This window comes from Paenibacillus sp. IHB B 3415, from assembly GCF_000802655.2.
GTDB classification, from domain to species: Bacteria; Bacillota; Bacilli; order Paenibacillales; family Paenibacillaceae; genus Paenibacillus_AQ; species Paenibacillus_AQ phytohabitans.
Genome location: NZ_JUEI01000041.1, coordinates 1 through 57671, shown reverse-complemented (window position 1 = coordinate 57671; position 57671 = coordinate 1). Strand labels below are relative to the sequence as shown.

Genomic DNA, 57671 nt, shown 5'->3' with positions numbered 1-57671 from the left:
AGGCGGCTATGCACTGAAAACAGGCAGTCTCGGGGTAGCCTTCGGCACCTCCGGTCCAGGCGGAACGAACCTGCTAACCGCAGCAGCACACGCCAAAGCCAACAATCTCCCGGTGCTCTTCATTACCGGTCATCAATCCATTAAAGAGCTGGGGATTCCCCAGTGTCAGGATTCCACATCCTATCTCGCCGATTTGGCGGACATGTTCAGACCGGCCACTCTTTTCAGCAAGCTAGTTGAACGCGGCGACCATTTCGGTACGATTTTCAATCATGCCCTGTCTATCGCCCTTGGTGACAAGAAAGGACCTGTTCATTTATGTATTCCGTTTGATGTTCAGACCGAGCGCCTTGAAGAATGCCGGATTGTCCTTCCGCAGCGGGAAAGGCTCGTCAGCTACGCCAACTACGAACGGGTCATTTCAGCGATCAATGCTTCCAGCAGACCTCTGATCATTGCGGGTAAAGGGGTTAACCGCTCCGGTGCGCACAAGGAACTGGTTCAATTGGCCGAGACCTTCAACATACCTGTAGTAACCTCTCCCGGTGGTAAAGGAGCCATTGCTGCGGATCACCCGCTCTATCACGGTCCTGTGGGCGTTGGCGGATGTACGCACGGGGATGAGATGTTGAACAACAGTGATCTGTTTATCGTGCTTGGTTCGCGTCTGAGCGATATGACCATATGCAATCTTAAGAGGGAGAATCATCCGGAACAGCTGATCCAGTTTGATGTGGATCCAACCTTTGTCGGTAAAATATTGACTTCCCGTACCCTTTCCGTCGGCGGCGATTTGCGTGACAACTTGGAGCTGTATCTCAGCAAGATTGATCCGTCCACCATAACCAGACGTGAAATAGAGATCTCCAATCACTATACTGAAGAACTGCCTGTGCTGTCCAAGCTCTCGCTGGCTTCGGTAATGAGCACGATGAGCGATTTGATTCCATACAACAGCAGCGTGTTTGTTGATGACGGCAGCCACGGCTTCAATGCGGTCAAATGGTTCAACGTGAAGAAACCGGGGAGCTTTGTATTTGATGCCTACTTCGCCTGCATGGGGAATTCAATCGGCATGGCCATCGGTGCCAAGGCTGCTTCGCCGGAAGAGACGGTCTTCTGCATTACCGGTGACGGCTGTTTCATGATGCTCGGAACTGAAATTAACACAGCGGTTTGCAAGAATATCCCGGTTATTTTCATTGTTGTGAACAATATGCAGCTGGATATGGCACTTAAGGGTATGGAAAAAACAACCGGCCGTATCGATGGAACGCTTTTCGAAGTCCCTCTGGATGCAGTGAAGTTTGCTGAGTCCCTGGGAGCCACCGGCTTCCGCGCGGAGACGCAAGAGGAGTTTGCGTCTGCAATCAGCCAAGCAGTTGAACTTAACCGCGTAGCCGTTATTGAGCTGTTGACCGACCGTGACGAAGTGCCTCCTACGGCCCACCGTACACTGGATCTCAACTAGGCTGTATCTTACAGATTCTCTAACTTACTATCAGGAGGCAAACAAGTGAATATGAACGTAGACAGCGGACTGGATCATTTCACCAATCTTTCCGGGGACTATGGGGCCAAAGCCCTAGCTCCTATTAAAGAGCATTTTCCCGAATTAGCCGAGTATATCATGGGCAATGCATACGGTGATATTTTTCAGCGGACCACCATCGGTTCTGACTGGAAAGAAATTGCTGTCATCTCTTCTTTGATCACCATGGGACAATTTGAGCAGTTGGGTGTTCACTATGTAATGGCGCTCCGCGTGGGGATGACCGTAGATCAAATCAAAGGTATCCTGCTACACCTGACACCTTGTATCGGCGCACCCAGAGTAATCTCGGCGTTCAATGTTCTGCTGGAGACGCTGGAAGAAATTCGTTAATTAATAGCATAATATTACATCATTCGACTTTTGTATTGCGTATTTAAGAAAGTTCTGGTTATAATGAAGGCAAAATATCCCAAAACCAAGTTTACTTTGTCGAATTTAGTCGTAGGAACGTAGTTTTTCGGGATATTAACATGATGAATCATCAGGTCACTCTGAATAATCATGCAATTAAAATTATGGGAGAGATGAACATGGGACAATTTATTTTGAAGACGGACACTGCGAAGAAAGTAATTAACATCGATCTGGAAGGAACCTTCTCGAACGAGGACGGTCTTAAATCGATACAAGCCTATCAGCAGACCATCAATCCGATCAACCCGTCCGAATATGCACTGGATATCGATTGCCGCAAGCTTAATGTAACCGCTCCTGATGTTGTGCCGTTGCTCGAAGGCTGCTTCATCATGTTCAAGGCAGACGGTTTCCAAAAAGTGAGCCTTACCCTTGAGAATAACCCTATTCTCAAAATGCAGCTGGCGCGTCTGGGCCGCAAAGCAGGACTCGAAAACCTGGAAATCACATCCACGGTACAAGCTTAAGTTAACTTATTTTTAAACCATTATTAGCGGTTTGAAACGCAAGATTCGCTCACGAAACTAAGTGTATGCTTACGGGCTACAAAACTTTTAGGAGGTTTACTATGGCAGGGATTCGCATTAAGGACATTGATATCTATCATCCAAGCAAAAGCATCGGCAATGACTTTTTCATTCAGCACTTCGATGAGAAGGGAATTGATATCCGTGGCCTGCTGGCTGCTCTTGGCCGTGAAAACCGCTACAGTATCGACAGCAAGGATGAGAACTCCCTGACGATGGCTTTTGAAGCCGCAAGCAATGTACTGGACAAGACCGGCCTGACCGGCGCAGACATTGACCTGATCGCTTATGCAAGCCAGACTCCTGAATATATTTTCCCAACGAACTCATTGATGATTCACCGCCTGATTAATGGTGCATCGCATACGATCTGTATCGACAGTAATGCCAACTGTGCAGGAATGACCGCTTCGGTTGAACAGGTCAGCCGTCAAATGATGGCGAACCCGAGAATCCGCCGTGCACTTGTCATCGGTTCTGACTACGTTGCCCCGCATGCGAACAAGAATGACCCGGTATATTACGCCAACTTCGGCGATGCAGCTGCCGCGCTCATTCTGGAGCGTGACGAGAATTCGGTAGGCTTCATCGATTCGATCTATCAGACCGATACCTGCGTCTACGGCAACTCGCTGTTCCCGGCGGAAGGTTTAGCTAATCTCGGACGTACAGGTGTGGCTGCCGGAGAATTCAATGTGAAGTTCATCCCGTTCGATGATTCCATCTGTGTGGATGCTGCTTCAGAATCGATCAACACCCTGCTCAGCAATAACGGAATCGCACCTGAATCCATCAAGGCCGCCTGCTTCTCGCAGTTGTCACTTCCGAACATCAAGGCCGTTTCCGGCAAAACCGGAATTGACGCTGATGCAGCCGTCTACATCGGGGATGAATTCGGCTACACCTCCACCAGCAGCCCGTTTATCGCCCTGCACAAAGCAGTGACTACCGGACAGCTGGAACGCGGAGATAAGGTCCTGTTCTGGACAGTAGGCGCCGGATGGCAGAACGTCGCTTTTGTAATGGAGTATTAATCTTAGCTGTTGAACTTATAGTTTCTTGTTAATATCCAAACAGCCCGCAGCAGAACTCCTGCCAGCGGGCTGTTTCTTTATGTATACATCAGGGCTCGACTCTCCCCAGACAGAACCTGCAGCGTTCATCCTGCCTGAGGTGAATTTATCCGATTCATTCGGTAAGCGCAGCCTGTCATATCAACAGCTGTTCTCCTTACCTCTGTCCTTCATGCTTCTCCCAGCCCATTGTCCGGGACACCGCGTCCTGCCAGGCGTTGTAACGGCGCTCACGCTCTTCCGTCTCCATCTGCGGCGAGAATACCTTCTCGGCCTTATTGAAGCTCTCCAGCTGCTCCCGGGTCCATATGCCGGAGGTGAGTCCTGCCAGCAGCGCAGCGCCGAGCGCTGTGGTCTCCGCATACGTTGTGCGGGTTACGTCGCTCCCAAGAATGTCCGCCTGGAACTGCATCAGCAGATTATTACGCACGGCGCCTCCATCCACTCTCAGTCCGCTGAGCGGCATGCCTGCGTCTTTTTCCATCGCCCCGATGACATCGCGGGATTGAAAGGCCAGCGACTCCAGCGTTGCGCGGACCAGATGTCCGGCAGTCGTTCCCCGGGTCAGTCCGAACACGGCACCCCTGGCATACATATCCCAGTAGGGTGCACCAAGGCCGGTAAAGGCCGGCACGACCACAACCCCCTCACTGTCCTCCACCTCACTCGCCTTCTCTTCCGAGTCGGCCGGAGCTACGATCAGCCCCAAGCCCTCCTGCAGCCATTGTACCGCTGCTCCAGCCACGAACACACTGCCCTCAAGGGCATAATAGAGTTCGTCTCCCATGCCCCAGGCTACCGTGGTCAACAGGCCATGACTCGAAGTCACTGCCTCAGTGCCTGTGTTCATCAGAATGAAACAGCCTGTGCCGTAGGTGTTCTTGGCGCTGCCTGCCTCCAGGCAGGTATGACCGAACAATGCCGCCTGCTGGTCCCCAAGCACAGAACGGATGGGGATGTCTACACCGAACCACTGCTTGTCTGCAGCTCCGAAGTCCCCGCCTGACATCCTCACTTCAGGCAGAATCGAGGGCGGAATGCGCAGCGCTTCGATTAGGCCGTCATCCCATTTACGCTCATGCAAATTGTAGAGCATGGTACGTGAAGCATTGGTAACATCCGTAGCATGCACAGCGCCTCCTGTAAGCTTCCAGATCAGCCAGCTGTCTATGGTTCCGGCCAGCAGCTCCCCCCGGTCCGCCCGCTCTCTGGCCCCCGGCACATGGTCCAGAATCCAGGCCAGCTTCGTTGCCGAGAAATACGCATCGATGACAAGACCCGTCTTCTCAGCGATCTCTCCGGCCATTCCCTGTGCCTTAAGCGCCTCACACTGCTCCGCAGTCCGGCGGTCCTGCCAGACGATCGCCGGATAGACCGGCGTTCCGGTAGCCTTGTCCCAGATCAGTGCAGTCTCGCGCTGATTGGTAATGCCGATGGCCGTAATATTATCAGCAGGGGCGGAGCTTGCCGCAATAGCGTCTCTGGCCGCAGCAAGCTGACTCTCCCAAATTTGCTCCGGATCATGCTCTACCCAGCCCGGCCGGGGAAAGGATTGTCTAATCTCATACTGCCCTTGCGCGATCATTCCCGCCTCCTCATCAAAGAGGATCGCGCGTGAACTGGTGGTACCTTGGTCCAAGGATAAGATCATTATGCACAGCCTCCTGCAAGCCTCAGCTTCTATGATATGTTCCACGTTGAACAAGATTAATGTGGTGGTTTCAACAAAAAGCACCTCTGCTGTCAGAGGCGCTGTCATGCATTGTCCGGATTTACTGTTTTTCGACAGGAAGCCGCAGGGTAAAAGCGGTGCCTTCTCCAAGCTTGCTGGAGGCGTGGATACTCCCATGATGCGACTCGACGATGTTCTTCACAATCGCTAGTCCCAGACCGGTTCCACCCGATTCTCCCCTTACACGTGCTTTGTCGGCTTTGTAAAAGCGCTCGAAGATATACGGCAGATCCTCAGGTGTTATGCCAACACCTTGGTCTCTGATCTCAATCTCCAGAATCCTCCGGCCTTCCAGCACGGTGGAATCCGCCCGAATGGATATCAGTTTATCGGCCGGAGTGTGGCGGAAGGCATTGTCGAGCAGATTGGTGAGCACCTGCTCCAGCTTGTCTTCATCGGCAGCCTTAAGGAGCAATTCGGTATCCGGTCTCTTTAGCTCAAGAATAATATCCCGCTCCTTGGCTCTGACCGAAAATTTGCGGTACACCCGTTCCAGCAGTTCCCCTGCATCCACTTGCGCCTTCAGCATATCCGTATGCCCCGCTTCCATGCGGGCCAGATCGAGCAGATCCTTTACCAGCCGGCCCATACGGAGCGATTCGTCGTGGATCACCTGGACCAGCTCGCTGCTCTCCTCCGGGGAGGAGGCCATTCCATCCAGCAGCGCCTCGCTGTAGCCTTGCATCATCGAGAGTGGTGTGCGGATCTCATGCGAGACATTGGCGACGAAATCGCGGCGCATTTTCTCCAGCCGCACTTCCTCCGTCACATCGCGCAGCACCGCTACCGCCCCGCGAAGATTATCCTCGGAATATAAGGGTGCCATATGCACAGACCATACACCGTGCCGGACATGGATATTAGAGCGTTGATCGCCTCCTACGCTGAGCGTACTGAAGAACAGTGGCCGCAGCGGCGGAGGCACATCACGGGCAGGTCCAGCCTGCGGATACAGCCCGCTATCCTCTTCCTGCTCCCAGGTAAGGTCACTCCAGGTTTCCAGCAGCGTCTGGCCATGCGGATTGGTGAGGATAATCTGCCCCTCAATATCGAAGGTGATCACCGCATCGCTCATACTGCGCAGGACGCTGGACAAATGCCCTTTTTCATTATTCAGACTGCGTATATTCTCTTCCAGCTCTTCTGCCATGTGATTGAAGGATGTCGCCAATTGGCCGATCTCATCGCTGGTGACCAGCGTCAGTCTCGTCCCGTATTCGCCGCGGCGGATATCATTGGCCGCCTCAATCACCTGCTGCATCGGCTGGGTAATCTTCGTAAACAGGAATAAGGCAAAGAATGTCGTTAAGGAAAACCCGATCATACAGGTATACATAAATAAACGCTTGATCGCCCCGGAATTGGCGAAATTACTGTCGATGTAGGGTAACAGAAACAGCCCCAGCGTAATGAGCACGACAGCAACCAGACAGATGATCGTGATCCACAGCTTACCGACAAGACTTCTCCAGAAGTTCACTTATTTAGGCACCTCAAGCTTATAGCCGACTCCCCATACGGTAGTGATCATAGCCGCCGATTCCGGGGACACCTTATTCAGTTTCTCGCGAAGACGCTTGACATGGGTATCCACGGTACGCAGATCTCCGAAGAACTCGTAATTCCACACATCCTTGAGCAGTTCCTCACGCGAGAATACCTTATCCGGTGAGATCGCCAAATAATGCAGCAGCTCATATTCCTTAGGGGTCAGACTTACCTCCTGGCCGCCGGCAGTTACGCGGTGTGCATCATGCTCAATAATAAGAAAAGGAAACACGATATTGTTGCTTGAATTGCTCTCTTTGGACAAAAAAGCAGTTGCGGAAGAACGGCGCATTATCGCCTTCACCCGGTAAATCACTTCACGCGGGCTAAACGGCTTAACGACATAGTCATCTGCGCCCATTTCAAACCCTTGAACCCGGTTAATCTCTTCACCCTTGGCAGTAAGCATCAGGACCGGTGTAGATTTGACTCCTCTGAGTCTGGTCAGCACTTCAATCCCGTCGATGCCCGGCAGCATAACATCCAGCAATATCAGACCGTAGTCATTGGCTGTTGCTTTGCGCAGAGCAATTTCTCCATCTTCTGCCTCGTCAATTTCATAACCTTCTTTTTCAAGATACATTTTGAGCAGGCGGCGGATGCGTTCTTCGTCGTCCACCACCAGAATTCTATTCAAGTGCTCTGCCATTTACACAACAACCCCTTCATCAAATACAGTAGAACGTTACCCTAAATCTTGTGCGTGCCAGAGAATATAGTCTACTCAGTCTGTCCCCGCATAAGAGTGAAGTCCGGCGATCACAAGATTAACGCCAACCAGGGTAAACATTACGATCAGAAAGCCGAGTACAGCGAGCCAAGCGGACTTGCGTCCCTGCCATCCGCGGGCCAGCCGCAAATGGAGATAAGCACTGTAGAACAACCAGGTGACGAGTGCCCACACTTCCTTAGGGTCCCATCCCCAGAACCTGCCCCAGGCCACTTGAGCCCATATCATTGCAAAAATCAAAGCCCCCAGTGTAAAGATCGGGAAACCGATGGCGATCGCCCTGTACGTTATTTCATCAAGGTCATTCTCATCAATTCCGTCGAGTACCGGATGAATCGCCTTACCCAGCGGTTTGCGGACAGCCAGGCGGAGAATTCCATATAGAATCAGCCCGGACAGCAGTGACCAGATAACGGTATTGAACTTGCGCCCGGCATTGACACCATTCATCCAGGATGGAGCTTCGAAGAGCGGTTCTTTTATGCCAAGAAACGACTGGAAGCTCTCAATTTCGCTATGGTAAGGTGCCACAATGGGTGGCATTTTATAACTCACTTTCTCTATTGTACTATCCCCCTGCCCGGGGCTGTCAATCGTAACGTTGGTGCGGACAAAAACAGATTCATAGCCGGCACCGCGGAATGCAAATACAGATCCAAGAAAACCAATTATAACAATGATTGAGAACAGAGTAAATTCGACAAGCCTCTGCTGCTTACGGTCACTGCGTTCCTTGCTGTTGAAATCGACCGTCCGCAGGAGATACATCAGCCCGGCGGCAAAGCCTACAGCGAAGAACGATTCCCCCAGTGCTGCCAGCGTAACATGAATGTTCAGGTAGATGGATTTCAGCGAGGGGATCAGCGGCTGTACTTCCTGCGGAAATACCGCTGCATACGCCATCACAATAATCGAGATCGGAACCGCGAAGACACCGAGAATAATTTTGCGGTAAATCGCAAAGATCACAGTAAATGCAACCATTACCATCATCGATAAAAAAGTCATGAACTCATACATGTTACTTACCGGAATATGCCCCGATCCCATCCAGCGTGTAATGAAGTATGCCAGATGGCACAGCAGTCCGAGCGAGGAGGCGATAAAAGCGATTCTCCCCCAGCGTGCGGTATGCTCCTCCGGCTTCCTGCCGGACCATCTGCGGCCCATAATGGCGATGGTGAACAACATGAATGCTCCGCTGTATAAAAAGAATGCGGCAATAAAGACGTCACTGCTGAAATCGAGCAAGCTCATGCCAGGCCTCCTCCGTTGTCCAATGATTTTTCATCGACTGTCATGTCTATCTTCTGGAGAATAGAAACGATCTCACGGCGGAAGCCGAACCAGTTCTTGTTCGTATGGCCTCCTAACACCAGTTCCCCGCCGTCGACGGTCAACCAGATGCGTCTATGCTGCCAGTAGAAGCCGAGTATCAGCCCCAGCATGATAATACCCGCACCAACCCAGACAAATGGCATTGCCCGGTCGACCCGCACATTGAGATAGGTGGTGGATTCCGAGAAGTCAACATCACTCATGCTGCCGACCTCAAGCTCCAGAAACCGCCCGCTGCCGCCGAGCTTGTCGTTGATGGCTGACTGCTGGAATTGCTCCTTGTCAATCTGCTTCGGAAAATAGAAATACTGCTGCCCCCCGGCCGGAAGCTCCGGCCCTTTAATAAGGAAGAGGAATGCAGGGGCATTCGGATACGGCGATTTGGACACCGGCTGGCCTTCATCGCTCAGTCCGAAATCCATATATTTCTCTTTCAGCTCCAGCGTATATGGACCTGCCTGGAAGCTGCGCTGCGGATTCTTCATATCCAGTTCAAACTTGCCGTAAATCTCGCCAGTGGACGAATTCGTCAGCCCGGGCTGCACAGAACGCAGCACAGGGGTCAGGTCATAATCAAACTGATACGCTTTCAATCCTTGGTAGCTGAGCGGTGAATTCACCTGAATGTCATGCCGGGCCACTTCCGTAAGCTGCGGCTCCTTAGACGGGTCCGTGCAATCGGCAGTACATTCATAGAGAACCGCCCGGGTCTCGTAGAGCTTGGGAAGCACCTTGGTTCCGCGGAACTCCTCAGGCATCTCTTCTTCCGTGTAGAATTCTACGGTGAACTTCTCATTCTTAAGGTAGAGGCTGGTGTCCGGTATTTTGACGGTCTCCCCTTGCGGAAAAGCAAGATGCTGGTCCATATTCAGTCCCGGAAGCCCTCTCGCCAGCACGGCGAGCAAGAAAATAATCAGACCGATATGTATTACATAAGGTCCCCAGCGGCTGAAACGGTGTTTCTCGGCCAATAAAGCGCCGCCCTCCGTCCGGACGCGGTAACCTTTCTTCCTGAGCGGCTGGACGATGCGCGCCACCCACACCTCCGGCTCCTCTTCCACTTGCGTTACGAGCGTCAGCTTCTGACGGGTCAGAAACTGGCGGTGCTTGCGGATCTTTTGCCGGGTTAATGCCTTGTACAGCGGAAGCACACGGTCCAGGCTGCAGATGACCAGAGAAGCTCCGATCATTACGAGCAGCGTCACAAACCACCAGGATTCATAGGTATGCGAAAGGCCGAGTCTATAATATATATTCCCGGCTGTTCCGTACGTTTCTTGATAATATGTTGAAGCGTCAATATTCAGAAAAGTGCTCTCTTGCGGAAAAATCGTACCCAGCATAGCGCCCAGCAGTGTCAGCACAATGAGATAGATGGCGATTTTGACCGAGGAAAAAAAGTTCCAGACCCTGTCGATCACTCCGGGACCTACGCGCTGTGAACGGCGGGCTACCCCATCGTAACGCATCTCCAGATTCTCTGAAGAATTCCATTCCTTCTCATCCAGCGGCTTGCCGCAGGCTTCACAGAGAACAGTCCCCACAGGATTCTGGTGACCGCATTCGCATTTGGTATTGCTGATCAGCGGCATGTGCTCCTTCATTCTCCCACCAGCTTCCCGATTTGCTCGTCAAGCGAGCTCAAATCCAACTGGCCGATATGAATGCTGTCCACCTTGCCCTTCGTATTAATGAAGAAGGTGGTAGGCAGCGGGGAAACCCCGTAACTGCGGACGGCATCACGCCCCGTATCCATCACAACTGGGAAATCAATATCCACGAGCTTCACGAAATTGTCCACTGTCATCTGATCCTCGCCTACATTAACGCCTACAACCACTACTCCCTGGTCTTTCCACTTCTCCCACTGTGCCTGCAGGGCAGGCATCTCCTTCACACAAGGAGCACACCAGGAGCCCCAGAAGTTAAGCACAACCGACTTTCCTTTGTACTCCTCCAGCGTATGGGTCACGCCGTCCAGCCCAAGCAGTTCAAAGTCCGGCGCTCTCCCGCCTTCCTTGGGTTTGCCATCCCCTCCGAACACGGAGGAACCGATTGCATAACCCCCGAGCAAAAGGATTAGAAATAGTATCACGATTTGTATTGGCTTTCTGGCTTTGCCCATACGAGGGTGCCCCCTTCTGTGACGCAACTCATTACTTTAGTTGTTAGGTGTGAACATCCTATGAACATTATAACGAATATTGTCACAGTTTTAGGAGGGGGAATTGTGAACTTTATGTGTCTTTGCGTGTCGTATTCTCTCTTAGCGCCCCGGCCTTGGCTATTTGCTGCAGATGATTGATTTCATCCTTAGTCAAATGACGGTAGGAACCGCGTTTGAGATTCTGGAGCAGGATATCTCCGAACGAAATCCGTTTCAGGCGGATCACCGGATGGGCAATTGCTTCAAACATCCGCCGTACCTGACGGTTACGGCCTTCATGAATGGTAATGCTGATGACCGTTTCCTTATTCGCTTCATCGACATCTTTGTATTCAACTTCCGCCGGAGCCGTCATGCCGTCTTCCAGCTTAATTCCGGCCTTCAGCTTGTCCAGCGCCGTGCCGTGCGGTACACCCTTGACCGTCGCCAGATACGTCTTCGGCACATGATGCTTCGGATGCGTGAGCAGATTGGCAAACTCACCGTCATTCGTCAGCAGCAGCAGCCCCTCCGTATCATAATCCAGACGGCCTACAGGGTATACGCGCTCTGTAATGCCTTTCAGGTAATCGGTTACCACCTTGCGGCCCTTGTCATCGGATGCGCTTGTAATTACACCCTTGGGCTTGTTGAACATGATGTAGATTTTGTTCTCGCCCCGGATCAGTCTACCGGAGACCTTAATAATATCTGTTGCGGGGTCCACCTTCGTGCCAAGCGTAGTTACGAGTTCCCCGTTGACTTCCACTTTACCGGCCAAAATCATTTCTTCACATTTGCGTCTGGACGCAACTCCTGCTTGCGCCAAAATTTTCTGTAATCTTTCCATTTTCGACTACTCACCTCAGGTTAATGATAACCATCGGAGGGATAAATCACAAGATCATTCCATGGAAAAAATGCTCCCGGACAAGTTTTGCTATGCGGTTCAACGAGTAATGGCGCAATTTGATAGCGCCCTGCCAGCTCCAAAATGAGTTTACCTGCCGCAAATAGCTGCTGCTGGCGTTCCGGTAAGCCGGGAAGCTCATCCGCTTCACCGTAGTTGCCTTCCAGGCAGATATGAATATGTTCGGGATCTGTCAGCAGCGGCGCAGCGTAGATCCCCCCTTCCAGCCCGACCCAGAAGTCAAAGCCCTTGCCGTTAATGGACGGACAGCGGGAATGATGAAGAATAAAGCCTTTGTATTCCATCCCTTGCCCTCCTTCCTCCGTATTGCTGAAATAGCATATGAAGTGGGGAGGTGCGGGGTGATGGCCGGTTGTTAAAATCTTTGGGGCTCGTGGCGTGGCCTGAGAGCGCGGGGAACGTGAGGGCAAAAGCGGGCGCGGGCTTGGGGACAGACGCGGGACGCGAGGGCAAAAGCCGGCGAGGGGCGCGGAAGCAGACGCGGGACGCGAGGGCAAAAGCGGGCGCGGACTAATCGTAACTCCGGGGAATGTTTGGACTTCCGGCCGCTGTTAAAGTTGGAATTCCTTGACTCTACTGCCATGCGGCAGTTGAAATCCAACTTTAAAGGCGGTCGCTGACGCTCCTCCTGTTCCAAACTTCCTGGCCGTTACTCCGCCTGCGCCAGGCTGCCAACTACATCAAAGAATGAAACAACTACTCCTCACCCCGGGGTGATAGGTGAGGACTGTAAGGCAAAGCGGCCGCCGTCGCTGACGCTCCTCCTGTTCCAAACTTCCTGGCCGTTACTCCGCCTGCGCCAGGCTGCCAACTACATCAAAGAATGAAACAACTACTCCTCACCCCGGGGTGATAGGTGAGGACTGTAAGGCAAAGCGGCTGCTGCGCAGCGCTTGGAACAAACGTTAAGAAAGCAGAGAAGCAGAGATAAGCTGAACTTAAAATATCAGCTTAGAGCCAGCTTCGATGATTATTTGAGCTTCCGGGTGGCTGCGTTGCCTGTACCATTATCTCGCAGTCTAAATCCTGCACGAAATACAACATTTCCTTCGAGATATCGGCCTTAATCGAAGATTGTTGTATAAAAGGTATCATTTCCCCTCCTTTTAGGAGAAAGATGAAAAAATTCTTGTACTACATACAACAATCCTCCCGCAAACCGGCTTTTCACTGTATGTGAGTTGTAGTCCTTACAACATTTTGCATGTACCCCGTTGGTCAGCGGTGGTTCGGGTACTAATTGGAGTAGTCTTAAGAGCGGATTAGTGCGGGTTAGTGCGGGTTAGTGCGGGTTAAATAGTCATTTAAACATAGCGCCAGCATGGGTGTACAACCCCCATATCAACATACAGCTTCAAATCCTTATGTAACCTTAAGCCTTGGTTCTCCGCTGGACAATATGATCTATAAAAACAGCTGCGGCAAAACCAGCCAGATTTATAAACAAAGTAAAGAGATATCCGTAACCGATACCGCTGTCCTTTGAAGAGTCTCCGGTAATGGCTGCAAGGAATTGATGAAACTGAACAAGATCAAACACATACAAAATAGATATAATCCCTGCGAAAACATACCGGCCGGCAAAGATGCCTAGCAGGATGGCAAGTACAACAGCTCCGCAAAAAATATTCAAAAATAAAATCGAGTCCCCTCCCGCAAGCTTCCGGTTTACATTCAAAACGAGAAAGCCAATAACGAGAAGCAGGCAAAATACTCCAAAGAACAGCAGTAAATTGCGAATCAGGACGCGGCGGTCCAAATTCCACGCTGTCTCAAAAACATCTTTCCCGAAATGGAGCAGATACAGTAAACCGAGTATGTAACAGGCCAATAGAAAAATAATAAGTTCCACTTTGCTCCATGCTCCCTTTAACTTATCAATGTACAGCAGTGCCCATTCACTAAAATATCGTATCGTCCGGCTCTTCCAGCGGAACAGCTCAGTCTAATAAAAGTGCCGCACCGACAACAATCAGATTCATGAATGAACTGAACATGCTGTTTAAGCCACGTCCGAAATCATCCAGACCATTACCGGTAATGTTGGCTGCGTAATAATGTAACATAATCAGATCATATATGTATAAGCATCCCATGAAGGCAGCTAGAATCTTCCTTCAGGCAAAAAGCGCTAAGAGTCCTGAGAACACGATGACCCCAAGCACTGCATTGTATTGCAGGACGCCACTTCCTGCGTGTTCCCGGCCTACATTCAGCACTAGGAAATCAATCAGGAGAAGCAGGATAAACCCTCCACATAAAATCAGCAGTTTGCGAGCCAGATCTTTTCGGTCCTGCTCCTGCTCCTGCTTCCACTCTTCCCGTATAACGTCAGCCGCATGCCGGATCAAATGAATAAAAACAAATGCATTCCTCCTTCCTTACCCGAATACCAGCAGACATACCGCAATAGCTGCGATAAAGCCGACGACATCTGAGAACAGGCCCACCTTAAGGGCATAACGGCCGTTGCGGATCCCCACAGCGCCGAAATAAACAGTCAGTACATATAAGGTTGTATCCGTGCTGCCCTGTATAGTAGAAGCAATCATGCCTATCAACGAGTCCGGGCCGTGGACCCGGATCAGATCTGTGGTATAGGCAAGTGATCCAGTGCCCGTCAGAGGGCGCAGGAGACCGAGCGGGAGGACTTCAGCAGGAATCCCAAGACTTTGTACAAGAGGGCTTACAAAGCCCATCAGGAAGTCCAGCGCACCCGAAGCGCGGAAGACACTGATCGCCACCAGCATGCCGACCAGATGGGGGATAATCGCAATGGCTGTGCCGAATCCGTCTTTCGCACCTTCCACGAAAGATTCGTAGACCGGAACCTTGCGGGAGAAAGCATACAGCGGAATAAAGGTGACCATTACCGGAATTGCCCAGGCGGATATTAGACTGATTAACTGGAACAAGGAAGGCTCACCCTTTCACTGAAGAATGTGGGAGCGTGGCACTCCCTTTCGCTGCAGCGGTGCCGGACCTTATCGCAGGCGGCGGTCCGGGCGGCCTGCGCAGCAGTGTCAGGCGGCGGCACAGCCTGTCCGCAGCAATGGCGGCAAGAGTAGCCACCGCCGTCGCCGCCAGCGTGGTACCGACGATTGCCGCCGGGTCAGCCGATCCGTAATTCAGCCGGATTGCAATCAGAGTTGCCGGAATCAGCGTGATACTGGCAGTGTTCAGTGCAAGCAGGGTACACATGGCAGGCGTTGCGGTTTCCTTATCCGGATTGAGTGTCTGCAGCTCCTGCATCGCCTTAATGCCCATAGGGGTAGCGGCATTTCCGAGTCCCAGCAGGTTGGCGCTCATATTGGAGAGAATATAACCAATCGCAGGATGGCCTTTGGGCACGTCCGGAAACAGAAACGATACTACCGGTCCCAATACTCTGGAGATCTTCTTCAGCAGGTCTGCATCCTCCGCAATCCGCATAATCCCCAGCCAGAACACCAGCACACTGATCAGCCCGAAGCTTACGGTGACCCCGCTTTTGGCACCGTCAAACACGGCAGCTGTGAATTCGTTCATCCGTCCGTTTACCGCCGCAAATACAAACCCGATCAGGATCATCCCCAGCCAGATACCATTTAACATGCTTATCCCCTCCTCCAGCTCTATTCTTCTTATCTGCCCAAGCCCTCTGCATAATCCCAATTTGGAAGTCGGCTTAAAGTGAACCAAGTACAGATGCTACTGTCTGAGTATGACATCTTACTTTAACGTTATACTCCGGTGGAATAGTGGAATTTATGTTACTTACTCTCCGGATTTCAGCTGTTTTATGGATTTTAGATGGATTTTTGCTGCTTAATTCTGCCCATACCCTAGTGAATCCGCCAATTTGAATGAAATTAGATGTTGTTTATCCAACTACGTCTTCGAATATTTAGCTTTCCGCATTAACAGATGCCTTTTCTCCACCTAACGCCCCTCAAGGCATTAGCAAGATACGATAAGACGGTCTGACTACGGAGCTAGTTGAATGCTAGTAGAGTGCTAATTGAGCGCTAGTTAAGCGCTAGTTGAGCGCCAATTGACCATTAGTTGAGCGTCAGATTTAAACTAGTGAAACCCTTTAGTAAATCACTTACGGAGGGTTTGCAATGACCATATTACGGTATATGCGGTAGGCTTAATTGCACTTTGTACAACTAAAACGTCTGATTCTCAACCTATTATCCGTTTAGTTGTATTTCGTGCAATTAAACTACCAGGTGTAGATGATTTCCAGCGATTCGGGCAGATTTAGTTGTACAGACTACACTTATAAGTTGCAAGCAACCCTTTTCGCTGTTTTTAATTGCACATTATACAACTATCTCTGATCTTCGCCGCTCTGGAACATGGCACGCAGCGCGCTGCCGAATGCCTGCAGCCAGTTGTCCGCCGGATAAGCAGTACCTCCCGCAGGACTGTATTTCTTCTCATAGGGTGATGTTTCCGGCGGCAGCTGGCTTGGCGTATACACCGGAACCCGGCCGATTTCCTTGCCGCCCAGCTGCATTATAATTACACCCTTCAGCCCGAAGCTGCTGGTGTTGGTGCTGGTGCTGGTGTTGGTGCTGGTCTTAGTGCCGGCACTGGCACGCGCCTCTTTTCCCGCGGTACTCTTCTCTTCGCTTAATACCAGCTTGCTAACAAGCCTTGCCTCTTCCCCTTGTCCGAGCGGATAGGCGAAATCCTTGCCGGTAACCAGGGGGTAGCCGCTGACGGTTTCTCCGCGTTCTACTAATGTCTTGAGCGGATAGTGGTTGAAGCCGAAATCCAGCAGCGCCGAATGGTCATTCCAGTCATTGCCGTCATTCAGCGTAACAGCGACCAGCTGCTGGCCGTTTCGTGTAGCGGAGCTGACAAGGCAGCGGAGTGCTTTTTTGGTATAACCCGTCTTCACACCATCCGCCCCTTCGTAGAGGCGCAGCATTTTATTTTTATTGCTCCACTTGTAATCCCATTTCTCATACGGATTGTCCGCCGTCTTCTCTTTGGTAGCCACAATCTCCTTGAACACAGGGTTATGCATCGCGTAAGCAGTCAATACAGCCAGATCATTTGCGCTGGAGTAGTGCCCTTCGGCATCGAGCCCGTGCGGATTGGCAAAATGCGTATGGGTTAAGTTAAGCTCCTCCGCCTTGGCATTCATCAGATAGACGAAGCCCTGTTCGGAGCCTCCGACATGCTCGGCAATCGCGGTTGCCGCATCATTACCTGAACGCAGCATTAATCCGTACAGCATATCCTCCAGCGTCATTTCTTCGCCCTGCTTCAGATACAGTGAAGAACCTTCCTTGGCAAAAGCATTTTTGCCGACCTTGACCTTTGAGGTCAAATCACCGTTCTCTATCGCTACAAGTGCTGTCATTATTTTGGTCAAACTGGCAATCAGCATCGGCTCATCCCCGCGGCTGCTGTATAGAAGTCTTCCCGACTCCACATCGATCAGCGCCGCCGCTCTGGCATGAGTGGATATAGAACTGTTCTCAGCCCGGATAGAAGACAACGGCACCAGTGCAAGCAGCAGTAAACACAATATTAAGGAAATCAACGATTTTCGGGTTAATGTCTTCATGTTCATCCTCCGGCTTCTTATCAGGTCTAGGGCAGCGGTTCTTCCGTCTTGCCTGGTTGTACAAGTGTATGCGGTACGGGGGACTGGTATGTCCCATCCGCTTCTGTCCGTCAAAAAAGGGATATCACCTTTGAAAGGCGATACCCCCGCTTATTCTTATCCCGCCGCGTTCAACCGGTGTGTTAGTGTGCCGATGAATGCGTATCCGGCTCGGTCTTCACTACGGTTTTGGTCACCGTGGTACCTGCTGCGTCTGCCCCCAACGGCATGCCGTTCGGCTGGAACATATTCTGGATTTTATCGATCAGGTTAGGTGTTGCATCAATGATTTTCTCGAACAGATGGGTTTGATTGTCAAGCGGCACAATATGTACCCCATCCCTGCCCACTACCAGAAAAGCGATTGGCCGTATGGATACACCGCCCCCGCTACCGCCCCCGAAGGGAAGCATTTTGACTCCGGTTCCGCTGCCGTTCACGCCCGGAGCATCGTCTTCCACCCGGAAGTCACTGCCGCCTGCGGCAAAACCGAACGCGACCTTACTGATCGGCAGAATGATACTGCCATCTGGTGTTTCTACTGGATCTCCGACAATGGTATTTACATCCACCATGCCTTTGATATTTTCCATAGCCGTCTGCATGAGACCTTGAATAGGATGATCTGACATTGTTTTTCTCCTCCTCGTGTGTATATAAGTGTACCTGCAGTCTTATCTTGCCCACTATGGAAGGGAGTATGTAGTCTTTTTATCACTGGCCCCGGCTAAGCAGTTTCTTCCATCTCCCGAGGCCACCTTCCACCTTCGAAACACGCCGCAATAATAACAGTCCCGCATAAAAAGCATAGCCTGCAGAAAGCTTGCCTGTGCAGACCGCTTCCGTTGAGAAACAGGGCTCGTCCCGGAACACCGGGGCAACGAACATCCGCGGATTCCGCTGCAGTCTGACGAAACGCGATACCCAGCCGATCATGGTCCACTTCATGCCCCATAAAGCCCCAGCCGCGGTTGCCGTATCTGCCGCATCGCCCAGCGAGAAATCCGTGGACCAGTCCAGCTTGGTAATCCGGACATGCGATAACGTGCCAACCAGCCATTTTTTGAGACCGCGGGTTGCCTTGAGTGCAGTACGGATGTTCTTTAACCATTCCGCCACGGATTCCCGGTCGATTTTCTCTTCTTTGTCGCTGTCCATTTTCACCGGGGCGATTCCGCTTTTTTCGAGCTTAACCTTAATGCCTTGTTCAAGGCTGTCAAAAACCAGCGCAGGCAGCTCATAATGGATTTTGACCAGCCCGTATACAGCTTTAATATCAAATTCAATACGGTCATCCTTTCCCAGCCTGCATAGACGGAAATGAAAATGAATCGATGAAGCCAGAACCAGCAGGCACAGCAGAATAACCAGCAGCAGCAGGGATAAGGGTATCGCAAGCCATAACGTCACAATCGTAACCTCCAAGCAGCCTCAGGTAATGTGAATAGTGGAGCCTCTGGTTTAGTATGGCAAATCCTGCCGGATAAAATTCGGCATTTCTGCAAAGATCTCCAAAAAGAATCTGCCGCCAAAAAAAATGCCGCTGTCCCGGCGGGGACAACGGCATTTCTGGAACAGCGCGTATCCGCTGCGTCTATTCTGTCTCTACCTCTTCAAAGGTCATCTGGCTGTCCAGCTTGCTGAAGAGCAGCTGCGTCTCTTCTTCCAGGCCCTCTGAAGTGTCGAAGCTCGACGGCTCCGGAAGCTCCTTCAGGCTGGCCAGGCCAAAGCTGTCCAGGAAGGACTTGGTCGTTCCGTACAGGATCGGACGGCCGACAGCCTCTGCCCGGCCCACCTCATGAATCAGATCCTTATTCCCCAGCGTATGAATGGCCCGTTCGGACTTCACCCCGCGGATTTCTTCGATCTCCACTCTTGTAATAGGCTGGCGGTAAGCCACAATCGCAAGTGTCTCCAGCGCTGCCTGGGACAGGGATGATCTGGAAGGGGAATACGCCAGACGCTCAAAATATTGTGCATGCTCCGGCAGTGTCGCCAGACGGTAATTCCCGGCGATCTGCACTACCTGCAGGCCCCGGCCCTGCGAGCTGTAATCGTCTTTCAAATCCTCCAGCGCCCGTGTAGCCAGATCGGGCCGCTGTTCGGTAATCTCGGCAATCTGGCGTACAGATAAACCTTCATCCCCTGAGAGAAACAGCAGGCCTTCAATAATTGATTTCAGCGTGTTGTAGTCCACTGACTTCCTCTCCTCCTCTCCACTCCATCACAATATCGTCAAATAATTTCTCCTGGTAGCAGAAAATCGCCTTCATCTTCATCAGCTCCAGAATGGCCAGGAAGGTCACTACAATCTCATGCCGGGCCATCTCATCATGCAAAAGCGACGAAAAGCGCAGTCTGCCACCCATCCCCTTACGCTGCAGTGCTTCCGACACATCACGAATCCGGTCTTTCACCGAAATCTCATCACGGGTAATCCGCTGATAAGAGGATCTCCGGGCCGCTTTGCTCAGCGCCTTACGGAACGCGGCAATCAAATCAGCGGTGTGCAGTCCCTTCAACGTATTATCGGTCTCTGTAGGAACAAAGGGGCCCAGATCCTCGGGCTCCTTCGTGAAAATCAGGCTGCGCTCGCTCTCCATATCCAGCAGCTGCACAGCAATGCTCTTGAATTTGCGGTATTCAATCAGCCGCTGTACCAGCTCCGCCCGCGGATCATATCCGTCGTCCTCGTAATAATCGAAATCCTCAATTTCGATCACCGGCGGCTTCGGCAGCAGCAGCTTGCTCTTGATCGACAAGAGGGTAGCAGCCATAACCAGAAATTCGCTGGTGATATCCAGCTCAAGCTCCTGCATCCCCTGCAGGTATTCCATGTACTGCTCGGTGATCTCGCTGACCGGAATGTCCTGGATGTCGATTTCCGCTTTGTCAATCAAATGCAAGAGCAGATCGAGCGGACCTTCGAACGTCTCCAGCTTGTACAATACAGTCACGCGGTTTCCTCCAGCCCAAAAAAAGTAAAGTGCAGCGCCACACGGACGCTACACAAGTAGAAAGATCCTTGAGACTGCGACGAAATAAAGTACCGCTAATTTGTTGACAAACTCTCAAACCCATGGAGATTTGTCAACAAAAGCGGATACTAATTTCCTCGCAGCTCCTTATGTTCATGCTTTCTTCTCATACATATAAATAAGCACGACTTACGCTGATTCGTCAAGAGGGGTGTTATTTAAACAGCTTGTTCAGGTTCGCCATTTCGATGGCAGCAGTCGCCGCATCCCAGCCTTTATTGCCCGCTTTGGTTCCGGAACGCTCAATGGCCTGTTCGATATTCTCGGTCGTTACCACGCCGAAGATCGTCGGAACGCCTGTCTTGAGATTAATGGCTGCTACGCCCTTGGCTACTTCATTGCACACATAATCATAGTGTGTTGTAGATCCGCGAATAACTGTACCCAGTGTGATTACTGCATCATACTTGCCGCTTTCGGCCATTTTTTGCGCGATCAGAGGAATTTCGAATACTCCCGGTACCCAGGCAACATCCACTTCATCGTCAGCTACGCCATGGCGTTTGAAGGCATCGAGCGCTCCGGAGAGCAGCTTGCTTGTAATAAATTCGTTGAAACGTCCTACGACAACCCCGTATTTCAATCCTTCAGATACTAAATGTCCTTCAAAATAATTCGGCATTATGCTCATCAACCCTTCATGTATAAGTTAGTGATTCTATAATTAAATTTTGGAATCCTCGTTTTGTTCGATCTTGTCAAAAGTCAGCAGATGGCCAAGCTTGGCCTGCTTCGTATGAAGATACTTAGTGTTGTCCTTGTTCTCCGGCATCTGGATGGCTACGCGCTCCACCACTTCAAGGCCGTAGCCTTCCAGCCCTTTGATCTTGCGCGGATTGTTGGTCAGCAGTCTGATCTGGCGGACGCCCAGGTCCTTGAGAATCTGTGCACCGATGCCGTAATCACGCAGATCTGCGGCGAAGCCCAGCTTCAGGTTGGCATCTACCGTATCCAGTCCTTCCTCCTGCAGCTTGTAGGCACGCAGCTTGTTGATCAGGCCAATCCCCCGGCCTTCCTGGCGCATATAGAGCAGCACCCCTCGGCCTGCTTCTTCAATCTGGCGCAGCGCCGCTTCAAACTGCGGGCCGCAGTCGCAGCGGTGGGAATGGAATACATCGCCGGTCAGGCACTCGGAATGCACACGCACCAGCACCGGCTCGTCACCGGAGATATCACCTTTTACCAGAGCAACATGCTCTTTGTCATCCACTTCATTCGTGTAGGCAATCGTCTGGAAATCACCGAAATCGGTCGGCAGATTCACAGCAACCTCGCGGGTAACCAGATGCTCCTTCTCATTACGGTAGTGAATGAGGTCCTTGATGCTGATCAGCTTGAGATCATGTTTCCCCGCGATCTCGATCAGGTCAGGCAGGCGGGCCATCGTGCCGTCAACCTTCACCACTTCACAAATGACGCTCGCCGGATAAGCGCCGCACATGCGGGCCAGATCAACAGCGGCTTCCGTATGGCCTGAACGCCGTAATACCCCGCCCTTCTTCGCGATCAGCGGGAACATATGGCCCGGTCTGCGGAAGTCGGAAGGCTTCGCATTCGGGTCCAGCATCGCCTTGATGGTCATGGATCTTTCCCCGGCGGAAATACCGGTAGTCGTATCCTTATGGTCAATCGATACGGTAAAAGCGGTGCCGTGGTTATCGGTATTCTGGGCCACCATCGGCTGCAGATCCAGTTCCTCTGCACGTTCCGGGGTAATCGGCACGCAGACCAGTCCGCGTCCCTCGGTAATCATGAAGTTAATAACTTCAGGGGTTGCCCGTTCGGCAAGGGCGATGAAGTCCCCTTCATTCTCGCGGTCCTCATCATCGACAACGATGATCACCTTCCCGCGCATCAAATCATAAATCGCATCCTCAATCGGGTCCAGGACACTGTCCTTCTTGTCTTGCTGGCTCATGTTACTGTCCTCCTGATGGCTGTACGCTGCCTTACCGGCTGCCGTATGCCTAATCTTTAATTATACAAACCCGTTGGCCGCCAGAAAATCGTGGCTGATCTTCGAGCTCTTCTTATCTTCTTCATCGCCGGAACGTGAACCATAATGCAGCAGATGATCCACATACTTGCCCAGCACATCACATTCGATATTGATACTGTCACCCGGCCGTTTATGGGCCAGCACCGTTTCTCCAAGGGTGTGGGGAATGATAGAGACAGTGAACGTGGACGACTCTGTATCCACTACGGTGAGGCTGATGCCGTCAATCGTAATGGAGCCTTTGGGGATGATGTACTTAAACAGCGATTTGCGGTCCGGCGCAATTTCGAATACCACCGCATTCTGATCGCGCTTCACGCTGCGGATCTCACCGGTTCCATCCACATGCCCCTGGACAATATGCCCTCCGAACCGTCCGCCGGCTGCCATCGCACGCTCCAGGTTCATTTTGCCCCCGGTCCGTAAGTTTTTGAGATTGCTGTTGCGGTAGGTCTGAGGCATCACATCAACCGTGAAATAATGGTCGCCTATGGATGTGGCTGTAAGGCAGACCCCATTGACGGAGACGCTGTCGCCAATCTTCAGATCTCCCATAATGAGGGAGGCGCCGATATTCAGCACCATCATCTCCCCTCCGCTGGTGACGCTGCGGAGGATACCCACCTCTTCAATCAGGCCGGTGAACATACTATCCCTCCTTCATAACTATATAAGACGCACTTAAGATTTGAGCTTGAAGCATAGTCGTCACGGCGGTGAACATTTGGACTTCCGGCCGCTGCCCGCCACCCGATTTCTTGATCTTATCCGCTGTTAGCGCGCCGGGGTGCCGCTGATACAGACATTATCCCCGAGCACTTCCACTTCCAATCCTTCGAGCGTAATGGCATCCCGCATCAGTTCCACACCCGGGAAGTCGAAGGTACCTGCCGCAGCATCGCCGCCTCCGACAATCTTCGGAGCGAAGAAGAGAACTACGCGGTCTACCAGTCCCTGCTCCAGCATCGCTCCGTTCAGCGTGCCGCCGCCTTCGAGCAGGATGGAGCCGATCTCCATTCCGCCCAATGCTATCATCGCGGCCTGCAGATCGACACGCGGTCCGCTGCCTGCGGCAACAACCTGAACACCCGCAGCGAGCAGTGCTGCCTTCCGCGCCGGATCACCCGCTTCAGTGGTAACGACCACCGTAGGTGCCAGTCCGTCAGTGACAACGGCGCTCTCTAGAGGCAGCCTCAGTGTAGAGTCGATGATAATCCTGATTGGATTGAGCCCGGGCACATTCAGCCTGGTCGTCAGCGAAGGATTATCGGCAATCACCGTATTCACCCCGACCATGATTCCCTGATGGCGATGGCGCAGGGTATGTACTAGCTCCCGGGATTCAGCATTGGATATCCATTTGCTATCCCCAGTACGGGTGGCAATTTTGCCGTCCAAGGTGCTGGCGCTCTTCAGTGTAACGAAAGGCTGCTTCGTCAGAATGTATTTGATAAACTTCTCATTCAGCCGGATAGCGCGGCTCCGAAGCAGGCCTACCTCTACCTCGATGCCCTGCTCGCGCAGCATCTCAACCCCGCGGCCTGCAACCTGCGGATTAGGATCTTCACAGGCAACGACAACCCTTGCGACTCCTTCATCGATCAGGCGCTGGCTGCAGGGAGGCGTGATGCCATAATGGCTGCAGGGCTCGAGCGTAACATACGCTGTGCTTCCCTGTGCCTTACCAGCAGCCATGTTGAGCGCATGGACCTCGGCATGCCCGGTACCGCGCTGCAGATGCGTGCCGATCCCGATCATGGCACCATCCTTCACAACTACACATCCGACCACGGGATTGATTCCGGTCTGTCCTTGAGCCCTTTCCGCCATGTCCAGCGCAAGAGACATATAAAACTCATCATTCATCTTATCCATGTGACTTCCCTCCAATCAGCAGGCTATATTCATAATGTGCACAGTTTAAACAGAAAAACCCGTCTCAATCTCCAGGAGGAGTTCAAGACGGGATATACGAGAGGTAACAGCAGCTCAAAAAATAGGTGCGTAAATAAGCGCCGGACTTATGGCATTGTGAAAATTCGCACGTAATATTCGAAAATACTGCAGCACGGCCGCCTACATAAGCACAGCACGTCAATCTCTCCTTCTTCCATCCAGACTATACTGTCGGTCCCGGAATTGCACCAGGTCCACCGTCCGTATCACCAGCATACGGATCGGGTAGCGGACTGAGCAGCAGAACTGGCCAGAAACAGCCAATCTAACAGCATCACCGCCGGTAGGGAATTACACCCTGCCCTGAAGGATTGATATATTCAGTTGAAAAACAAGTTTTGCCTACAACAAAATTATCACTTACGTGCAAGAAATGCAAGTGTGTTTCGGAAATTTACTTTATTTATGTAACTTAGTTCCCTTAATTCCCTGACTCATGCTGCTTGTCCGCTCTCAGCAAATCACGAATTTCGATCAGCAGCGCAACCTCCGGTGCCGGAGCAGGGGGTTCGACAACTTCGACTTTAACAGTTTCCTTGCGTCTGAATCTGCTGGTCAGCTTCACTACCAGAAAGATAGAGAATGAAATAATGAAGAAATCCAGTACGGACTGTAAGAACAGGCCGTAATTCACGGCGGCTTCTCCGCTGCCCAGATGAAGCTCCTTCAGATTGGTATCTCCACTTATTAGGCCGATGAGCGGCATAATGATGTCACTAACCAATGAAGTAACAATTTTGCCGAAAGCCGCCCCGATTACAACCGCCACTGCCAGATCAAGCACATTCCCCTTCATGGCGAAGCTTTTGAATTCCTTCCACATGGACATTGCTATATCCCTCCGAAACTTTGAATTTTAGTAATTATAGCATTTTCGCCGCAGATGACCAATCTATTCTAAGCCTTTCTTAAGTCACGGCAAAAAGAGCAGGCAGCTATTTTCTGCCGCCTGCTCTTGGTGAAGGCTGATCCTATGATCAGCTGTCCTGATTAGCTACCGTTTATTCCTGATTCCGGTTCCGTCTGTACACCCGGTGTAATACGAACCCGATCAGGATCAAACCGAGTCCTGCCATATAGATCGGCAACGGGCTGTTCTCTCCGGTCTGCGGCAGTGTCCCTCCGGAGTCTGTTGCCGTGACCGTCCCTTGCGGGATGTCTTCATCTTCAATATCAACACCGCCGAGCGGAATGTCCTCATCAACCGGCACTTCCGGTGCCGGCGTGACTGGTGCAGGTGTAACCACTGCTACCGGCGCAGATGGCTGCGCTGTTGCGGGTAAGCCTGGACCTGCCGGAATTTCCAGATCATCGATAATGATCCCCGGAACTACCGTGCCCACCGGTGTTGGTACCGGCGTAATATCAGGTGTGACTGGCGGTGCTGTAGGATTAGGCGTCGCCTCCGGTCCATTCGTTGCCGTTGGAGCAGTTGTTGGCCCAGCTGTCTCTACAGGCGGTACCGTTGGAAGCGGTGTGGCTGTAGGCGCTTCTGTCGGCGCAATGGTGGCCGTCGGTATTGGCGTTGGCGTGGCTGTCGGCTGCTCCGCAGGAGTATTCGTTACGGTCAGATTCACTGCTGCGGATGAACCGATGGTGACCGCATGCTCACTTGTATCTAACACATAACCTGCCGGTGCTGCAGTTTCAATCAGGACATAGCTGCCCAGCCAGATATTGTTGAATACTGCATTGCCCGCTGCATCCGTAGTCCGGGTATTCACAAGCACACGATCGCTGCCATTCAGGCGGTACAATTCAAAGGTGGCACCTGCAAGTGCTTTGGTGCTGTCATCCGCATCAATTTTGTGGACATTCAGCGTTCCTCTGACCCCGCTGCCTGTTCCCGAGCCGCTGGATACGCCGACTATGATCTCTTTACTGGTATCCTTGTTGACCAGTACGACATTATTACCGCTAAGGTTAACGGTATTGACCAACTTATCCCCCGTATTCGCTACGATCAGGGATTGATATTCAAGCACATATGCGGAATGGATATCCTGGAGGAAGCTAAGCACGAAGGTCTGCTTACCCTCTGCATCAGCACTGATATTCAAGGTATAATCCGTATCCTTTACAAGCTCAGGTCCGCTCTTCGTTACATCACCATTCACGGCAGTAACTGTCCGGTACAGATGGAACGTGTCCGGCAGCAGAATCTGATTGGTACTTGGCACATCTGTAATAACGGCATCCTTCACATGGGACTGTGTCCGGTTAATAGCGATCGTCCACTGCAGCTTATCACCGTTCTGAACGCCGTCTTTGAACACATATTCGTCGCCATGCGGAATATTCACCGAGGCCTTCAGATCTTTGGAGACTTTCTTGGTGCCATCCAGCAGATTGGCTGTGTTAGCAACGGTAGTACCAATCAACTGCCCTGCAAGGCTTGTTTTGAATACAACATAGTAAGGTGAATTGATCGCATTGTCAAAATCCACCTGAAGCTCATTCCCGCTTCCGACAGTGTAGCTATAGGAGCTGCCGGCAAGTTCGGTGCCGAAACTGTGAGCCCCTCCGGGAGCAATATTCATCCGGTACACTTTTAGTGAACCCGGCACAAGTGACTGTCCCGCGTTCAATATGTCTGTTACCCGGGGATCAGCAATAGCCTTACTGTTGTAATTGACGCCCATTGTCCAGGTGATCTCTTTGGCAGACGCATCATATACCCCGGATTTGAAGCCGTTGTTCTTCACCTCAGGGCCCGGAATGAACTGCCCTCTGGCTTCTGTCCATTGAGCGTTATTCGCGCTGTCCTTCCAGTCAATCCGCGCTACGTTAATGAAATTATCTGTAGTACCTGTAAGCCAGTCATTACTGAATTCAGTCTGATAACTAATTGTGTATGTGCCGCTGATCGGCGAATTGAATTTCACCTTGAAGCCTTCGTTAGGCTGTGCCGGTGAACCGGCAATCAGTGAATACGCTGAAGCATTAAGCACGGTGCCGGCTTCATTGCGTACGACCAGTGAACCCGCGATAAACTTCTGGCCGCCGTACGGGAAACTATCCGTAACCACTACCTGGCTCATCGGATAATTATCGCCGTTCAGCGTAATCTTCCAATCCGTTACATGGGTGGCGTAGTTGACTCCTGACAAATTCTTATAAATGATGGCCGGCCGGATAAGCTGTGTAGCCTTATCGTTATAAGTACTGTCTGAGACAGTGTTGGTAATAGTGGTGTCGCTGAATACGCGGTCTACTGCTTTGGTCTTATATTCGATCAGATATGCAGAGGTCACAGCATCTGCAAACTCCAGTTTGAATCCGGCGTTTGTGCCTTCAACAACCGGCGTTACTGTATAGTCTGCACCTGCGGTTAGAGCCGTCCCTTTCGTAGCTCCTCCTGCAGAATCCAGCGTCACCGGATAAATCCGCAGCGAGTCTGCAACCAGCTGCTGGGAATGATTGAATACATCTGTCAACACCGCATTCTCTGCAGAGATCGTGCGTTTATTGTAGTTGTATTCAATAGCCCAGCTGATGGTCTGCTTCCCCCACTCATAGCTGGCTGCCTTCTTCTTGATGCTTCCTCCGCGTTCAATAACGACTGTAGCCGAGCTGCTTACCGGATCACGTCCATCACCGGTGAAGGTAGCGGTATTCGTGAAGCTGGTCAGACTGTCGCTGACTACCTGTGTTGTATAGGCAATGCGGTACGCACCTGTGATTACAGAGTCCGTGAAGCGGAGAACAAGTGCACCGCCGGAAACGTCAGCGGTATATTTGCTGCTGTCTACAAGCTGGCCTTGGGTCACTGTACCGTCAAGCAGAACATTCAGCTGGTACACCGCAAGGGTTACCGTGCTGTCCAGCGACAACCCGGCAGGAACAGGGTCTGTCACCACCGCATTGCTGACCGGTTCAAGCTTCTTATTGACATCCACCGTCCAGAAGATATGATCAGCATTGAAGCCGCTGGACACGCCCTTCTTCTCAATCGTCGAACCCACGGATGGCTTAAATGCCACGCTAATGGTCTGTATTCCGCCGTTTACGGGGAATAGAATCTGCTGAACCGTACTGCCGCTTATCACCTGTTTATCGAATTTGGTATTAATCCGCAGGGTGCCCTGTACGTTGTCATGACTCTCGATGTAGTCGTTGAAAGTCATGACTATCTGATGTGTCGACTGGCTCACTGTGAACGTCCCGACATCTCCATCGTCGGACACGAGTCCGCCCTGGATATCATTGAACAGCTCGAATTGTTCAGGAAGCTGGAAGGTGAAGCTATCTCCCTGAGTATACCCGTGCCCGTTGGGAAGCGACCAGGTATAATCCAGCGTAACAGTAGAGTCCACATCATATACACTTCCGGTTACCGTCTGTCCGTCCGGCCCATACACGGCCATCGATACACTGGTAATAATATCTCTGTCCTGCTCGATTCCCTCCGCTTTAACCTGCTGGGTGAACCCCAGTCCGTAGGCATACTGCACAAACAGCATGATTATCACAATTGCCAGACTTGTTCTTTTTTTCACCATTTCCCTGAAGCCCCCGTTCTTAAATTTGATATGAAACGAGCATACAGAAAAGATGGCTGCCGAACGCACCGGTAAAAACACTCCGCCTGATGGGTCGTTATGTATACGGGCATATGCGTCCATCTTATGTAAATAAACCGATACTCCTGTCTTTTCTGTCTAGCCCGAACGATATATACTTATATCACCTAAGACTAGATCTTTAGAATCAGTTATATTCAAATTCTGAACTTTTATTTTCTTTTATTTATTTCTGGATTCAAGGAGAGAGCACAGTGAACCTTAATCTTTTTTGGGACCGCCATCGTAATCATGATTTCTTAATGTTCTCAACCCCGCATCTCATTGCCCTGTCGATCGTCGCCCTATGCTGTCTGCTGCTCTACGGATCACGTTTCACCCTGCGTACACATTCCGGTCTGAGGCGCAGTGTCCGCATGCTGCTGGTACTGCTGCTGATCGCCTGCGAGGGCGGGCTGCATGTCTGGTATGTCTCCCAGGATATCTGGAGCCGCAGTTCCTCCCTGCCGCTTGAACTATGCGGCATTACCCTGCTCTTGTCGGTAATCATGCTTCTTACACGCAGCAGGCTGCTGTATTCTTTTCTCTACTTTGCCGGGATCGGCGGTGCATTCATCGCCCTGCTTACGCCTAATCTGGTCTACCCGTTTCCGCATTTCCGCTTCCTGCTGTTCTTCATTGCCCACGGGTCGATTATTCTGGCATCCCTGTACATGACCTGGATTGAAGGCTACAAGCCTACCTGGCGCTCGCTCTTCTTCACCATGCTCTGCCTGAATGTTATCGCCGTATGTGTCTATGCCGCCGATATGCTGCTGGATTCCAACTATATGTTTCTGGCTCACAAGCCCAGCACGTTCTCCGTACTTGATTATTTCGGCCCCTATCCGTATTATCTGCTCGTCGAAGAGGCCTTTGCCTTTGTCATCTTCCTGCTGATGTTCCTGATCTTCTTCAAGCTGCCCGAGCTGTATGCCTCCCGGCGCGGCCGCAGAGGCTGGACCAGTATGAGGTAAAAGCATATATGTGCAAAAAAAAAGCACCCGGCTGGATGATCCAGCCGGGGGCTTTTGACGATGCTTGTACCCGGCTGGATGATCCAGCCGGGTGCTTTTGACGATGCTTGTATTATACTTCTACTACTTCAACGGTAGCCATTTTGTCGCGGCCTTTGAAAGCATCGACTTGATCCATACCTTCAACCACTTTACCGAATACAGTGTGTACTCCGTCAAGGTGAGGCTGTGGTGCATAAGCGATGTAGAACTGGCTTCCGCCTGTGTTCTTACCCGCATGGGCCATAGCCAGGGAGCCGCGCTCATGCTTGTTCGGGTTGATTTCGCAGTTGATGGTATAACCAGGGCCGCCGGAGCCTGTTCCGTTAGGACAGCCGCCTTGAGCTACGAAACCTGGAATTACACGGTGGAACAACAGTCCGTTGTAGAATCCATCTTTAGCCAGTTTCTCAAAGTTTGCTACAGTATTAGGCGCATCCTGTTCGAACAAGTCGATCAGCACGACACCGCCGTTTTCGAGTGTAATTTTCGCTTGCTTAGCCATATGTAAATGACCCCTTTCGAAATGACAAATATAGAACACTTTTATTAGTTTACTATGAAATGGGGCACAAAGCAAAGCAAGCGGGAACGATTCCCGCCTGCCCTGTTTGACTGCCCCGCTGCCTGCGCAGCGGTTAAGGTTTATTTCGTAACGGTCTGTTTGGCAATACGTGCCGGCACAATATCATTGGCCACGATATCCTGATGCGATTCACGGCGAACCACCAGATCGCTCTGGCCGTTCTGTACGAAGACTACCGCCGGACGGCGGATACGGTTATAGTTGCTGGCCATGGAGTAATTGTAGGCGCCTGTGCAGGCAACAGCGAGCAGATCGCCGCTCTCTACCTTCGGCAGCTCTACATCCCAGATCAGCATATCCCCGCTCTCGCAGCATTTGCCGGCGATGGATACGGTCTCCTCGTTAGGCTCAGTCGCACGGCTTGCGAGCACTGCTTCGTACTTGGATTCATACAGTGCCGGACGCGGATTGTCCGTCATTCCGCCGTCAACGGCAACATATTTGCGCACACCAGGAATTTCTTTGCTCGTTCCTACGGTGTACAAGGTCGTACCGGCATCGCCTACGATACTGCGGCCCGGCTCAACCCAGATCTGCGGCAGCCCATCACCGATACCGGCGAAGTGCGTCTTCACTGCATCCGTAATGGCTGCAACATACTCGGAAACCTGCAGTGGAGTATCTCCATCCACATAACGGATACCGAATCCGCCGCCAAGATTGACGACCGGGAAGCTGATGGCCAGCTCTTCCTTCACTTTGCGGGTGAACTCGGCGATCCGCTCAATTGCAAGCTGGAAGCCCTCTGTCTCAAAAATCTGCGAGCCGATATGGGAATGAACGCCAAGCAGGTTCAAATTGGCTTTGCCGTCTGCCTGCCTTACCGCTTCCTGCGCTGAGCCGTTGCCGATATCGAACCCGAATTTGGAATCCGTCTGTCCGGTCGATGCGTAGGCATGGTGGGCATGCGCTTCTACGCCCGGAGTAACCCGGAGCAGAATATTAACCGTTACTTCCTTGCGGGCAGCAATCGCCTGCAGCAGGCTGAGTTCAACCAGGTTATCGACTACAAAGCAGCCGATGCCTGCATCGATCGCCATTTCAATCTCATCCGGAGTCTTGTTATTACCGTGGAAGTGAATGCGTTCTGCCGGGAAGCCGGCTTGCAGCGCGGTATACAGCTCACCATCGGAAACAACATCCAGCGACAGTCCTTCCTCATCCGCTAACCGGCACATGGCCATCGTTGAGAAAGCCTTACTGGCGTAGGCAACCTGGAAACCGAGTCCGGAAGCTGTAAAAGCGTCCATGTACTCGCGGCAGCGGCGCCGGACCAATTGCTCGTCCACTATATATAGCGGGGTACCATACTCCGCTTTCAATTCTGTCACATCACATCCGCCGATTTCCAAATGCCCTGCATCGTTAATTCGGCTCGTCCCGTGTAAAAACATTGCGCAGTCCTCCAATTTCTGTGGAATATCTGTTCCACCCTGTCTAGTATATGTTACAGAACCCCGCAGCGTTACATAAAGTATGGCCTCAGGAGAGGAATTCCACTTTCTTGCGGGGCTGTTTAGTGTATTCAGTATAGCAGACAGAGGGAACTCCATAGAATGGACTAATTTGCAGTTGATTTGTATTTTCCTACGACTTGTGTTCCTTCTCCTGTTTAGGCGGCATCCGGGTATTATCCCGTGTTTTGTTGAAGGAAGGCCTTGTTTTGGAGTTGAGCACCGGCTGGCGCAGGAGGATTTCACCCATTGCTTTTGCATTAAACGGTATAAACGGCCACAAATACGAAGAATTGTAGGAACGGTGTGTAGTCAAGAGCACCACCAGCAGCGTTGTCCCGATCATGAAGCCGGGAATCTGGAAAGCGGCCACCGCCAGCAGTAGTGCAAGCCTGACAATCCGGTTGGCCAGCCCTAGCTCATAGCTCGGCGTTGCGAACATCCCGATGGAGGCCACTGCCATGTAGAGCACCACCTCGTTGACAAAAAGACCGGTCTGCACGGCGATGTCACCTACCAGTATCGCAGCAATCAGACCCATCGCCGAGCCGAGCGGTGTCGGTGTATGGACGGCGGCCATCCGCAGAAGATCCACCCCTAATTCAACGATTAAGAATTGGGCGATAAGCGGAATTTTCGCCGTCTTTTGCGGACCGATAAAATCCAGCATGGCCGGCTTCAGCTCCGGATGAAGGACCAGCAGCATCCACAGCGGCAGCAGGAACATCGAGGCAAAGATCCCGATGAAGCGCACCCAGCGCAGGTAGCTTCCCATAAAAGGCGTCTGGCGGTTCTCTTCCGCATGCTGGCAGAGATCAAAGAACGTCGTCGGCAGCACCATGACACTCGGCGAGGTATCCACGAAGACTACCACTCTGCCCTCCAGCAGATGGGAGGCCACAATATCCGGCCGCTCCGAGTACCGGACCAGCGGATACGGGTTCCATCCGCCGCCGACAATGGCCTCCTCGAGCTGTTTGTCAGCAAGGGGAATCCCGTCGATATCGACGCTTTTCAGCTTATCGGTAACGGCCTGCACCTGAGTCTTGTCGACGATATCGTCAATATAGGCTACGCAGACATCGGTCCGGGTCCGGCGTCCAATCTGATGCATCTCGTATTTCAGCCCCGGGTCGCGAATCCGTCTTCTGACCAGAGCCACGTTGCTCAGGAGCGTCTCTGTGAAGCCGTCGCGCGCTCCGCGGACCACCCGTTCAATCGAAGGCTCATCAGGGCTGCGCGAAGGATACGAACGGGTATCCATGATAATAACCTGGCTTTCGCCCTCAATGAAGAACACGCTCATGCCTGACAAGACTTTATTGATGCTCTCGCTGAGCAGCTCGCCCTTCTCTACCTGGACATGGGGAATATATTCGCTCATGAAGCTGGCGAACACATCGGTAGATATATTATCCGGGGTCAGATAGGTCAGACGCTTCAGAATCTCGTCAATAATGGTATCCTTGGCGAACCCGCTGATGCAGAGCAGCGCAACGCGCCGGCCCCCAAAGGACATTTCCCTGAAGACGATATCAAAGGATGAACCCAGGCCCATGACTTCGGTCAGGGTTTTTTTGGTATCCTCCAGGTTGGTCGATACCTTATCATTGCCTTGCCAGTACTTAATAGACTCCTCCAGAGAGTCAGAACGTTCATTGTCGCGTTTCTGCTGAAGCAGATCTTTGGGCTTACCGGCGGAGTCCGCCCCTTGACTGGACTTGGCCTTCTTAGCCTTGCTGCCGGACTGATCCCCGGCCTTCTGAGGGGCTCCAGATTTATCTGTGTCATTACTTGCGGAACCCCCGCTCTGTGCCTGCCTTGACGATCCCTCTTCACCCTTATCCGCACCAGAAGTGTTCTGCTCTTCTTCCTCAGATTCTTCATCATCTCCGAACAATCTGGCAAAAAATCCTTTATGGCTCTTCTCCGGTGTCTCGGCACCTAGTTCGTCTGATGTCTCCGTATCCTGTGACTGGCTGCCTGAGGCTGGAGCTGGCGGGTTGTCTTCGCCGGATGCTGAAGCTGTGCCTGCATTATCGTCTGCAGCCGATACCTCGGCCTCCTGCTTGTCCTCATCTTGCCCACTTGTTCCCTGGGCGGTAGTCTTCTCTGTATCCGGACTGCCTTGATCAGGTTTGGCCGGGCCCTCCTGATCCGGTGTACCCGCTCCATCGGAAGCCTGCAAATCGTGGTCCCCGTAACCGGTTGCTCCGGAATCCACTCCGATATCCGCACCGGGTTCCGCTCCGCTATCCCCACCAGATTCCGCTCCGCTTGCAGCTTTATCTCCTTGTTCAGCTGAGGCGGAATCTCCCTGCGGCCGGCCCGGCTGGCCAAGCTCGTCCGCAGCTTCAGTATCCTGATTCTGTCCGTCACCGGAGTCCGCTCCGGCTCCCTGTCCCGGTCCGGCATCATCTCCAAACAAGCTGCTCAAAAATCCTTTGACGCCGCCACCGGACTCCTGGCTATCCGAATCGTCTCCGGCTGCGTTGCTGTTCGCCGCTGTGCTGCCGGAAGCTTCGTTATCTGCTGCATCTCCTGTTTCACGGCTGTCCGCCGCTGTGCTGCCTGCAGCCGCGCTATCCGCTGCGTCTCCAGCTTCACGGCCTTCCGCTGCCTTACTACCGGCAGGCTCTGCCTCAGAGGGCCTGCCTTCTGCACCCGTTCCGGCATCCATGCCGGAACGGATTTCCGCACCGCCCTCTATCGGCCGGGTAACAGCTCCCAGCTCACCTGAAACCTCCGTCTCCTGCGGTTGTCCCCCACCTGCATCAGCCTGATGTACAGCTTGTCCTTCTTGCTGCGGCTGGGTTCTATCAGCCCCATTCTGTTGTGCAGCCTGCGCTTCACCCATCGGTTGGCCTTTGTCAGCACCATCCCGCTGTGCAGCTAACCCTTCATCTTGCCGTTGGCCCCTGTCTGCAATACTTTGCTGTGCAGCCTGTCCTTCATGCTGCGGCGGCTTTTGCTGTTCCGGCTTGCCATGCTTTTTATCCGCTTCCACCTGATCACCGCTGTGAATATACCTAACCACCCCGTAGCCTCCTTTTACTGTCGGTATACAAACCAGTCGAACAATGAACCTGCCACTTTGCCGCATACCATAGCCATCAGCAGTCCGAACAACATATGTGTCATATGCAGTCTTTTGGCCAGAATCGGCAGTACGTTCAGTACCTCTGTCAGCGCAGCGGCCAGCATACCGATGAATACTCCGTCGAACAGTCCGACTCCCAGCTCTATCAGCGGGCCCGCTGTTATTTTCCAGTTCCAGAAATCACTCATTGTGCCTAGCAGCGAGCCCCCGACCATGGCCCCTTCATACCAGTGCACTTTATCGTAGGAGGAGGTCAGCTGCGCCAGCCGGGGCACCATATCCAGCACTATAAAAAGAGCGATTACCCCGCCGCCGACAGCGATTCCTCCGGCAATGCCGAGCAGCAGGTTAAGTCCGAGCGATATTTGTGCAGTCATGCTCACTCCCCCCTGCGTCCCGATGTATCATCTCCGCGGCGTTTCATTTTGCTATATTCCTCGTTGACTACATAGTGGTCGATATTTTTCTGATACAGGAACATCTCCACTTCGAGCGGTGTCGGCTCCTCGTTCCATTTTTTTTTGAACAAATGGTTGAAAAAAATCACCATCCCCAGCCCGATGCCCAGCGAATAAGCGATCTGGAATACGTACGGATGCTCATCCCTCCTGCCGGTCAGCATCTCAACAATCCGGATCTGCACCTCCTGCATGCTGACATCGGCATGGAAATTCATGATCGTCAGCGCCGAGCCGAAGAACAGCAGCAGCCACACCAGCACAAACAACGCTGTGGAAGGTTTGTTTGCCGTTGCCGGGCCTTCAATCTGCACAATCGTCCGTCCTTCGCCAATCGGCTGGATATCCGCATGCGGAAGCAGCTCATGAATCCGGGGAATCACCGTCAGCAGATCAATCAGAATCAGATTGCCGTCACTTTGCTCCGGCTGCAGCAGCAGCAGTGAATACAGCGGCTCCCGCCACTCCGGCTCGGTGATCAGAAAGGCTACATCGCGCAGCATCACACCTTTGCCTTTGGGCACGGTTACCCGGTTTTTGAGCTGTATATAAATGGCGGGAGCCGGGTGAGGATTGTCCATTGGCGGTGCCTCCTAAGGTTGTAGTGTGAAGCAGCTGAAGATGCAAGAATAACGGTAGTATGGGAGAAAAGGTTTATTTTTACTCTTTAACCCTGTAATTCATATTTATTGAGCCGGGCATCCGAAACCTTTCCTTACTACGGCCGTCTATATTAACAGTTATTTACATAGAGGGGATGGAAGGTTATGAAAAGAGTGCTGCATCAATCATTACATCTGGCTATAAGCGCATCTATTTTACTGGCATTCACTGCTCCGCTTACAGCACATGCGGCAGAAGAAATTAATTATTATGATTCGTATATCAGCAAAACCAGCGGCGTCCAGCTCTATTCGGCCGGCCAATTGGACGGAGACCAGTTTGTCGATGCCGTCATTGCCAGACAACCGGACGGAACCTACGCCAAATGGCAGGAGCCTTTTCATTATTTCCGGAATTATGGCGGTAATGAACTGAAGTTAACAGGAGATGATGATCCGGAGCAAAGTTACGTGTACGATACCCGGAGTCAATCCATCCTGCGCAAAACCGCTTATACTCTGTCTCCGGACGGGTATTGGGGATATCTGGAGCGCTCGCGTTACCTCTTGATGCCAAATTCACCGATGGGCAGCGGGTATGTCGGCAAATTCCATGACTATTATCTTAAAAACATGAAGACAGGTGCCGTCTCGGTATATTATTCCACTCAGAGATACTACAGCGCCTTTTGGCTGAACCAGCACACGCTACTGGAGAGCGGGTACAATGAGGCTGTTAAACAGAATGTGATCAGTACTTATGATCCGTCCACCGGGGAACGGCATGAACTGCTAAAGGGCAGCATGTACAACCGGAACCTTAGCAAGGGAATCATCTATTATGTAAAAAACGAGCCGCAGCGCCTGCCCTGGGTCTATGGCCTGAAGAGCGGGACGTCACGGCTGATCACTGACTATAGCGAACTCGAAACACTGTTTCCCGCTTCCCCCTCTTCCAGACCGGAAGCAGCGCTGCCGCAGGATACAGTGCTGAAAGACCTGCCGGTCATCGAGATTCCTGTCTCCATGACATACGAATACAGTGTCAGTCTGGACGGACAGAACGTCGATGTATCTACCGTATTCTCCAGGGAGGGACAAGACTGGATTCCGGTGAAGCCGCTCGCTGCCGCACTCGGGTGGGGCATTGAATCTGAGGACCGGGGCCACTTAAACGATCCCTCTGCCGGTTACGGCTATGAGATCACAAGCGCCAGCAAGAGTGTAAAGCTTACACCTGCGAACAGCTTCAATTCCGGAAACAGGCTGTACATCTCGCAGGCACAGCTAAAGCAGCTGGGTTATAACACCATCGTAATAACTCCATACCTGTAGCAGAAGAAATAACGGCAGCAGGACGGGAACACACCACCGGATGTCGGACAGGGGAGGCGGCCAAACGGACTCAGTCCGGTTCACTCGCAGATTTGGGTCATCAGCCCTACAAAAAACAAAGAGGATGTCCCGGGCCATTGCGGCTCGCGGGAACATCCTCTTTTGGTGATACCGAAACCCTGGGGTCGTCCCCTCAGGCTGCGGCTATCCGTTGTTAATTCTGTTTGGTAAGCTCCGCCTGATGTCCCTGACGGCTCTGCTGGCTCGAAATAAAGAACAGCGCCGTCCAGATCAGTGCGAAGCCGATAATTTGCGGCAGAGTCACAAGCTGGTGATATACAATCCAGTTGATCAGAATCCCTGTCATCGGGAAGCTGAGTTCAGCCAGCGTGGCTACAGAAGCCTTGGTTGTGTTCAGGCCCTTGTAATAGAGCAGCATGCTGAGCAATCCGGGCAGCAGAGCCTGCAGCAGGAGATTAATGGCAACAGCGGCCGAACCGCTGATTCCGCCGGTAATCTGCCACGGGGCTCCCTCCATGCTGGTGATCACGAATAAAAGCGGCAAAGCCAGAATAAAGCGCAGGGAAGTTACAGTTTCATATTTCATGGAACCCAGCAGATAGCGGCCCATGACAGTCGACCCGCCCCATAATGCGGCGGCGCCCAGCGCCATTAGACTGCCTACACCCATGAAGCTGTTCACATGGCCGAATGGAATCGTCCAGCCAAAGGTAAGCAGGTAAGTGCCTAATAGTGCAACAATGATAAGCGGTGCGAAATTCTTAGGCAGGCGTTCTTTAAGGATAACAGCGGCCAGACCAATGGCGAAGAGCGGCTGCAGCTTTTGCAGCAGCAGTACAGCATTGAAATCTCCGCTGGACAATGCTTTGGTGAACAGGATTGTAGCTATGGCCGAACCTCCCCATGACACAACCAGCAGGGCCCCGGCTTGACGAAGGCGGATCCCCTTCAGTTCTGCGCGCTGACGCCACATTACAGGTGCAGCAACCAGGAAGAGCACAACATGCTCCAGCAGGACGATCTGTGAAGAGGTCAGGGATTTCAGCAGGATAATACGGAACAGCGGGTCAACACCCCATAGGGCTGCCCCCAGAACTACCAGCCAGAATCCGCTGCGCAGCGGTGCGGTACGGACTCCTTGAGATGAAGCAGATACATTACTCATCATTCATTCTCCTTGTCGATACAAACCCTCGATAAGAGACCAAAAGCCCCCGCGTCACCTGTAAACAGGGCAAACACCGGGGGCCATTATCAATAAAGACATCAGGGAATACACCCGCTGCCTTTACCTTATGCTCCTCTCCCATCCGGACTTTACCGTCGGCTCTGGATTGTCACCAGATCAGTCGCTTCCTCTTGTAAAAGAGTAACGAGTCGCGGGCTTAGCTCACTTGGAACATCACCGCCGGTCAGGAATTTCACCTTACCCCGAGAATCTTGTATTCTGTTATTTTTTTCACAATCTCAGGATAACTCCGTTTCATGAATTCGTCTAGCCTTTTTATGAAAATATACGCATTTTTTCATCGTACGATCATTTTTCTGAGAAAATGCATCATTTCGCAATTACACGAACTGCATAGTTTGGCAGAAACGGAGCCTTGTTATAGAATAAGATACGAATACACTTTTTATCCATATTATAGTAACCCTAACGGAGGACGCTGTGAAAAGATCATTTGAAACCAATCTGCTTTACTCCATCCTTGCCTTAGCCATCATTACATTTGCAGGTTTTATTGCCTACATTATTGCTACTTTTACCGGTGGTATGCTGTTCTATGCTCCGCTTGTCCTCGCCGCTTCGGCCGGGCTTGCAGTATTCGCTGTAATCTCTATCTTTGAACTGTTCAGCAAACGGTTCCGCCTGATTGCGCTCGCGGCTTTTGCCGGAATCTGCCTGCTGAGCGCAGCCGGTCATGAGATAAGGCAGGCTTATGTGAACAGTCTTGCCGAAGTAAGGGAACAGGAGGTCAATCTGCTCCAGTTCGCACCTTTTGAAGTGAATACCAAAGCCGCCAGCCTGGATCATAAGGCTGCCTATCATATTCAGGAACAAATGCCCCGGTTGGACGGCGCAACTGCACTCTATCCGCTATATTCCGCTTTTGTTCAAGCGGTGTATCCGCCCGATACTTATAACCATAGTATATATGAGACCGGTAATGATCTTGCCGTATGCACCACCACTTCCGAAGCCTATAAGCGGCTGATCAAAGGGGATGCCGATATTATATTTGCCGCAGCCCCCTCACTCGCCCAGACCAAGCAGGCGAAGCTGGCAGGCCGTGAGCTGAAGCTTACCCCTATAGGACGTGAAGCATTCGTCTTTTTTGTCAACAAGCGCAATCCCGTTAATGGACTGACCACTGAGCAAGTGAAGGATATCTACTCCGGCACACTGACGAATTGGAAGCAGGTCGGCGGTAAGAAGGCGTCCATCCGGGCGTTTCAACGTGACGAGAACAGCGGCAGCCAGACCATGCTTGAGAAAATCATGGAGGACCGGACGCTGATGAGCCCCCCGAAGGAGAATGTTGCAGACGTCATGAGCGGGATTATCAGCCTGACCGCCAGCTACCGCAATTATAATAATGCGCTCGGCTTCAGCTTCCTGTTCTACGCCTCGGAGATGAACGCCAGCGATGAGATTAAGCTGCTGGAGATCGAGGGTGTGCCTCCCACCAAGGAGAGCATCCGCAGCGGGGCGTACCCCTTCGCAGCAGAATTCTACGCGGTAACTGCGGGAAGCACCAATCCCAATATTGAGCCATTTCTAGACTGGATTCTGTCCCCGGAAGGACAGGAGCTGGTCGATAAGACGGGTTATGCCGCGGTGAAATAATGAATTCGGACCGCATGTTCCTGATTCGGTGGCGTGCGCAGAGACTAACCATAAAAAGCAGCAGCCCTCTTGCCGGGGAATTAGACTCTCCGGTAAGGGCTGCTGCTTTTTCATGATCAATACGGTACTTATCTTTGCCATAGTTGTGCCAATTCTGCGGAATGAGGGGCACTTCTGCTCCTCATTCCAGCTTCCTGCCCACTTTCGGCGAATTCCGGGGCACTTCTGCTCCTCATTCCCGCTTCTTGCCCACTTTCGGCGAATTCAGGGGCACTTCTGCCCCTCATTTCCGCTTCCCGCCCACTTCCGGGCGAATTCAGGGGCACTTCTGCTCCTCATTCCCGCTTCCCGCACACTTTCGGCGAATTCAGGGGTACTTCTGCTCCTCATTCCCGCTTTCCGCCCACTTCCGGCGAATTCAGGGGCACTTCTGCCCTCATTCCCGCTTTCCGCCCACTTCCGGCGAATTCAGGGGCACTTCTGCTCCTCATTCCGGTATATCGCGCCTTCTTGAAATCAAGAGCCGCGTTCACCCTGCGTAATGCTCAAAAATCCGTCTGCGCTTCTCGCCGTCCGGATCGTCCACTACTCTGGAGACCTGATCAAACAGCAGCGTAGCACGCTGTTCCGGTGTGTACTGTGGCCATACAAGTTCCGGTGCAGACGGATCACCGTGGCGGGCAAAGGCGGTCCAGGCTCTCTGCATCGCTTCAGCCACACCAGCCATCTCAGACGTTACCGTCAGGCCGTATTGCTTCAGCAGCGGCAGGTTGTTGAACACGTAGAGAATCTCCGCTCCGTGAATGGCCTTCTCCAGCAGCGGATGGCCGGTGACGGTCCAGTCGAACCGGTACATCCAGACCGGAGCGTGATCCAGCTGCTTTTCCGCGAACGAAATGGAGCTGGCCCAGAAGAACAGATCGGTCAGCACCTCGGCTTGCCCTTCCCAGGTTTTGCTGTAATCGGAGGTCAGCTCTGAGAGGTCTTCGATGCCCATCAGCAGCTCCAGCGACTTGAGTGAACGGTCGAAGCTTTCGCCTGCCTGCCCTTCACGGAAGAACAGATTACCTTCGTGAAGGTTCGTCCCGATCAGCAGCGGGATGCCGCTTGCCGCTCCTTCGCGTACCGCCTGCGCCGGTTCCACCGGCAAGGTCAGTGGCTCAATAACCGGCTGGAAATACATGCTCAGCGAATTACCAGACAGCTTGTACGCCATCCGTCCGGCCGCTTCCATAATCTGCTGCGCGGGCAGTGTATGCAGCAGCTGCGTGTCACCGCCTGGCTGAAGACCGAGCTCCGCCAGGAAGGCCGCTGCAATCTGTTCACCCTGCTGACCGCTCAGGCTCTGCCCCGCACCGCTCTCCATAATCGCACGCGAGAACAGCCCCTTGGCCGCCGGCATCGCCAGCAGCGCGGCAATGCTCATGCTGCCCGCCGATTCCCCGAACACCGTAACATTCCCGGGATCACCGCCAAATGCGGCGATATTCTCCCGCACCCATTCCAGAGCGGCAATCTGGTCCAGCAGTCCAAGATTGGAGCCAAGCCCCGCGCCCAGCGGGGACAGATGCATGAATCCTAGCGGACCGAGCCGGTAATTCACCGTAACAAGCACAACCCGGCCGCTTGCCGCCATGTTGCCACCGTCAAACATCGGCTGGCTGCCCGCACCGGTTACAAAGGTGCCTCCATGAATCCAGACCATGACCGGCAGGGCATCCTCCTGCGCCGCTGCCGGTGACCAGACATTCAGGTACAGGCAATCTTCGGAGTACACCGGATTGCTGCCGCCAAAGCGCGTACCGCTGGTACTTACCGGCTGAAGGCTGACCGGGCCGAATTCCTTCGCCTCCCTTACAGCATTCCATGGCTCCGGCGGCTGCGGTGCACGAAAGCGCAGCTCTCCGACAGGAGGGGCAGCAAACGGGATTCCGCGCCAGACATTCACTCCGCCGCTCTCTTCTCCCTGCAGTTGCCCATAGGCTGTAGTCACTAGTTGTCCTGTCATTACACTCATCCTTTTCGCTTTATTCCTCAGCTTTTTCTTCAATCACTTTATAGAGTCCGGAGCGGAAACGGAACCACTGAAAGATATGGGTAACCACTACCTTGAGTACGGCGTAACCCGGTACCGCGAGAATGATGCCCAGTACCCCGAACATTTTGCCGGCAAAAATAATTACAAAAATAATCGTGATCGGATGAATCTTCAGCGTTTTACCCATGATCTGCGGAGAGATAAACTTCCCTTCGATCAGCTGGACGGCAGTCCAGACAATCACCATCTTGAGCAGCATAAACGGCGAGGTTACCATGGCTACCACCAATGCTGGCGTAATCGCGATCGCCGGTCCCAGATAAGGGACTACCGCAGTACAAGCGGCAACGATAGCAAGTACCAGAGAATACTCCAGCCCGATGATCAGATAACCAATATAGAGCAATGCGCCGATACAGCAGCTGACAATAATCTGCCCGCGGATGTAGGATGCCACCTGACTGTTCATTTCCTGCATGACCATCCGGGACTGCGGCTGCAGTGCAGTAGGAATGAACCGCATCAGGTAGTCGGGCAGTCTTTTGCCATCGCGCAGCAGATAGAACAGAATGAACGGCGTAGTCACCACTGCCAGGACAATCTCTGTCAAAGTGCCTACAAAGCTGCCTACGCCACTGGCGGCATTATTGATGAACGAGGTGCCCCAGGTAGTCACCTTGCCGGTGATATCACTGAGATCCGTACCCACACTTTCCTGAATCTTTCCGAAAAATTCACTGCCCGTCAGATGTAGGAATTCCTCCTGAATCTGCGCGCTGTATATCGGGAAGTTGTCGATCAGCCCCATCAGCTGGGTACGGATAATCGGAATAACCATCAGCAGGATCAGTGTAATAATTCCGGCTATTACGAGGTACATCGTAACAATTCCGTAAGCGCGCTTCACCTTGCTTCTCCGCTCCAGGCGGTCAACCAGCGGATTCAGCAGGTAATAAGCAACTCCCGAGAGAAGCAGCGGCGCTGCCACTGTATGCAGAAGCACTGACAACGGTTTGAATATAAACGGAATCTTGGAGAATACGAGCACGGTAACACCAATCAGCAACGCAATTAAAAGCCCCACCACAAACTTGTTATTCAGAAAAAACTTTTTGAATTTATCCGGCCAGACCTGACGTCTATCCATATACTGCCGCCCCCCTGCTGCAACACTTACGATATAAGTGTGATTAATTGCACTTTGTATTAGCATAGTCAACACGGAGGCTGCAAGTCAAATTTTCTGCCCCGCCAAAAAAGCTCTAGTGTAGTGAAGACTGCAGGCCGACCAGCAGACCTTCCACCAAAGCCAGGGAGTTCAGCGAAACCGCCTCAACATTGCTCTCAAAAGCTTCTACGCTATCCTCATCCGCATGGTCTGAAATCGATCGGATTACAACAAAGGGAATCCGGTTCACATAACAGGTCTGCGCCACACTGGCACTTTCCATGTCCACACACATCGCTCCGAGGGCAGCGAGTTCCTTATATTTGTCAGCGCAAGAGATGAAAGTCTCACCGGAAACAATGATACCCTTATACACCTTCCCTGCAAATTCAGCGCTGTCCGCTACACGGATGCATGCATTTACCATGGCCTTGTCAGCCTCCATATAAATACTGTTCATCCATGGATGATATTCGGTCAGGATCTCTGCAGGCAGATCGTGATGCCCGACCTGTGCGGACACAATAATGTCCCCGCAATTCAAGCGTTCATCCAGCCCTCCCGCTGCCCCGGTAAGAATTATATGAGTAACTGCGAACTGGTCAATCAGTACCTGCGTGGCTATGCAGGCATTTACTTTGCCCACTCCGCAAATCACCAGCACTACCTCGGTGTTCTCCAGCAGACCTGAATAGAACTTCAGGGAAGCCCGTTCCGTAACAACAAGCGTCCGGCTCCGCCCGATCAGCACTGAAATCTCTTCATCCGATGGACCGATGATCCCTACTTTCATTGCCTTCCCCCCGATTTCATAACTGCTTACCGCCAGCCTGGCGGCTCAGCGCAAATAACAGCCATTGTTAATATCAAAAGTCGCCCCGGTGTAGGCCCGGGCTTTGCGGCTTAGCATAAAAACCACCGTATCCGCAATATCCTCCGCCAGCAGCGGTTCCGGGGTTAGTTGATGCTCCAGATATTCCTGCTGCCTCCAGGCCGGGATATGCCCCATCATCGGAGTGCTGGTCATCGTCGGGGCAACAGCATTCACCCGGATATGAGGGGCAAAGTTCATGGCGCAGCTTTTGGTCAAGCCGAGAACAGCTGCCTTGGTCAAGCCATACACCGCATCTGAGCTGCCTTCCTGACCGGAGACGGAGGCCATGTTGACGATGACGCCTGTCTGCTTCCGGTCCAGCAGCAGCCGTCCGAACCCTTGCGAGAAATAGACGTACCCTTTTATGTTGATATCCAGTACCCTGCCGATGTCCGCTGGCGTATAATCCAGCAGACTGCGCCCCAGATATATGCCTGCATTATTGACCAGACCGTTGACCTCAGCATGTTCTTGCTGTATGTATGCGAAGAATTGCTCCACCTCGCTGTATTTGCTCACATCCACCTGGAAGGAGCAGAGCTTATCCGAACCCGCCTCGGCCTTCAGCTCCTCAAGCCCCCGGCCATCCAGATCACAGGCAATCACTTCAGCACCTTCCTGCAGACTAAGCATGACGATAGCCTTACCGATTCCCGAAGCGGCCCCGGTCACAATTATTTTCATTCCCTGCAGCATTCTTTAACACTCCCTCACCTTGATTCTCCACCGGCAGAACACGCCTACTGAAACCGCAAATCAACAACACTGCCGGTCCGCTCAAAACCGATCGACTGATAGACCTTATTGGAATCCGGGTTTGCAGCATCGGCATAGAGCATAGGAGTAATGCCCTTGTCCAGCAGCTCAGCACACAGCTCTGCTACAGCAGCACTGGCATAGCCCTGCTTACGGCAGTCCTGCGGAGTGAACACTTCATTAATCCGGGCATGCCTGGAGGACAGATGGGCCAGATTCGCCATGGACACGGGCCTATCCTGTACCATCCACAGGCGGAGCTTGCCGGATTCCGTAATATCTCTGGCGTAGCCGAGGAAATTCTCCGGTGCATTATCGGTGCCGAACGCATCCTTCACAAAGCTGGCCAAATAGTCTGCAATGACCGGGATATAGCCAGCATCTGCCTGCAGCAGCTTACCGCTGACATTAGCGGGCTTCTTCACCTGCGGGCAATGATAGGCTTCCATGATCATATGGACATGATACAGCTTGCCTGTATTCTCACAATAAGCCTCTGCAAACAGCTTGCCTGTCTCCTTAGTCCCGTTAACCCCTGACAATCCGCAGCCCTTCAGCCGCTCCACAAGCTGGCGAACCAGGGCTCTGCGCTGATCTGCACCTACCTCCGGTGCAATCCATAACCAGGGGTTATGCCCCTCCGTGTGCGCAAAGATCAGATGATCCTCGGCTGTCTTGATCCGGAGCGATTCCGGGTTTCCGGTGATAAGGTGAAGGAGATTATATTCCACCTCTTCCTGTAAGAACGCTTCGCTGTGCAGCACACGGTCATCCGGCTCGAAATCCACAAACATCCTGCTTCCCCCTTACTCTATCTTTTCTATCCATCATAATCCTCCGTCTGACAAAAATAAACAATCCTCCACCGAAAATTTTCCAGTGGAGGACTGCATTGTTCTTTCATGTTTTATTTCTTCTTTTTACCCTTTGCCCCTTTTTCAATTGCGGCTTTCAGTCCTTCATCATAAGTGTAGAGAACATTCTCTTCCAGCCGTTCACCCTTCAGCACCTTGCGTACCAGGCTTTTGGCTGATTTGGGGGTGATATCCCTGTACCATACGCCTTCCGGATATGAGATGACTACACACGCATCCGAACATCTTCCGTTGCAGCGGGTTACTGTAGTATGAATCAGGCTATCTGCCCCTTGCTTCCCGATTTCATCCTCTATCGCGTCAGCGACCTCTTCACCCTTATGCTTCTTGCAGTCGCTTCCGTTGCAGATCAGCAGATGGCTGACCGTCCCTTGCAGATTCCAGGTCGTCATGGAATTCCCGCCCCCTCTAGTACAACAATACCCTGTTTGTCTGTCTCCCTAAACTCTACTTACCAATCAGAGGATCGTCAATAGGGGGAAAGACTGTTATACTGTATTGAGAATGATTATCACCCAAGAAAAGAGTGACTCTGAACATGCATAAACCACCTTCCGGCAGTTCATTGCCTTATCCTCATAGTTTTTATGTCCCGGTGCGGATTGCTGCACTGGACAAAGCCGCTTCTAACCGGGAAAATTCCAGCCCGCCCTTCTCTTCCCTGCTGATTATAGTTACCGGAGGCAGCGCAACGATGGAGTGGGATGGAGCGCTTACCCGTGTGTCCAGCGGCAGTACCTTGTGCTGTGACAGCTCCGCACACATCACCCTGCAGCACAGCCATAACCTGCAGGGGGTGTGGATCGAATATATCACACTCTCAGGCACCAGCCATCCTTCCAGCCCGCTGAACAACGGTGTACCGCTCCGCAGCTGTGCGCCCCGTGTTTGCGCGGTGGCGTCGCGGCTGCTGGGCAGCTGGAGCCAGCCGGAAGAGCATCAGCCTTTTGTAGTGCAGCAGCTTTTCACAGAACTGCTCACTGAGCTGTATCACGGCGCTGCTGAGAACACGGAGCCGGTGCTTCATTGGCTGGACCGTGTATTGCAATATATAGAATCCCATTATAATGAGGATTTAACGAGAGGGCAGGCGGCAGAGCTTGCCGGAGTTACCCCGGAGCACTTCTCCCGCGCTTTCCGCAAATCCACCGGTCAGACCTTTAATGAATATGTAACACTGCTGCGCATCCGCAAAGCCCAGCAGCGCATTCTGACAGGAGCCCCGAATCTGAGCACGCTGGCGCTTGAAGTCGGTTATGGTGAAGGCACCTATCTAAGCCGCAAGTTCAAACATGTCGTGGGCCTTTCTCCTGCAGCCTATCACCGCAAAAATAAATCCGTTGTATCGCTGAACTTCAATCACACGGCCAGCCTGCAGGCGCTTGAGGTTGTTCCCCGGCTCGGAGTATATTCGGCTTGGATGGAGAGGCTGCAGCCTGTTCCGTCCAAGCATAAGCTGTTAAATGAAGGAAGCAGCTCCACAGGTCTATATGAACGTTTATCTTCTGCCCGGCCGGATGTGATTATCAGCTACTCCCTGCCTGACAAGAATAAGCAGCTGATGTCGTTAGCTCCGGTTATTGAAATCCCCTTTATGCAAATGGACTGGCGGGAACAATTCCGGCTGATTGCGGAGGTCACCGGCCGCAGACCACAGGCAGAAGCCTGGCTGAATGTCTATGACGAACAATGCAACGCGGCCAATCAACAGCTCGACCGCCGGATCGGTCCGCGAGGAACCGCAGTCGTCTGGGAGATTGGCAGGGACGCTGCATACTGTTTCAGCAGCAGCTATGGCCACGGATCTCAGATTCTGTATAATGATCTGGGCTTCCGGCCCCCAAGCAGCCTTGTAAGCGAGGGACTCCTCCGCCAAGGTTATCTGGAGGTTGCCTTCAGTGACGTCGCCGGCTACCCCGCGGATCATATATTTATTACCTGCAGCGCCGGAACGGCCGAGATGCGGGAGCCGCTCCGTTCCTTTCTTCATCGTGCAGTTCAGCAGAATCAGGCGTCCGCTTCCGGCAGCAGAATCTATTTCCTGAATCAGCCTGCCATGTTCTACGGATTTGATCCGCTCTCTTCGGAAGCCCAGCTCAGGGTTCTCCTGCATGCGCTGACATCATAAATTTACATAGCCGGACATCACATTCAGCCATAGTGTAAACAGAACAAAATCTGTAAAGTGTTATTGAGAATGATAATCGTTCTACATAAGGAGGCATACATCTTGAAAAAACCGTATTCAAGCCCTAATTCCCGGAAACAATGGATCATCTTCCCGTTGCTGCTGGCACTGACGCTTATTGCCTCAGCTTGTGGAAACAACACATCCAATAATAGCACCGGTTCTTCTGCTGCTAATGCTACAGAAGCTCCTGCTTCGTCTCCGCAGCCGGAGACTCCAGCCGCAACCGCAGCTCCCGCCTTCAAAACAGTAACAACTGTAAATGGAGATATTGAAGTGCCGACAGCACCGCAGCGGATTGTTGCCGAAGAGTATCTGGGCAGCCTGATTGCTCTGAATACAATCCCTGTGGGTGCTCCCGGACTGACGCTGGAGAATATGTATTTCAAAGAATTCCTGGAAGGAGTCACCGATACCGGCACTTACGGAAAAATGTCACCGGAAAATATCATCGCGCTGAACCCGGACCTGATTATATCCGGCAATGCCGACAGCTATGAGGCACTGAGCCAGATTGCGCCAACGGTCATTGTGCCTTACGGCGATTTGAAGAATGCTCACGAGGAGCTGACTTATTTCGGCAAGCTGCTGGGCAAAGAGCAGGAAGCTGCGGACTGGCTGGCAGATTATGATAAGCGCATCGCCGCAGCCAAGGCCCGTGTGGATGCAGCGATTCCCGCGGATGCCACCTTCAGTATCCTGGAGCATGCCGACAAGTCCACCTGGGTATATGGGGACAACTTCGGTCGGGGCGGACAGCCGGTCTATCAGGCACTGGGACGGAAGCCGCCAACCGAAGTCGCTGCTGAAATTATGGAGAAGCAGTGGGCAGAATTATCCGCCGAAACACTGGGCAAATATGCGGGTGATTATCTCGTCGTGACTGATAATACACAGACTGTAGAAGACTTCCAGGCAGACCCGATCTGGGGCAGCCTGCCTGCAGTCAAGAACGGCCACATCTATGTATGGAAAGAAGAACGCTCCTGGTATTATGATCCGATCGCCGTGCTGGCACAGACGGAAGAGCTGGCTGACTGGCTGACTTCGGGGCAATAACAGAATGTTCCTGAAGCTGTCTGGGCAGCCTTAACCGGCTCCCGGCAGCTTTTTTGCTGATTACTCCTTCCATAAATGGAGATAATACCTGTAGCCCGCCTGCCCGGAACCGGCAAATCAGCTTGCGGAGCCTAAGGAGTATCCCCTATGAAAATTCTCGGTATTTATGTCCTGTTAGCCATCCTCACCTTGCTAATGCTCACACTGGTTGATGTCTTATCAGGAATCAGCGTGAGTGCCTCGGTGCATTCTCTTTCGGTAATCTTTGCTACAACCACACTGCAGGAAACGATCTGCGTGGTGATCTTCCTGGCACTCCCTTTGATTCAGGTTGTCGCCGGCGCCCTCAAACGCAGCCGCTAATCTCCAGCGCAACTTAACGGTACAGGCCGAATTTGCGCCGGACAAGGTGAATAAGAAACAGCAGAACAGGTATTACCGCGCAGAAAACCGGCAGGATATTCTCCAGAAAAACCTTCCCTTCACTCATATGCACCGGATAATTCTCTGCACTGATAAAAGAGCTGAACAGCATGACCACTCCCGCCGGAATCACCAATTTTTTTGACTGGCGGACCTTGAAGAGATCAGCAGCTATAGCCACAGCAGCATAGCAATAAACCGTCATCTTGAAGAACACCCCGATAATGAGTGTCAGCATAACCAGTGCATCCAGACGCTGGACAAAATTAGCAACATTCACAAGTGTTATGGTTGTAAACATCGGGAAGGTTAACCGGCTGTAGAGGTTCTCTCCCAGCACTCCCATTTCTACGGCATGAGTAAAGCTGAGCAGACAGGCGCTTATGGTGATGGCCACAATGCCGGTTTTCTTAATCTTCTTTGATTTGCTGAAATGCGGAAGTATAGTTGTGAAGCACACTACCTCCCCGAACGGAAAAATCCAAATGTTGGGATAGGCAGAGCCCAGAGCCTCCCAGAGATCTTTGCTATGGATCGGAAACAGATTCTTAAGCTCCACCAGTCCGGCAGCAATGACAATAACAATACAGATCAATCCCATTACGATTATGATCCAGAAGAAAATCTCCGCCGTTCTGGCGAATACCTCGATCCCCTTGCTCAGGATGTACATCACCGCAATAATCATGATGGAATCAATGATAAGAATCGGAGTTTTGTCGTATGAAGCTGAAATTAACAGATCCCCCGCTTCACGCAGATTTCTGGAGCCGTTATAGAGCAGCACCGGGAGAAACAGCAGGCCTACCGGCCAGCCTATCCAGGGGCCGAGAATCTTACGCGCATAGCCGCTGATGATCAGATCCGGGAACTGCAGGTACAGATGTGTAAACACCAGATAAAGCAGAATGCCCCCGGGGAGCGCCATCAGGATGGAGAGCCAGACCGCATGCCCGCTCTCCAGGCCCACCGGTACAACCAGCGCCGTTCCAAGCTCGAACAGAACAATCATCGCAAAAAGCTGATTGGGGCCGATCGCTTCTTTTCTCATAAATCTATTCACCTTATTTCTGCATAAAAAGCTGATTATTCAGGCGCGGGGTGATACGGCTTCAGGCTCATTCCGGTACTGCGGATGTATGCTTCCACATGGAGATCCAGCTTTCCTTGAGCGAAGATATGGCCCCAATTCTTATCTAGTGAAGCCCAGCCTTGCGGATCGCTGCGTTTCAGTGCATTGCCGAAGTTAAAAATATCGCTCTCCATCTGCTGTGCCATCTGCAAGGCCTGCTTCACTTCTTTACCGGTCTGCTTCTGCAGCTCCTGTTCAAGCTTCACAATTTCTTCCCGCTTGCTGAGATCGGCGAAGCCGTCCGTTTCATTCACAATTCCTTCTTCACTGATATAGACATGAAAGACCGGCAGGCCGTCTTGAATATCAATCTTCACCTTCGTTCTGGAATACACAATATTGACGGCAACTGACTCTTTCTTATCTTCAGAATCGATATTAAGTATGGTTTCTTCTATCCGGTTGAGCAGCCACTGCGTGCCCCGCGCTTCCGAATCCTCCATCCAATAGACCAGCTTTCCCTCTCTAAAAGCACCCAGTCCGTGCATAGCAGTTCCTGCCTGTGACACTGTTTGTTCCATATTGGATTTCTTCATGCCTTCAGAAGGGTCCCCTTGAACAGACACCCCATTAATCGTCAAATCTCCTTCACCCGTTATGCCGTTAATGATGTCAAATACGCTGACCGTCCGGTTCTCTCCCCATACCCTGGAGGTATTCTGCGTCTTTTTGACCATTCCCAGCGAAGGCAGGCTTTCTATGGATGTCAGTATCTTCAGAACTGAAGCGGCATCACTGTGATAGGCAACGAGTACTGCCGAATTCAGTCTCAGTTCATGCGAACGCTCAAAGATGTCAAATACATCGTTGATTCCGCTCCGGGCCAGGGACTCGCCTACAATAACAAGCTGGGTATGGGCAAAAAAAAGCTGCCGTGTCACCCGTTTGGATGCCCGCCGCAGAGCCCCGAATAAGGTCTTGTCGGTAGAGGATACGACCACAATAGAGGGCTGTCCGGTACTGGCACTAAAGCTTGATGCCGTTGACGATGGATTGACCAGCTGAAAGGTCACCTTAAATTCATTGGTTTCCGGAACCAGATCAATACCGATGCCGCTGACGATAGCCAGGTCATTCAATTCTCTGCTGTTCCAGCAGCCGCTCAGCAGCAGCGCAATGACTCCAACAGAAACCAGGCGCATAACGCCCTTAATGTTCATAGGATTTCCTCTTTGCAGTTTTTTTTCCGGAGGCCGCGGAGCTATTGCCCTTGTTCAGCAGTCGTTTGCGGATCTTCATGAATGTTATAGGAGAGCGGAGAAAGGTGTCCTTCTGATTCTCCGGCACAAACGGCCCCATAGGAGACATATACGGCACTCCAAGGGAGCGCAGGCTGCACATGTGGGCAATCAGCATGATGGTAAAGATGGCGATCCCATACAGCCCCATAAAGGCGGCGATGACCATAATGATAAACCGCAGCATCCGGATGGAAAGTGCCATATTGAATGCCGGTGTGGCGAAGCTGGAGATACCTGTAAGCGATACGACAATAACCATGGCCGGAGAAACAATTCCCGCCTGAACCGCCGCAGTCCCAAGCACCAGCCCGCCAATAATTGAGACGGTCTGCCCGATGGGCGAAGGCATGCGGACACCCGCTTCACGGATAATCTCGAAGGTAATCTCCATCATTAGCGCTTCGACGAAAGCAGGGAAAGGCACCCCCTCCCGCTGCGAAGCCAAATTGATCAGCAGCGGTGTCGGAATCATTTCCTGATGGAAGTTAAGCGCCGCCACGAAGATGGCAGGTCCATATAAAGAGATAATCAGGCACAGGAACCGCAGCAGCCGGATCAGTGTTGAGATATCGTAGCGCTGGTAGTAATCCTCCACGGTATGAAAGAACATGAAGAAGGTAGTGGGGGCAATCAGTACAAACGGTGTGCCGTCCACAAAGATAGCAATCCGTCCGTCCAGCAGGTTTCCCGCTACACTATCCGGCCGTTCCGTATTATAGAGTGTAGGAAATGGAGAGTACTTATTATCTTCAATAATCTGCTCAATGTAGCCTGATTCCAGAATTGAATCCACCCTAATCTCCTGAAGCTTTTTTTTGAATACCTTGATCGTCTCTTCATCTGCAATGCCATGGATATACATAATGGTGATATCGGTGTGGGTCACATCGCCAAGCTTCATCGTTTCGGTCCAGAGATCGGGATTCTTGATGATTTTGCGGACCAGTGCGATATTGGTGCTGATGGTCTCCGTGAAGCTTTCCTTCGAGCCGCGGATCGCCACTTGAGTCGAAGCCTCAGATACCGGTCTGACCTCACCGCCGCAGGTGCTCCCGCTCACGGCTTCACCGAGTCCGTCAACCAGAATAATCGTGTCCCCCGACAACAGCGCTTCAAGCAGTCCATTGATATCTTGAACCAGCTTCTCTTTGCCGATGCTTAGCGCATTGTCTTTAATATAGGAATACACTTCGGCTGTTGTTGCCGCGAGCAGCACATCGTCATTCAAAGATTCGAAGGACATCACATGTGAAATGAAATGGTCAACTATCTCTCTGTCCGTAATACCAATCATATATACAGCAGCTACCCGTGCCGTTCGATTGATGAGATCATAAGTACGTATGATAAGATCCGGGCTGTTCCCCAGCCTGGCTTTGATTTGAGTAATATTCTCTTCCAGATCAGGGGAGATAGGCGGATTGTGGGGTTTCCCGCCAGCGCTGTCCACCGTTTGAGCGGCTTGGCCGGATTCTTTGGTTGTCTTATCCATACACAGCACCTCCTGCACTTACTATTCGCCCGCTATCCTTTTTTTATGCAGCTTATGGAATGTGTGAGGAACGCGGGGCAAGCAAAGCCTAAGGAAAGCTTACTCAAAAAAAAGGCTGCTCCCCGCACGGAATCTCCCGTGTAAGGAACAGCCTATATGTGTTTAGACTAGTGGTCATCAACTACGCCAAGTGCCTTGTTCTTCTCCTTAAACCGGTCGTTATGCGAGGAGACATAGGCCACCTTATCCGCTTCAGGGTCCATGTACAGCTTCGCGCTGTTGAGGGCAAGCACCGCATCCGTGAACGTTCCGGCAATCAGTCTTACCTTGCTGTCATAGTCTACGAAATCTCCTGCAGCAAAGATACCGGGCAGATTCGTTTCGAGCTTGCCGCTGACCTTGGCCCACCATTCCCCCATGTCCAGCCCCCAGTCCTTCAACGGACCGAAATCGCTCTTGAGCCCGTGGTTGACAATAACGGCATCCACCTCAAGCTGCTCACTCTCACCGGATTCGATATGGCTGATCGTAACCTGATCAATCTGCTCGCCATTGCTGCTGTGCAGCTGGTTTACTGCATAGGGTACACGTACATTCACAGAGGAATCCTTCATGCGGACAATATTCTTCTCATGGCCGCCGAACTGTTCCCGGCGGTGCACAATCGTCACGCTGGAGGCAATTCCCTCCAGTTCATTCGCCCAGTCCACCGCTGAATTGCCGCCGCCCGAGATCAATACCCGCTTGCCGCGGAAGGGCTCCAGCTCCTGCACCGTATAATGCAGGTTCGTCACTTCATAGCGGTCAGCACCCTCAATCTCCAGCTTCGCCATCTGCAGAATGCCGTACCCGATGGTAAGGATAACGGTCCGGGTCCAGTGCTGCTCACCGGTCGCCGAGGTCAGGATATAAGTCCCGTCCTCCTGGCGCGCCTGATGCACCACCTGCTGCCCGAATACGATGGTCGGATCGAAGGTCCGTGCCTGCTCGGCCAGCTGGTCAATCAGCTTACGGCAGAGGGTCGGTGTAACACCTCCGACATCCCAGATCATTTTCTCGGGATAGATCAGCATCCGGCCGCCCAGCTCTTCCTTCGCTTCAATCAGCTTCGTCTTCAAATCTCTCATTCCGCTGTAAAAAGCCGTATACATACCTGCGGGTCCCCCGCCAATAATCGTCACATCATATAATTCCATGGATTCATTCATTTGTTTCCCTCCAGCTTCTAGGTGTATTTAAGATTTGGTCCGGGCCAGCAAATACAGAAAGTAAGGAGCGCCGATAACGGCAACAACAATGCCGGTGGGGATCTCCGACGGCTGCAGAATCCGGCGGCCGATCGTATCGGCAGTAATAACGAGCAGTGCGCCAATCAGTGCGGAGGCAGGAAGCATCAGCTGATGCTTCGGTCCCACCAGCCTTCTGGCCAGATGCGGGCCAACCAGTCCGACGAAGCCTATCCCGCCGCTTACGGCTACACTTGAAGCCGCAAGTCCGACTGCCGCTGCCAAGAGCCGGAACTGCTCTCTGGTGACATGAGCACCAAGACCGGTAGCCGTCTGCTCGCCCAGATTCAGCACATTCATGACCCTTGCCTTATAGATGACGTAGGGCAGGAGAATCACAATCCAGGGAAGCAGGGACAATACAAATTTCCAGCTGGTGCCCCAGATACTGCCCGCAAGCCACGTGGCAACGAATTGATATTTGTCCGGATCAAGGCGAAGCGTCAGCACAATCATCGCTGCACTCATCCCTGCCGCAACTGCGACACCGGTGAGCAGCAGACGGATCGGTGCAATTCCCTGATGCCGCTTATAAGCCAGACTGTAGATCAGTGCAGCAGTAAATGCCGCCCCGACAAATGCCACTACCGGCAGCAGATAGACAGGTGCCGCAGAGGTCGTCGGATAGAAGGATACCATCAGCATGACCATCAGTCCGGCTCCGGCATTAATGCCCAGGATCCCCGGGTCGGCCAGATCATTACGGAAGACCCCCTGCATCACCGCTCCGGAAACTGCCAGTGCAGCTCCAATCAGGATGGAAATTACAATACGCGGCAAGCGGAATTGGAACAGAATCAATTCCTGCTTGTCCGTCCCCTTGCCGAACAGCGTATTCAGCAGCTCAAGCGGAGTTAAACGTATGTATCCTGTATTCACACTTATAATGAACATGATAATAATCAGTACAGCCAGCACACTAAGTACAGTCAGACCATGCTTACGCCTTGCTTCTTCGAAGGAAACCACTCTGGTTCTCTGCATTTTTACAGCTCCCTTCTTTCTTTGCGGGCCAGGTACAGGAAGAATGGAACCCCGATCAGCGCTATAATTGCTCCTACTGGCGTTTCATGCGGCGGGTTGATCATCCGGGCAGTCAGATCCGCCCCTACCACGAGCAAGGCACCCAGCACAGCGGAGCAGGGAATAATCCATCTGTAATCCACACCTACAAGATAACGTGTCAGATGGGGAATAATCAGCCCGACAAACCCTACCGCTCCTACTACAGCCACCGAAGCGCCAGCCAGAATCAGGACGACTAAGGCCCCGGCCAATTTGACCAGACCGGTACGCTGTCCCAGTCCTCTGGCGATATCTTCCCCCAGACTGAGCATAGTAATGGAACGGGACAGGATAATCGCCCCGATGAGTGCCGCAATCACCCAGGGAGACATGACCTGAAGCTGGAACCATTTCGTTCCGGCCAAGCCGCCTGCATACCAGAAGGCGAGGTCTTGGCCGATTTTGAAATACAGCGCCACGCCTTCACTGAGCGCCGAGAGCAGCGCACTGAAGGCGGCTCCGGCCAGTACCAGCCGGGCCGGGGTAAGTCCGCCCTTCGCCAGTGAACCGATTCCGTAGACAATACCAGCTCCCGCTCCGGCCCCGATGAAGGAATATAGGATAAGATACATAAACGACAAATTCGGAAAAAAAGCAAAGCAGACGGCCAGCGCAAAACCCGCCCCCGAGTTAATGCCCATCAGTCCCGAATCCGCAAGCGGATTGCGGGTCATTCCCTGCATGATCGCTCCCGCCACTGCGAAGCTGGCTCCGACCATCACGCCGCCGAGAACCCGCGGCAGCCTGAGCTCGCGGATAATCTGATGCTCTGTAATATCCGGATTGAAGTGAAAAACTGCTGTCCAAACGACAGAAAGCTTAATATCTGCTGCCCCAAACGATACTGAAACAGCGATGCCCAGCGCCAGCGCAATCAAACCGCCAATAAGGATCAGCGTTGCCGCCCAAGGGCGCGAACGTAGTTTGAGCGGTTCTGCTCTCTGATCAAGCCCATTCCTGGACACTGCCTGTTGATTCATGACTGTCACCCGTTTTCTATGAAATTGATTCTCATTATCATTGTAATATTGTAAATGAATTTGTCACTGTTTGGCAATGGACAAATATAAACCTGTACATAGAAAGTCTCTAATCATCCATTTCGCGCAGGATATCCGCAGAACAAAATCACCCTAACGGGTGAATGGGCTTACTAGCCAGCGCTTATTTGTTCGCTGGCTTTTCTTTTCTTACCAAGGTTCCATTACAAGAAGGACAGAAAAACTCCGGCGATTCTCCGGCCTTCAGTCCATACGAACACTCGCCCACGATAAACTCAGGCACCGGGTCCAATTCCCCACATTCGGCACAGACATAATCAATCCATACCTCAGGCTCTTCTTCTCCCCACGGTTCCCACATTTCCCCATCCTTCATTTGATCCGGTTTCTTCCCTTCGCCTTTTTCCATGTTTCCTTATCCCCCATTTCTTTTGGTTTGCATATTCTCTCTCTTCGTCATAATAATAAATCCGGCCATATTCTGCATGCCAAATGACCA

51 protein-coding genes, 1 pseudogene and 2 riboswitches (1 of these 54 running past the window's edge) are annotated in these 57671 nt (G+C 52.2%); of the genes and pseudogenes, 11 read left to right on the top strand and 41 right to left on the bottom strand.

Annotated elements, in window-relative coordinates; translation table 11 throughout:
- The 4 genes from QW71_RS18575 to QW71_RS18560 all read left to right on the top strand — a co-directional run.
- A protein-coding gene (locus QW71_RS18575) for a thiamine pyrophosphate-binding protein (protein ID WP_235441496.1) crosses the window boundary here: on the top strand, positions 1 to 1471 show its 3' portion. The gene continues 143 nt to the left of window position 1, outside the view; 1471 of the gene's 1614 nt are visible here — the last part of the coding sequence; its start codon lies off the left edge, out of view; its stop codon occupies positions 1469 to 1471.
- Positions 1472 to 1522: 51 nt separating this feature from the next.
- Positions 1523 to 1885, top strand: a complete 363-nt coding sequence (locus tag QW71_RS18570; protein ID WP_039301873.1) for a carboxymuconolactone decarboxylase family protein — start codon at positions 1523 to 1525, stop codon at positions 1883 to 1885.
- Between the two features lie 200 nt (positions 1886 to 2085).
- On the top strand, positions 2086 to 2436 hold the full coding sequence (locus QW71_RS18565) for a hypothetical protein (RefSeq protein WP_039301872.1): 351 nt from the start codon (positions 2086 to 2088) through the stop codon (positions 2434 to 2436).
- A gap of 101 nt (positions 2437 to 2537) precedes the next feature.
- Entirely contained in the window at positions 2538 to 3530 is a 993-nt protein-coding gene (locus tag QW71_RS18560; protein WP_039301734.1) for a 3-oxoacyl-[acyl-carrier-protein] synthase III C-terminal domain-containing protein, read from the top strand.
- A 196-nt stretch (positions 3531 to 3726) separates the two neighbouring features.
- Here QW71_RS18560 and glpK read toward each other — a convergent pair whose 3' ends face one another.
- The 22 genes from glpK to QW71_RS18445 all read right to left on the bottom strand — a co-directional run bounded on the left by glpK (position 3727) and on the right by QW71_RS18445 (position 29094).
- Positions 3727 to 5220 (bottom strand): glycerol kinase GlpK, encoded by a 1494-nt coding sequence (gene glpK, locus QW71_RS18555; protein ID WP_039301731.1) that lies wholly within the window; start codon positions 5218 to 5220, stop codon positions 3727 to 3729.
- Positions 5221 to 5341: 121 nt separating this feature from the next.
- Positions 5342 to 6781 carry an ATP-binding protein gene (locus QW71_RS18550; RefSeq protein WP_039301729.1) on the bottom strand — a complete coding sequence of 480 codons (1440 nt, stop codon included), beginning with the start codon at positions 6779 to 6781 and terminating at the stop codon, positions 5342 to 5344.
- The gene (locus QW71_RS18545) at positions 6782 to 7498 is read right to left on the bottom strand and encodes a response regulator transcription factor (RefSeq protein ID WP_039301726.1); all 717 of its coding nucleotides are present in this window, start codon (positions 7496 to 7498) and stop codon (positions 6782 to 6784) included.
- 75 nt (positions 7499 to 7573) lie between these two features.
- Positions 7574 to 8836, bottom strand: a complete 1263-nt coding sequence (gene ccsA / locus QW71_RS18540; protein ID WP_039301723.1) for a cytochrome c biogenesis protein CcsA — start codon at positions 8834 to 8836, stop codon at positions 7574 to 7576.
- A complete protein-coding gene (locus QW71_RS18535; RefSeq protein ID WP_039301721.1) occupies positions 8833 to 10521 on the bottom strand; it encodes a cytochrome c biogenesis protein ResB in 1689 nt (562 codons plus the stop codon). The genes ccsA and QW71_RS18535 overlap by 4 nt, the downstream gene beginning before the upstream one ends.
- A complete protein-coding gene (resA, locus tag QW71_RS18530) occupies positions 10518 to 11042 on the bottom strand; it encodes a thiol-disulfide oxidoreductase ResA (RefSeq protein WP_039301718.1) in 525 nt (174 codons plus the stop codon). The genes QW71_RS18535 and resA overlap by 4 nt, the downstream gene beginning before the upstream one ends.
- A 112-nt stretch (positions 11043 to 11154) precedes the next feature.
- Complete coding sequence (locus QW71_RS18525; protein WP_039301714.1) at positions 11155 to 11913, bottom strand: pseudouridine synthase; 759 nt, start codon at positions 11911 to 11913, stop codon at positions 11155 to 11157.
- Between the two features lie 20 nt (positions 11914 to 11933).
- Entirely contained in the window at positions 11934 to 12278 is a 345-nt protein-coding gene (locus QW71_RS18520) for an N-acetylmuramoyl-L-alanine amidase (RefSeq protein ID WP_039301711.1), read from the bottom strand.
- A gap of 1088 nt (positions 12279 to 13366) precedes the next feature.
- The gene (locus QW71_RS18515) at positions 13367 to 13846 is read right to left on the bottom strand and encodes a hypothetical protein (protein ID WP_039301708.1); all 480 of its coding nucleotides are present in this window, start codon (positions 13844 to 13846) and stop codon (positions 13367 to 13369) included.
- 529 nt (positions 13847 to 14375) lie between these two features.
- Complete coding sequence (locus tag QW71_RS18505) at positions 14376 to 14864, bottom strand: spore maturation protein (RefSeq protein ID WP_042141358.1); 489 nt, start codon at positions 14862 to 14864, stop codon at positions 14376 to 14378.
- 52 nt (positions 14865 to 14916) lie between these two features.
- A complete protein-coding gene (locus QW71_RS18500; RefSeq protein WP_039301699.1) occupies positions 14917 to 15588 on the bottom strand; it encodes a nucleoside recognition domain-containing protein in 672 nt (223 codons plus the stop codon).
- Positions 15589 to 16309: 721 nt separating this feature from the next.
- On the bottom strand, positions 16310 to 17566 hold the full coding sequence (locus QW71_RS18495) for a D-alanyl-D-alanine carboxypeptidase family protein (protein ID WP_047013846.1): 1257 nt from the start codon (positions 17564 to 17566) through the stop codon (positions 16310 to 16312).
- A gap of 176 nt (positions 17567 to 17742) precedes the next feature.
- Positions 17743 to 18231, bottom strand: a complete 489-nt coding sequence (gene ytfJ, locus QW71_RS18490; protein ID WP_039301696.1) for a GerW family sporulation protein — start codon at positions 18229 to 18231, stop codon at positions 17743 to 17745.
- Positions 18232 to 18313: 82 nt separating this feature from the next.
- Positions 18314 to 19009: a DUF2953 domain-containing protein gene (locus QW71_RS18485; RefSeq protein WP_052770082.1), complete on the bottom strand. Its 696-nt coding sequence runs from the start codon at positions 19007 to 19009 to the stop codon at positions 18314 to 18316.
- Positions 19010 to 19193: 184 nt separating this feature from the next.
- Entirely contained in the window at positions 19194 to 19796 is a 603-nt protein-coding gene (scpB, locus tag QW71_RS18480; protein WP_039301691.1) for an SMC-Scp complex subunit ScpB, read from the bottom strand.
- On the bottom strand, positions 19765 to 20556 hold the full coding sequence (locus QW71_RS18475; RefSeq protein ID WP_039301688.1) for a ScpA family protein: 792 nt from the start codon (positions 20554 to 20556) through the stop codon (positions 19765 to 19767). The genes scpB and QW71_RS18475 overlap by 32 nt, the downstream gene beginning before the upstream one ends.
- A gap of 235 nt (positions 20557 to 20791) precedes the next feature.
- Positions 20792 to 21259 carry a 6,7-dimethyl-8-ribityllumazine synthase gene (gene ribE / locus QW71_RS18470; RefSeq protein WP_036727378.1) on the bottom strand — a complete coding sequence of 156 codons (468 nt, stop codon included), beginning with the start codon at positions 21257 to 21259 and terminating at the stop codon, positions 20792 to 20794.
- Between the two features lie 42 nt (positions 21260 to 21301).
- Positions 21302 to 22555 carry a bifunctional 3,4-dihydroxy-2-butanone-4-phosphate synthase/GTP cyclohydrolase II gene (locus QW71_RS18465; RefSeq protein WP_039301685.1) on the bottom strand — a complete coding sequence of 418 codons (1254 nt, stop codon included), beginning with the start codon at positions 22553 to 22555 and terminating at the stop codon, positions 21302 to 21304.
- Positions 22556 to 22615: 60 nt separating this feature from the next.
- The gene (gene ribE / locus QW71_RS18460) at positions 22616 to 23284 is read right to left on the bottom strand and encodes a riboflavin synthase (protein ID WP_039301682.1); all 669 of its coding nucleotides are present in this window, start codon (positions 23282 to 23284) and stop codon (positions 22616 to 22618) included.
- Between the two features lie 126 nt (positions 23285 to 23410).
- A complete protein-coding gene (gene ribD / locus QW71_RS18455) occupies positions 23411 to 24511 on the bottom strand; it encodes a bifunctional diaminohydroxyphosphoribosylaminopyrimidine deaminase/5-amino-6-(5-phosphoribosylamino)uracil reductase RibD (protein ID WP_039301680.1) in 1101 nt (366 codons plus the stop codon).
- A 223-nt stretch (positions 24512 to 24734) separates the two neighbouring features.
- A riboswitch (FMN riboswitch) is annotated at positions 24735 to 24907 on the bottom strand.
- A gap of 106 nt (positions 24908 to 25013) precedes the next feature.
- On the bottom strand, positions 25014 to 25415 hold the full coding sequence (gene mscL, locus QW71_RS18450) for a large conductance mechanosensitive channel protein MscL (protein ID WP_200905937.1): 402 nt from the start codon (positions 25413 to 25415) through the stop codon (positions 25014 to 25016).
- Positions 25416 to 25593: 178 nt separating this feature from the next.
- On the bottom strand, positions 25594 to 29094 hold the full coding sequence (locus QW71_RS18445; protein ID WP_047013848.1) for an LPXTG cell wall anchor domain-containing protein: 3501 nt from the start codon (positions 29092 to 29094) through the stop codon (positions 25594 to 25596).
- A 275-nt stretch (positions 29095 to 29369) separates the two neighbouring features.
- Here QW71_RS18445 and QW71_RS18440 point away from each other — a divergent pair, with 275 nt between their 5' ends.
- Complete coding sequence (locus QW71_RS18440) at positions 29370 to 30131, top strand: TIGR02206 family membrane protein (protein WP_039301674.1); 762 nt, start codon at positions 29370 to 29372, stop codon at positions 30129 to 30131.
- Between the two features lie 112 nt (positions 30132 to 30243).
- Here the strand turns inward: QW71_RS18440 and QW71_RS18435 are convergent, their stop codons facing one another.
- The 5 genes from QW71_RS18435 to QW71_RS18415 form a co-directional block, all read right to left on the bottom strand.
- Positions 30244 to 30675, bottom strand: a complete 432-nt coding sequence (locus QW71_RS18435) for a peptidylprolyl isomerase (protein WP_039301672.1) — start codon at positions 30673 to 30675, stop codon at positions 30244 to 30246.
- Positions 30676 to 30815: 140 nt separating this feature from the next.
- On the bottom strand, positions 30816 to 32150 hold the full coding sequence (lysA, locus tag QW71_RS18430; RefSeq protein ID WP_039301669.1) for a diaminopimelate decarboxylase: 1335 nt from the start codon (positions 32148 to 32150) through the stop codon (positions 30816 to 30818).
- Between the two features lie 193 nt (positions 32151 to 32343).
- Positions 32344 to 34110, bottom strand: a complete 1767-nt coding sequence (locus QW71_RS41410) for a spore germination protein (protein ID WP_373604781.1) — start codon at positions 34108 to 34110, stop codon at positions 32344 to 32346.
- Positions 34111 to 35261: 1151 nt separating this feature from the next.
- Positions 35262 to 35687, bottom strand: coding sequence for a stage V sporulation protein AB (locus QW71_RS18420; protein ID WP_039301666.1), 426 nt, complete (start codon positions 35685 to 35687; stop codon positions 35262 to 35264).
- Between the two features lie 2 nt (positions 35688 to 35689).
- Positions 35690 to 36349, bottom strand: coding sequence for a stage V sporulation protein AA (locus QW71_RS18415; RefSeq protein ID WP_039301663.1), 660 nt, complete (start codon positions 36347 to 36349; stop codon positions 35690 to 35692).
- Between the two features lie 186 nt (positions 36350 to 36535).
- Here QW71_RS18415 and QW71_RS18410 point away from each other — a divergent pair, with 186 nt between their 5' ends.
- Positions 36536 to 37705 (top strand): hypothetical protein, encoded by a 1170-nt coding sequence (locus tag QW71_RS18410; RefSeq protein ID WP_039301660.1) that lies wholly within the window; start codon positions 36536 to 36538, stop codon positions 37703 to 37705.
- Between the two features lie 214 nt (positions 37706 to 37919).
- Here QW71_RS18410 and QW71_RS18405 read toward each other — a convergent pair whose 3' ends face one another.
- Complete coding sequence (locus QW71_RS18405) at positions 37920 to 38891, bottom strand: DMT family transporter (protein WP_039301658.1); 972 nt, start codon at positions 38889 to 38891, stop codon at positions 37920 to 37922.
- Between the two features lie 129 nt (positions 38892 to 39020).
- Positions 39021 to 39169, bottom strand: a riboswitch (FMN riboswitch).
- A gap of 566 nt (positions 39170 to 39735) precedes the next feature.
- On the opposite strand from QW71_RS18405, the pseudogene QW71_RS42245 reads away from it, so the two are divergent.
- Together QW71_RS42245 and QW71_RS18400 are read left to right on the top strand one after the other, a co-directional pair.
- Positions 39736 to 39837: pseudogene (locus QW71_RS42245) on the top strand (hypothetical protein); the annotation flags it as partial.
- Positions 39789 to 40574 (top strand): PstS family phosphate ABC transporter substrate-binding protein, encoded by a 786-nt coding sequence (locus tag QW71_RS18400; RefSeq protein WP_373604780.1) that lies wholly within the window; start codon positions 39789 to 39791, stop codon positions 40572 to 40574. The pseudogene QW71_RS42245 and the gene QW71_RS18400, both read left to right, overlap by 49 nt.
- A gap of 529 nt (positions 40575 to 41103) precedes the next feature.
- Here the strand turns inward: QW71_RS18400 and QW71_RS18395 are convergent.
- The 6 genes from QW71_RS18395 to QW71_RS18370 all read right to left on the bottom strand — a co-directional run bounded on the left by QW71_RS18395 (position 41104) and on the right by QW71_RS18370 (position 46677).
- On the bottom strand, positions 41104 to 42582 hold the full coding sequence (locus QW71_RS18395) for a carboxylesterase/lipase family protein (RefSeq protein ID WP_039301652.1): 1479 nt from the start codon (positions 42580 to 42582) through the stop codon (positions 41104 to 41106).
- Between the two features lie 19 nt (positions 42583 to 42601).
- On the bottom strand, positions 42602 to 43759 hold the full coding sequence (locus QW71_RS18390) for an AI-2E family transporter (RefSeq protein ID WP_039301649.1): 1158 nt from the start codon (positions 43757 to 43759) through the stop codon (positions 42602 to 42604).
- Between the two features lie 115 nt (positions 43760 to 43874).
- Entirely contained in the window at positions 43875 to 44573 is a 699-nt protein-coding gene (locus QW71_RS18385; protein WP_039301645.1) for a 5'-methylthioadenosine/adenosylhomocysteine nucleosidase, read from the bottom strand.
- 45 nt (positions 44574 to 44618) lie between these two features.
- Positions 44619 to 45350 carry an SDR family NAD(P)-dependent oxidoreductase gene (locus QW71_RS18380; protein ID WP_039301642.1) on the bottom strand — a complete coding sequence of 244 codons (732 nt, stop codon included), beginning with the start codon at positions 45348 to 45350 and terminating at the stop codon, positions 44619 to 44621.
- A 44-nt stretch (positions 45351 to 45394) separates the two neighbouring features.
- Positions 45395 to 46204, bottom strand: coding sequence for a GNAT family N-acetyltransferase (locus tag QW71_RS18375; RefSeq protein WP_039301639.1), 810 nt, complete (start codon positions 46202 to 46204; stop codon positions 45395 to 45397).
- Positions 46205 to 46317: 113 nt separating this feature from the next.
- On the bottom strand, positions 46318 to 46677 hold the full coding sequence (locus tag QW71_RS18370; protein ID WP_039301636.1) for a ferredoxin: 360 nt from the start codon (positions 46675 to 46677) through the stop codon (positions 46318 to 46320).
- A 146-nt stretch (positions 46678 to 46823) separates the two neighbouring features.
- Between QW71_RS18370 and QW71_RS18365 the strand changes: the two genes are divergently transcribed.
- The 3 genes from QW71_RS18365 to QW71_RS18355 all read left to right on the top strand — a co-directional run bounded on the left by QW71_RS18365 (position 46824) and on the right by QW71_RS18355 (position 49895).
- Complete coding sequence (locus QW71_RS18365) at positions 46824 to 48413, top strand: helix-turn-helix domain-containing protein (protein WP_039301633.1); 1590 nt, start codon at positions 46824 to 46826, stop codon at positions 48411 to 48413.
- A gap of 102 nt (positions 48414 to 48515) precedes the next feature.
- Positions 48516 to 49532, top strand: a complete 1017-nt coding sequence (locus QW71_RS18360) for an ABC transporter substrate-binding protein (protein ID WP_039301629.1) — start codon at positions 48516 to 48518, stop codon at positions 49530 to 49532.
- Positions 49533 to 49679: 147 nt separating this feature from the next.
- Positions 49680 to 49895 (top strand): hypothetical protein, encoded by a 216-nt coding sequence (locus QW71_RS18355; RefSeq protein ID WP_039301626.1) that lies wholly within the window; start codon positions 49680 to 49682, stop codon positions 49893 to 49895.
- Positions 49896 to 49908: 13 nt separating this feature from the next.
- On the opposite strand, the gene QW71_RS18350 is transcribed toward QW71_RS18355, so the two are convergent.
- The 7 genes from QW71_RS18350 to QW71_RS18320 all read right to left on the bottom strand — a co-directional run bounded on the left by QW71_RS18350 (position 49909) and on the right by QW71_RS18320 (position 57581).
- Positions 49909 to 51006: a GerAB/ArcD/ProY family transporter gene (locus QW71_RS18350; RefSeq protein ID WP_039301624.1), complete on the bottom strand. Its 1098-nt coding sequence runs from the start codon at positions 51004 to 51006 to the stop codon at positions 49909 to 49911.
- A 35-nt stretch (positions 51007 to 51041) separates the two neighbouring features.
- The gene (locus QW71_RS18345; RefSeq protein ID WP_039301621.1) at positions 51042 to 52247 is read right to left on the bottom strand and encodes a Ger(x)C family spore germination protein; all 1206 of its coding nucleotides are present in this window, start codon (positions 52245 to 52247) and stop codon (positions 51042 to 51044) included.
- Positions 52237 to 53820 carry a spore germination protein gene (locus QW71_RS18340; RefSeq protein ID WP_083442613.1) on the bottom strand — a complete coding sequence of 528 codons (1584 nt, stop codon included), beginning with the start codon at positions 53818 to 53820 and terminating at the stop codon, positions 52237 to 52239. Before QW71_RS18340 ends, QW71_RS18345 begins: the two co-directional genes overlap by 11 nt.
- A gap of 167 nt (positions 53821 to 53987) precedes the next feature.
- Complete coding sequence (locus QW71_RS18335; protein WP_039301618.1) at positions 53988 to 55028, bottom strand: NAD(P)/FAD-dependent oxidoreductase; 1041 nt, start codon at positions 55026 to 55028, stop codon at positions 53988 to 53990.
- A gap of 27 nt (positions 55029 to 55055) precedes the next feature.
- On the bottom strand, positions 55056 to 56090 hold the full coding sequence (locus QW71_RS18330; RefSeq protein WP_039301615.1) for an iron ABC transporter permease: 1035 nt from the start codon (positions 56088 to 56090) through the stop codon (positions 55056 to 55058).
- 2 nt (positions 56091 to 56092) lie between these two features.
- A complete protein-coding gene (locus QW71_RS18325; protein ID WP_039301612.1) occupies positions 56093 to 57151 on the bottom strand; it encodes an iron ABC transporter permease in 1059 nt (352 codons plus the stop codon).
- A gap of 184 nt (positions 57152 to 57335) precedes the next feature.
- Positions 57336 to 57581 carry a hypothetical protein gene (locus QW71_RS18320; RefSeq protein WP_039301608.1) on the bottom strand — a complete coding sequence of 82 codons (246 nt, stop codon included), beginning with the start codon at positions 57579 to 57581 and terminating at the stop codon, positions 57336 to 57338.
- Positions 57582 to 57671: the final 90 nt, after the last annotated feature.

Excerpts from the sequence above, each read along its gene's own strand:
- ribD (WP_039301680.1), bottom strand. The coding sequence starts at position 24,511 with ATGGATAAGATGAATGATGAGTTTTATATGTCTCTTGCGCTGGACATG.
- QW71_RS18525 (WP_039301714.1), bottom strand. The coding sequence starts at position 11,913 with ATGGAAAGATTACAGAAAATTTTGGCGCAAGCAGGAGTTGCGTCCAGA.
- QW71_RS18390 (WP_039301649.1), bottom strand. The coding sequence starts at position 43,759 with ATGGATAGACGTCAGGTCTGGCCGGATAAATTCAAAAAGTTTTTTCTG.
- QW71_RS18565 (WP_039301872.1), top strand. The coding sequence starts at position 2,086 with ATGGGACAATTTATTTTGAAGACGGACACTGCGAAGAAAGTAATTAAC.
- glpK (WP_039301731.1), bottom strand. The coding sequence starts at position 5,220 with ATGATCTTATCCTTGGACCAAGGTACCACCAGTTCACGCGCGATCCTC.
- QW71_RS18500 (WP_039301699.1), bottom strand. The coding sequence starts at position 15,588 with ATGTTAAATGGTATCTGGCTGGGGATGATCCTGATCGGGTTTGTATTT.
- QW71_RS18320 (WP_039301608.1), bottom strand. The coding sequence starts at position 57,581 with ATGGAAAAAGGCGAAGGGAAGAAACCGGATCAAATGAAGGATGGGGAA.
- QW71_RS18410 (WP_039301660.1), top strand. The coding sequence starts at position 36,536 with ATGAAAAGAGTGCTGCATCAATCATTACATCTGGCTATAAGCGCATCT.
- ribE (WP_036727378.1), bottom strand. The coding sequence starts at position 21,259 with ATGCCGAATTATTTTGAAGGACATTTAGTATCTGAAGGATTGAAATAC.
- QW71_RS18385 (WP_039301645.1), bottom strand. The coding sequence starts at position 44,573 with ATGAAAGTAGGGATCATCGGTCCATCGGATGAAGAGATTTCAGTGCTG.
- QW71_RS18400 (WP_373604780.1), top strand. The coding sequence starts at position 39,789 with ATGCCCCGGTTGGACGGCGCAACTGCACTCTATCCGCTATATTCCGCT.
- QW71_RS18545 (WP_039301726.1), bottom strand. The coding sequence starts at position 7,498 with ATGGCAGAGCACTTGAATAGAATTCTGGTGGTGGACGACGAAGAACGC.
- QW71_RS18345 (WP_039301621.1), bottom strand. The coding sequence starts at position 52,247 with ATGAACATTAAGGGCGTTATGCGCCTGGTTTCTGTTGGAGTCATTGCG.
- QW71_RS18340 (WP_083442613.1), bottom strand. The coding sequence starts at position 53,820 with ATGGATAAGACAACCAAAGAATCCGGCCAAGCCGCTCAAACGGTGGAC.
- QW71_RS18520 (WP_039301711.1), bottom strand. The coding sequence starts at position 12,278 with ATGGAATACAAAGGCTTTATTCTTCATCATTCCCGCTGTCCGTCCATT.
- QW71_RS18415 (WP_039301663.1), bottom strand. The coding sequence starts at position 36,349 with ATGGACAATCCTCACCCGGCTCCCGCCATTTATATACAGCTCAAAAAC.
- resA (WP_039301718.1), bottom strand. The coding sequence starts at position 11,042 with ATGGGCAAAGCCAGAAAGCCAATACAAATCGTGATACTATTTCTAATC.
- ytfJ (WP_039301696.1), bottom strand. The coding sequence starts at position 18,231 with ATGTCAGATCATCCTATTCAAGGTCTCATGCAGACGGCTATGGAAAAT.
- QW71_RS18495 (WP_047013846.1), bottom strand. The coding sequence starts at position 17,566 with ATGAACATGAAGACATTAACCCGAAAATCGTTGATTTCCTTAATATTG.
- QW71_RS18330 (WP_039301615.1), bottom strand. The coding sequence starts at position 56,090 with ATGCAGAGAACCAGAGTGGTTTCCTTCGAAGAAGCAAGGCGTAAGCAT.
- ribE (WP_039301682.1), bottom strand. The coding sequence starts at position 23,284 with ATGTTCACCGGCCTGATTGAAGAGGTGGGTATCCTCCGCAGCGTCACC.
- QW71_RS18435 (WP_039301672.1), bottom strand. The coding sequence starts at position 30,675 with ATGGCTAAGCAAGCGAAAATTACACTCGAAAACGGCGGTGTCGTGCTG.
- QW71_RS18365 (WP_039301633.1), top strand. The coding sequence starts at position 46,824 with ATGCATAAACCACCTTCCGGCAGTTCATTGCCTTATCCTCATAGTTTT.
- QW71_RS18405 (WP_039301658.1), bottom strand. The coding sequence starts at position 38,891 with ATGAGTAATGTATCTGCTTCATCTCAAGGAGTCCGTACCGCACCGCTG.
- QW71_RS18570 (WP_039301873.1), top strand. The coding sequence starts at position 1,523 with ATGAACGTAGACAGCGGACTGGATCATTTCACCAATCTTTCCGGGGAC.
- mscL (WP_200905937.1), bottom strand. The coding sequence starts at position 25,415 with ATGTGGAAGGAATTCAAAAGCTTCGCCATGAAGGGGAATGTGCTTGAT.
- QW71_RS18355 (WP_039301626.1), top strand. The coding sequence starts at position 49,680 with ATGAAAATTCTCGGTATTTATGTCCTGTTAGCCATCCTCACCTTGCTA.
- ccsA (WP_039301723.1), bottom strand. The coding sequence starts at position 8,836 with ATGAGCTTGCTCGATTTCAGCAGTGACGTCTTTATTGCCGCATTCTTT.
- QW71_RS18375 (WP_039301639.1), bottom strand. The coding sequence starts at position 46,204 with ATGTTTGTGGATTTCGAGCCGGATGACCGTGTGCTGCACAGCGAAGCG.
- QW71_RS18335 (WP_039301618.1), bottom strand. The coding sequence starts at position 55,028 with ATGAATGAATCCATGGAATTATATGATGTGACGATTATTGGCGGGGGA.
- QW71_RS18560 (WP_039301734.1), top strand. The coding sequence starts at position 2,538 with ATGGCAGGGATTCGCATTAAGGACATTGATATCTATCATCCAAGCAAA.
- QW71_RS18350 (WP_039301624.1), bottom strand. The coding sequence starts at position 51,006 with ATGAGAAAAGAAGCGATCGGCCCCAATCAGCTTTTTGCGATGATTGTT.
- QW71_RS18505 (WP_042141358.1), bottom strand. The coding sequence starts at position 14,864 with ATGGTCACCTTTATTCCGCTGTATGCTTTCTCCCGCAAGGTTCCGGTC.
- QW71_RS18535 (WP_039301721.1), bottom strand. The coding sequence starts at position 10,521 with ATGAAGGAGCACATGCCGCTGATCAGCAATACCAAATGCGAATGCGGT.
- QW71_RS18465 (WP_039301685.1), bottom strand. The coding sequence starts at position 22,555 with ATGAGCCAGCAAGACAAGAAGGACAGTGTCCTGGACCCGATTGAGGAT.
- QW71_RS18370 (WP_039301636.1), bottom strand. The coding sequence starts at position 46,677 with ATGACGACCTGGAATCTGCAAGGGACGGTCAGCCATCTGCTGATCTGC.
- QW71_RS18380 (WP_039301642.1), bottom strand. The coding sequence starts at position 45,350 with ATGCTGCAGGGAATGAAAATAATTGTGACCGGGGCCGCTTCGGGAATC.
- QW71_RS18395 (WP_039301652.1), bottom strand. The coding sequence starts at position 42,582 with ATGACAGGACAACTAGTGACTACAGCCTATGGGCAACTGCAGGGAGAA.
- lysA (WP_039301669.1), bottom strand. The coding sequence starts at position 32,150 with ATGTTTTTACACGGGACGAGCCGAATTAACGATGCAGGGCATTTGGAA.
- QW71_RS18420 (WP_039301666.1), bottom strand. The coding sequence starts at position 35,687 with ATGACTGCACAAATATCGCTCGGACTTAACCTGCTGCTCGGCATTGCC.
- QW71_RS18325 (WP_039301612.1), bottom strand. The coding sequence starts at position 57,151 with ATGAATCAACAGGCAGTGTCCAGGAATGGGCTTGATCAGAGAGCAGAA.
- QW71_RS18445 (WP_047013848.1), bottom strand. The coding sequence starts at position 29,094 with ATGGTGAAAAAAAGAACAAGTCTGGCAATTGTGATAATCATGCTGTTT.